The 44387-nt window shown below is 70.6% G+C and carries 35 protein-coding genes and 1 pseudogene (1 of these 36 cut by a window edge); 11 read left to right on the top strand and 25 right to left on the bottom strand.

The window, feature by feature from the left end; translation table 11 throughout:
* The 13 genes and pseudogenes from G3I56_RS21525 to solA form a co-directional block, all read right to left on the bottom strand.
* A pseudogene (locus G3I56_RS21525) lies at positions 1-253 on the bottom strand (lyase family protein); the annotation flags it as partial.
* 165 nt (positions 254-418) lie between these two features.
* Positions 419-1702 carry an FAD-binding oxidoreductase gene (locus tag G3I56_RS21520; RefSeq protein WP_164411297.1) on the bottom strand — a complete coding sequence of 428 codons (1284 nt, stop codon included), beginning with the start codon at positions 1700-1702 and terminating at the stop codon, positions 419-421.
* 49 nt (positions 1703-1751) lie between these two features.
* Positions 1752-2417: a haloacid dehalogenase type II gene (locus G3I56_RS21515; RefSeq protein WP_164411295.1), complete on the bottom strand. Its 666-nt coding sequence runs from the start codon at positions 2415-2417 to the stop codon at positions 1752-1754.
* A gap of 53 nt (positions 2418-2470) precedes the next feature.
* Positions 2471-3409 carry an aldo/keto reductase gene (locus tag G3I56_RS21510; protein WP_164411293.1) on the bottom strand — a complete coding sequence of 313 codons (939 nt, stop codon included), beginning with the start codon at positions 3407-3409 and terminating at the stop codon, positions 2471-2473.
* Positions 3406-4866: an aldehyde dehydrogenase family protein gene (locus tag G3I56_RS21505; RefSeq protein WP_164411291.1), complete on the bottom strand. Its 1461-nt coding sequence runs from the start codon at positions 4864-4866 to the stop codon at positions 3406-3408. The genes G3I56_RS21510 and G3I56_RS21505 overlap by 4 nt, the downstream gene beginning before the upstream one ends.
* Positions 4863-5816, bottom strand: a complete 954-nt coding sequence (locus G3I56_RS21500) for a M14 family metallopeptidase (protein ID WP_164411289.1) — start codon at positions 5814-5816, stop codon at positions 4863-4865. Before G3I56_RS21500 ends, G3I56_RS21505 begins: the two co-directional genes overlap by 4 nt.
* 23 nt (positions 5817-5839) lie before the next feature.
* Positions 5840-7231, bottom strand: coding sequence for an aminotransferase class III-fold pyridoxal phosphate-dependent enzyme (locus tag G3I56_RS21495; RefSeq protein ID WP_164411287.1), 1392 nt, complete (start codon positions 7229-7231; stop codon positions 5840-5842).
* The gene (locus G3I56_RS21490; RefSeq protein ID WP_164411285.1) at positions 7228-8094 is read right to left on the bottom strand and encodes an ABC transporter permease; all 867 of its coding nucleotides are present in this window, start codon (positions 8092-8094) and stop codon (positions 7228-7230) included. The genes G3I56_RS21495 and G3I56_RS21490 overlap by 4 nt, the downstream gene beginning before the upstream one ends.
* Complete coding sequence (locus tag G3I56_RS21485; protein WP_164411283.1) at positions 8091-9023, bottom strand: ABC transporter permease; 933 nt, start codon at positions 9021-9023, stop codon at positions 8091-8093. The genes G3I56_RS21490 and G3I56_RS21485 overlap by 4 nt, the downstream gene beginning before the upstream one ends.
* A gap of 1 nt (position 9024) precedes the next feature.
* Positions 9025-10170 carry an ABC transporter ATP-binding protein gene (locus tag G3I56_RS21480; protein ID WP_164411281.1) on the bottom strand — a complete coding sequence of 382 codons (1146 nt, stop codon included), beginning with the start codon at positions 10168-10170 and terminating at the stop codon, positions 9025-9027.
* Positions 10163-11269 carry an ABC transporter substrate-binding protein gene (locus G3I56_RS21475; RefSeq protein ID WP_164411279.1) on the bottom strand — a complete coding sequence of 369 codons (1107 nt, stop codon included), beginning with the start codon at positions 11267-11269 and terminating at the stop codon, positions 10163-10165. The genes G3I56_RS21480 and G3I56_RS21475 overlap by 8 nt, the downstream gene beginning before the upstream one ends.
* A gap of 77 nt (positions 11270-11346) precedes the next feature.
* Positions 11347-12408: a succinylglutamate desuccinylase/aspartoacylase family protein gene (locus G3I56_RS21470; protein WP_239135012.1), complete on the bottom strand. Its 1062-nt coding sequence runs from the start codon at positions 12406-12408 to the stop codon at positions 11347-11349.
* 2 nt (positions 12409-12410) lie between these two features.
* The gene (gene solA / locus G3I56_RS21465) at positions 12411-13550 is read right to left on the bottom strand and encodes an N-methyl-L-tryptophan oxidase (RefSeq protein ID WP_164411275.1); all 1140 of its coding nucleotides are present in this window, start codon (positions 13548-13550) and stop codon (positions 12411-12413) included.
* Between the two features lie 282 nt (positions 13551-13832).
* On the opposite strand from solA, the gene G3I56_RS21460 reads away from it, so the two are divergent.
* A complete protein-coding gene (locus G3I56_RS21460) occupies positions 13833-14579 on the top strand; it encodes an IclR family transcriptional regulator (RefSeq protein WP_164411340.1) in 747 nt (248 codons plus the stop codon).
* A 229-nt stretch (positions 14580-14808) separates the two neighbouring features.
* Complete coding sequence (locus G3I56_RS21455; RefSeq protein WP_164411338.1) at positions 14809-15552, top strand: IclR family transcriptional regulator; 744 nt, start codon at positions 14809-14811, stop codon at positions 15550-15552.
* Between the two features lie 242 nt (positions 15553-15794).
* Here the strand turns inward: G3I56_RS21455 and G3I56_RS21450 are convergent, their stop codons facing one another.
* From G3I56_RS21450 to G3I56_RS21440, 3 genes are read right to left on the bottom strand one after another with little or no spacing between them, the layout of a single operon-like run.
* The gene (locus G3I56_RS21450) at positions 15795-17234 is read right to left on the bottom strand and encodes an NAD-dependent succinate-semialdehyde dehydrogenase (RefSeq protein ID WP_164411273.1); all 1440 of its coding nucleotides are present in this window, start codon (positions 17232-17234) and stop codon (positions 15795-15797) included.
* Positions 17231-20116, bottom strand: a complete 2886-nt coding sequence (locus tag G3I56_RS21445) for an FAD-binding and (Fe-S)-binding domain-containing protein (protein WP_164411271.1) — start codon at positions 20114-20116, stop codon at positions 17231-17233. The genes G3I56_RS21450 and G3I56_RS21445 overlap by 4 nt, the downstream gene beginning before the upstream one ends.
* A complete protein-coding gene (locus tag G3I56_RS21440; RefSeq protein ID WP_164411269.1) occupies positions 20113-21381 on the bottom strand; it encodes an aminotransferase class III-fold pyridoxal phosphate-dependent enzyme in 1269 nt (422 codons plus the stop codon). The genes G3I56_RS21445 and G3I56_RS21440 overlap by 4 nt, the downstream gene beginning before the upstream one ends.
* Positions 21382-21629: 248 nt before the next feature.
* Between G3I56_RS21440 and G3I56_RS21435 the strand changes: the two genes are divergently transcribed.
* Together G3I56_RS21435 and G3I56_RS21430 are read left to right on the top strand one after the other, a co-directional pair.
* Positions 21630-23255 carry a PucR family transcriptional regulator ligand-binding domain-containing protein gene (locus G3I56_RS21435; RefSeq protein WP_343240017.1) on the top strand — a complete coding sequence of 542 codons (1626 nt, stop codon included), beginning with the start codon at positions 21630-21632 and terminating at the stop codon, positions 23253-23255.
* A gap of 864 nt (positions 23256-24119) precedes the next feature.
* Positions 24120-25481 carry an aminopeptidase P family protein gene (locus G3I56_RS21430; RefSeq protein WP_203690372.1) on the top strand — a complete coding sequence of 454 codons (1362 nt, stop codon included), beginning with the start codon at positions 24120-24122 and terminating at the stop codon, positions 25479-25481.
* Between the two features lie 42 nt (positions 25482-25523).
* Here the strand turns inward: G3I56_RS21430 and G3I56_RS21425 are convergent, their stop codons facing one another.
* Positions 25524-25988, bottom strand: a complete 465-nt coding sequence (locus G3I56_RS21425; protein WP_164411265.1) for a DUF6299 family protein — start codon at positions 25986-25988, stop codon at positions 25524-25526.
* Between the two features lie 298 nt (positions 25989-26286).
* Between G3I56_RS21425 and G3I56_RS21420 the strand changes: the two genes are divergently transcribed.
* Entirely contained in the window at positions 26287-26475 is a 189-nt protein-coding gene (locus tag G3I56_RS21420) for a DUF5999 family protein (protein WP_164411263.1), read from the top strand.
* 36 nt (positions 26476-26511) lie between these two features.
* On the opposite strand, the gene G3I56_RS21415 is transcribed toward G3I56_RS21420, so the two are convergent.
* Positions 26512-26910, bottom strand: coding sequence for a RidA family protein (locus G3I56_RS21415; RefSeq protein ID WP_164411261.1), 399 nt, complete (start codon positions 26908-26910; stop codon positions 26512-26514).
* Positions 26907-28073, bottom strand: coding sequence for an acyl-CoA dehydrogenase family protein (locus G3I56_RS21410; protein ID WP_164411259.1), 1167 nt, complete (start codon positions 28071-28073; stop codon positions 26907-26909). The genes G3I56_RS21415 and G3I56_RS21410 overlap by 4 nt, the downstream gene beginning before the upstream one ends.
* 219 nt (positions 28074-28292) lie before the next feature.
* Here G3I56_RS21410 and G3I56_RS21405 point away from each other — a divergent pair, with 219 nt between their 5' ends.
* Positions 28293-29882 carry an AMP-binding protein gene (locus G3I56_RS21405; protein WP_164411334.1) on the top strand — a complete coding sequence of 530 codons (1590 nt, stop codon included), beginning with the start codon at positions 28293-28295 and terminating at the stop codon, positions 29880-29882.
* Positions 29883-29984: 102 nt separating this feature from the next.
* Positions 29985-30800, top strand: coding sequence for a PaaX family transcriptional regulator C-terminal domain-containing protein (locus G3I56_RS21400; RefSeq protein ID WP_164411257.1), 816 nt, complete (start codon positions 29985-29987; stop codon positions 30798-30800).
* Positions 30801-30877: 77 nt separating this feature from the next.
* On the opposite strand, the gene G3I56_RS21395 is transcribed toward G3I56_RS21400, so the two are convergent.
* Together G3I56_RS21395 and G3I56_RS21390 are read right to left on the bottom strand one after the other, a co-directional pair.
* Positions 30878-33328, bottom strand: a complete 2451-nt coding sequence (locus G3I56_RS21395) for a bifunctional salicylyl-CoA 5-hydroxylase/oxidoreductase (protein ID WP_164411332.1) — start codon at positions 33326-33328, stop codon at positions 30878-30880.
* Complete coding sequence (locus tag G3I56_RS21390; protein WP_164411255.1) at positions 33328-34158, bottom strand: enoyl-CoA hydratase family protein; 831 nt, start codon at positions 34156-34158, stop codon at positions 33328-33330. The genes G3I56_RS21395 and G3I56_RS21390 overlap by 1 nt, the downstream gene beginning before the upstream one ends.
* Before the next feature lie 309 nt (positions 34159-34467).
* On the opposite strand from G3I56_RS21390, the gene G3I56_RS21385 reads away from it, so the two are divergent.
* Entirely contained in the window at positions 34468-34920 is a 453-nt protein-coding gene (locus G3I56_RS21385) for an ATP-binding protein (protein ID WP_164411253.1), read from the top strand.
* Between the two features lie 166 nt (positions 34921-35086).
* Here G3I56_RS21385 and argF read toward each other — a convergent pair whose 3' ends face one another.
* On the bottom strand, positions 35087-36097 hold the full coding sequence (gene argF / locus G3I56_RS21380) for an ornithine carbamoyltransferase (protein ID WP_164411251.1): 1011 nt from the start codon (positions 36095-36097) through the stop codon (positions 35087-35089).
* A gap of 167 nt (positions 36098-36264) precedes the next feature.
* Entirely contained in the window at positions 36265-37491 is a 1227-nt protein-coding gene (locus G3I56_RS21375) for an arginine deiminase (protein WP_164411249.1), read from the bottom strand.
* Between the two features lie 200 nt (positions 37492-37691).
* On the opposite strand from G3I56_RS21375, the gene G3I56_RS21370 reads away from it, so the two are divergent.
* On the top strand, positions 37692-38693 hold the full coding sequence (locus tag G3I56_RS21370) for an SPFH domain-containing protein (RefSeq protein WP_164411329.1): 1002 nt from the start codon (positions 37692-37694) through the stop codon (positions 38691-38693).
* The gene (locus G3I56_RS21365) at positions 38690-39589 is read left to right on the top strand and encodes an NAD(+)/NADH kinase (RefSeq protein WP_164411247.1); all 900 of its coding nucleotides are present in this window, start codon (positions 38690-38692) and stop codon (positions 39587-39589) included. The genes G3I56_RS21370 and G3I56_RS21365 overlap by 4 nt, the downstream gene beginning before the upstream one ends.
* 256 nt (positions 39590-39845) lie before the next feature.
* Here G3I56_RS21365 and G3I56_RS21360 read toward each other — a convergent pair whose 3' ends face one another.
* Together G3I56_RS21360 and G3I56_RS21355 are read right to left on the bottom strand one after the other, a co-directional pair.
* Entirely contained in the window at positions 39846-42413 is a 2568-nt protein-coding gene (locus G3I56_RS21360; RefSeq protein ID WP_164411245.1) for a polynucleotide kinase-phosphatase, read from the bottom strand.
* Complete coding sequence (locus G3I56_RS21355) at positions 42410-43909, bottom strand: 3' terminal RNA ribose 2'-O-methyltransferase Hen1 (RefSeq protein WP_164411243.1); 1500 nt, start codon at positions 43907-43909, stop codon at positions 42410-42412. The genes G3I56_RS21360 and G3I56_RS21355 overlap by 4 nt, the downstream gene beginning before the upstream one ends.
* Before the next feature lie 215 nt (positions 43910-44124).
* Between G3I56_RS21355 and G3I56_RS21350 the strand changes: the two genes are divergently transcribed.
* Positions 44125-44387, top strand: partial view of a M1 family metallopeptidase gene (locus tag G3I56_RS21350; RefSeq protein WP_164411241.1) — the start only. It continues 1138 nt past the right edge of the window; only the first 263 of its 1401 coding nucleotides appear in the window; it begins with the start codon at positions 44125-44127; the stop codon falls past the right edge of the window.

Here is a 44387-nt window from a genome sequence, read left to right as displayed (position 1 = left end):
CGATCGCGGCGGCCTTCTTCGGCTCCAGCAGCCCGAGTTCCTCGTTGGCGAGGGCGGCGGCCTCCTTGACGGCGGCGAGGGCGTCGATGAGGTGCGGGTAGGCGGAGATGGTCATGCCGGTGATGGGGAAGTTCTCCGTGGCGCGCAGGGTGTGGACACCCCAGTACGCCTCGGCAGGGACGTCCCGGTCGCCGAGGAGGTCGTGTTCGCTGCGGTGGACTGCGGCGGCGCTGCGCTGGGCTGCTGCGGTCATGGTGGGGCGGGCCTTTCCCGATGCGGTTGGGCGTGGACGTGACTGGGGTGCGGCAACAGGCCGTGAGACCGCAAAGCCGCAGGGACGTCCCAGTTCCGCTGCCTGGGAAGTCCCTGTGGCTTCGACGCCGTCGGCATCGGCATCGGCATCGGCATCGGCATCGGCTCAGAACAGCCGGTCCTTCGCCTTGTAGTAGGCACCGCCGAACGGCAGGAACCAGGGAGTGCCGTTGTAGAAGGGGACGGGCACCTTCGGGAATCCGAAGCCACGCAGAGGGTTCGCCTCCGGCTTGCCGTCCATCATCTCGGCGACGGCGCGGCCCATGTAGGTGGCCATCTGGACGCCGTGGCCGCAGTAACCCATGGAGTAGTACAGGCCGTTGACGTCACCCGCGTGCGGGACGCGGTCCCAGGAGAAGCCGACCATGCCGCCCCAGACGTAGTCGATCCGCGTCCCGGCCAGCTGCGGGAAGATCTCCGTCATCTCCCGCTTGAGGATGTCGCCGCTCTTGACGTCGGAGGCCGGATTGGAGGGGGCGAAGCGGGCCCGGCCCCCGAAGGCGAGGCGGTTGTCGGGGGTGAGGCGGACGTAGTGGCCGACGTTCTTGTGGGCGACCAGCAGGCGGCCGTTGGGGATGAGTTCCTTGGCACGCGCCTCGCCCAGCGGCTCGGTGACGATGATGAAGCTGCCGACGTTGATCAGCCGCTTGCGGAACCATGGCATCGACTTGTCGGTGTAGGCGTCCGTCGCCGCCATGACCTGCTTGGCACGGATGGTGCCGTGCTGGGTCTCCACCACGAAGCCGCCGCCAGGCAGACGGGTGAGGCCGGTGGCGGCGTTGCGCTCATGGATCTCGGCGCCGGCCCGCTCGGCGGCGTCTGCCAGGCCGCCGACGAACTTGCCCACGTGCAGGCCCGCGCTGAGCGGATCGAGCAGGGCGCCGTGGTAGTAGTCCGTGCCGAGTTCGGCACGGAGTTCGCTCTTGCTCAGGACGATCGTCTCGTGGCCGAAGTTGTCGGCCAGGTCGCGCTGCTTGGCCCGCAGACCGTCGAAGTGCCCGGGCTTGCAGACCGCGCCGAGGCGTCCGGAGCGGTTGAAGTCACAGTCGATGTTCTCGGTACGAGTGAGCTCCTCGACGACGTCGACCGCCTCGCGGAAGGCGTCGTACAGCTCCCGGGCCCGCTCCTGCCCGTAGCGCTTGCGCGCGTCGGCGGGGCTGATGGTGATGCCCTGGGTGCACATGCTGCCGTTGCGGCCGGAGGCGCCCGAGCCCACCTTGTCCTTCTCGACCAGGACGACCCGAGCGCCTTTGCGGGCGGCGTGGTAGGCGGTGGACAGGCCGGTGAGACCGCCGCCGATCACCACCACGTCCGCCTCGTCGGGCAGGGCCTTTCCGGAGCGGTCGGGGAAGGCGGGGGCTGTGTCCAGCCAGTAGGGGATCTGCTTCATGGCGTGCGTCCTCTGTGTCTTTCAGTCCTGTTGCGCCGGTACGCCGTGGTCAGCAGCCGAGGAGCTTCGGCAGGCCCGACAGGTCGGGCAGCTCGTCGTACGGCTGGTAGTCGGCGCTGCCGGGGCGGCCGTAGCGGTTGATCCACACCCGGCGCTTCAGGCCGAGGTCGCGGGTCGGGATGTGGTCGTACTCCCAGCCCTGGGCGGTGTGGATGACCTGCGACGGCTCGACGCCCATGGTCTTGAAGGCGTGCTCGAAGGTCTGGCGGTCCGGCTTGTAGGCGCCGGCCTGCTGGGCGGTGATGACGTAGTCGAACTCGACGCCGATGTTCTCCACGTTGCGCGCGATCAGGTTGTCGTCGCTGTTGGAGATGATGGCGATCTCGTACCTGGTCTTCAGCTGGCGCAGCGCGTCCGGGACCTCCGGGAAAGGGCCGAAGGTGGGGACGGCCTCGACCAGCGCGTCACCGTCGGAGTCGCGGTACTCCAGGCCGTGCAGACGCATGGCGTTGCGCAGGCTGGAGTGCAGGATCTCGTGGTACGGGCGGTAGGCCTCCAGCACGGCCTGGAACCGCATGACGCGGAAGTCGTCGAGGAACTCGTCGACTTCCAGGTTGTCCAGGTCCAGCCGGTCCTCCAGGACCTTCAGGGTCGTGGGGCCCAGCTCGAAGTTGATCAGGGTGGCGTAGGCGTCGAAGGTGACGATCTCTCGCATGGTGTTCGCCTCAGTCTCGCGGGTTTCCGGATTTCCAGGGGTGGGGTGGGGCGTCAGACGACGCGTTCGCCGGGGGTGACGATCGCGTCGAGTGCGGCCAGGTCGGCCGGGTCGGGGATCCAGTCGGCCGCCGCCGCGTTGGCGGTGACCTGGTCGGGGGTCATGGCTCCGGAGATGACGGAGCCGACGGCGGGGAGCGCGGCCAGTGCGCCCACGGCGACCTGGAGGAGGGTGAGTCCTCGTTCGGCGCCGTACGTGGTGAGCGCCTCGGCCTTGTCGAGGGCCACGTCGGTGAGCCAGCCCTGCCGCCAGGACAGTCGGCTGCCGGGCGGGGGCTGCTCACCGCGCCGGTACTTTCCGCTGAGCAGGCCGTTGGCCAGCGGGTAGTACGGCAGCAGGCCGACGCCGTGGCTGATGCAGGCGGGGACGAGGTCCTTCTCCACAGCGCGGTCGAGCAGGTGGTAGCGGGCCTGGACCGACACGAAGTCGTCCGTGAGATCGCCGGCCGGCAGGTTGGAGCAGCCGAGGTACCGGATCTTGCCCTCGTCCACCAGTTCCCGCAGGGCGGTGACGGTCTCCTCCAGCGGAGTCACGCCGTCCGGCTCGTGGTACTGGTACAGGTCGATCCGGTCGGTGCCGAGTCGGCGCAGTGACGCCTCCACCGCGTACCGGAGGTAGGCACGTGCCCCGCGCGGACCGTACAGGTCCGCGTCCCTGCCCATCTCCATGCCGAACTTGGTGGCCAGCACGACCTCGTCACGTCTGCCCTTGAGGGCCGTGCCCAGCAGCCGTTCACCATCGCCGCGCGAGCCGCCCCGTTCTCCGGACCCGCCGTACATGTCGGCGGTGTCGAACAGGGTGATGCCTGCGTCGATGGCGGCGTGGACGACGGCCTTCGTGCCGTCCTCGTCGAGGCGGGCGCCGAAGTTGTTGCCGCCCACCCCGACCACCGAGACGGTGGGACCGCGCTCTCCGAGCGGGCGGTATCTCATGACCGGTTCCCGAACCCGATGCAGACGTTCTTGGTCTGCAGGTAGCTCGACAGGCCTTCGAGGCCTTTCTCCCGGCCCCAGCCGCTGTGCTTGTAGCCGCCGAAGGGGAGTTCCACGCCGGTGCCGACGCCGGTGGCGTTGACGTAGACCTGGCCGGCCCGGATGCCCTCGGCGAGCCGCATCGCCTTGTCGATGTCGCGGGTCCAGACGTAGGACGCGAGGCCGTACGGGCTGTCGTTGGCGATGTCCAGGGCATCGTCGGCGTCGTCGAACTCGATGACGGTGACGACAGGGCCGAAGATCTCCTCGCGGGCGCACCGGGCGTCGTTGGTCAGGCCGGTGAGCACGGTCGGCTCGACGTAGTAGCCGTCGGCCAGCGCCGGGTCGGACGGCGCACGGCCACCGGCCCGGGCCACGGCGCCCTCCTCGCGGGCCAGGTCCAGATAGCCCAGGACCCGGTCGCGCTGCCGGGCGGCGACCAGCGGACCGATGTCCGGGTCGGCGAGACCCGGGCCGACGCGCAGTGCGGCGGCGTGGGCGGCGAGCTTGTCGAGGAACTCCTCGGCGCCGCGCTGGAGCAGCAGCCGGGTGCCGGCCGAGCAGGTCTGGCCGGCGTTGCCGAACGCGGAGGCCGCGACGGCGCCGAGGGCCAGGTCGAAGTCGGCGTCGGCGAAGACGACGACCGGGGACTTGCCGCCCAGCTCCATGACGGAAGGGACCACGTTGGCGGCGGCGGCCTGGGCGACCTTGATACCGGTGGGCACCGAGCCGGTGAAGGTGACCTGGTCGATGTCCGGGTGGCCGGCGAGCGCCGCCCCGGTCTCGCCGTCACCGGGGACGACGTTCAGGACGCCCGGCGGAAGGCCGCACTCCAGGGCGATCCTGCCGATCTCCAACGGGGTGAGCGGCGCCTCCGGCGACGGCTTGAGCACCACGGTGCAGCCTGCCGCCAGCGCGGGGGCGGAACCCCGCGCGGTGTTCTGCAGGGGGTAGTTGAAGGGGATGATCTGGCCGGAGACGCCGATCGGCTCACGGACGGTGTAGTCGATGAGGCCGGGCCCGAGGGGGACCGTGGTGCCGCCGAGCTTGTCGGCGACGCCCGCGTAGAACTCGAAGTACCGGGCGGCGGCCTCGACATCGGCCTTCGCCTGGCGCAGTGGCTTGCCGACGTCCTGGCTCTCCAGGCGGGCCAGCCGTTCGCCCTGATAGCGGATGGCCTCCGCGATCCGGTAGAGGATGCGGCCCCGGTCGGCCGCGCGCATCCCGGCCCACTCGGGCGAGGTGAAGGCTGCGCGTGCGGCGGCCACCGCCTGGTTCACGTCCGCCTCGCCGGCCAGTGCCACCTGGGCGATGGCCGTCCCGTCGGAGGGGTCGAGGACGGTGAAGGAGCGGCCGTCGGCGGCGGGAACCTGCTTGCCGTCGATCAGCAACTCACTCAGCTGTAGTTCGTTGCTCATGGCCGGATCTCTCCCAGCACTTCGCCGAAGATGACGACCTCGTCGCCGGGGCGGACGGTGCGGATCCGGCGGACCCAGAGCACGATGCCGTCCTGCGGGGCGGTGACCTCTTCCAGTGTGTTGCCGTAGTGGTCGGTGATGGTGGCGATCAGGTCGCCTTCCTTGCAGTTCTCGCCCGGCTCGGCGCGGGCGACGAAGAAGCCGCCGGCGGCTGAGCGGGCGAAGGTGCCGGAGACGGTGGTGTAGGTGTCCCGCAGCTTCGCCTCGCCGTCGGTCATGCCGAGGCTGCGCAGGACGTTGCGGATCGAGTTCATGTGCGTCTCGACATTGGCTTCGTGGTAGGTGCCGCCGCCGACCTCGATGGTGATGGCGGGCTTGCCCGCCGCGAGAGCGGGATGGCGGACCGTGCCGCCCCACTTGCCGCCCTTCCAGACCAGTTCATGGCCGGCCGCCAGCGCGAGGTCGGTGGCCAGGTCCTCGTAGCCGCCCTGGAGGATGACCAGCGGGGCGATCTCGCCGTAGGCGCCGCCGGTGTGCAGGTCGACGACGGCGTCGACGGCCGGCACTACCTGCTCGACGAAGGTGGCGGCCAGCCGCTGGGAGTACGAGCCCTCCGCATCGCCGGGGAAGATGCGGTTGAGGTTGAGGTGGTCGATGCCGCTGGCGCGGGTGGCCGCCTCGAAGGCTGGGGTGTTCATGCAGGGGATGCCGACGACGGTGCCGCGCAGGGTGGCCGGGTCGATCTCGGCGAGGACGCGGCGGACGGCTTCCTGGCCGTCGTACTCGTCGCCGTGGACGCCCGCGTCGACACACAGGACCGGGCCGTCCTGGACGCCGTTGACGACGATCAGTGGAATGCCGAGCTCCACGCCGTAGGTGCTGGTGCCGACCGGGATGAGGCCCTGGGCGCGCTCGCCGGGGGCGACGGTCAGCGGACCGATGGAGTACATGTGGTTCCTTCCCAAAACGTGGATCAGATGTGGGCGGACGCCTCGGCGAGGGTGCCGGCGACGATCTCGGCGATACGGTCGAGCAGAGCGCGGTCGCTGATCAGCGGTGGCGCGATCTGGACCAGCGGCGCGGAACGGTTGTAGACCCGGGCCAGCAGGCCGGCTTCACGCAGGCGGCGCGGGATCAGGTCGACGATCAGATCGGCTCGGGCGCGGTCGCTGAAGCCGCCGCCGTCGAGGTCGCCGACGAGTTCGCAGGCGTAGAAGAACCCGGTGCCGCGGACGTCGCCGACGATGCTCAGGTCCGTGAGGGCCGCCATGCGGTGCGCCAGGTCGCCCTGGAGACCGCGGACATTGTCCAGGATCCGGTCCCGCTCCATGATCTCCAGGTTGCGCAGGGCGATGGCCGCGCTCAGCGGGTGCCCGGCGAAGGTATAGCCGTGGTTGAGGACCGCGCCGGGCTGGTTGATGACCTCGGTGACCCTGGTGCTCACCAGCGTGGCGCCCATCGGGGCGTATCCGGCGGTGATGCCCTTGGCGACGGTGACCATGTCCGGGCGGGCGCCGTAGAGGTCACCCCCGAACCACTCGCCGACCCGGCCGAAGGCGGTGATCACCTCGTCGGCGACGAGCAGGAAGCCGTACCGGTCGGCCAGGGCCCGCAATCCCTGCCAGTAGCCCTGGGGCGGGGTGATGCAACCGCCCCGGTTCTGTACCGGCTCGGCGATCAGCATGGCTACCGTTTCCGGGCCCTCGGCCAGGATCTCGGCCTCCAGCTCGGCCAGCAGGTGCGCGGTGAAGGCGGTGTCGTCCGCGAAACCCGGTGCCAGACCGAAGCGGCTGGTGTTCGAGACGAACCGGGTGTCGATCGCCGACGGGCCGTACGGATCCGTCAGGCCGGGGTCGTCGGTGAGGGACAGGGCCCCGATGGTCAGGCCGTGGTAGGCGCCGCGCCGGGCGATGGCCTTGGTGCGGCCGGGTTGGCCGTTCAGGGCGTGGTAGCGGCGGGCGATCTTCCAGGCCGTCTCCACAGCTTCGGCGCCGCCGCCGGAGAAGAAGGTGTGCTCGATGTCGACGGGGGCGATCCGGGACAGTCGCTCGGCGAGTTCGATCGCCGTCGGGTGCGCGGAGCCGGTCCACAGCGGGCTGTAGCACAGTTCGCGCAGTTGCCTGTCCGCCGCCTCGGCGAACTCGGGGCCGTACGAGTAGCCGAGCTGGCAGCAGTACAGGCCGGACAGGCCGTCGATGTAGCGTCTGCCGTCGGCGTCCTCGACGTAAGGGCCCTCCCCGCGCCGGACTACGAAGAGGTCCTCGCCCTCCGGACCCAGCGAGCCATTGGGTGTCATGTGGAGCAGCAGGTGCCGGGCCGCGGTGGCGGACAGTTCACCGGCCGGAGTGCGGGTGCTGGTGGTCATGACGCCTCGCTCCCCGCGGACAGGCCCATCGCCGGCTCCGTCGGCAGCAGACCCTCCTGCTTGCCGGAGCCGCCGAGCCGGCGGACCACGGCGACAAGGACCAGCGCCACGACGGCGATCGCGATGAGCAGCGCGCTGACGGCCGTCACCGACGGGTCGACATCGAACTGAAGGACGTTGAACATCTGGACAGGCAGGGTCGTGGTGTCCACCGAGGACAGGAACATGGAGATGAAGAACTCGTCGAAGCTGGTGATGAAGGAGAAGATCGCGGCGGCGATCATCCCGGGCATGGCCAGCGGGAGCGTGATGCGCCGGGCGACGGTGAGACGGCCGGCGCCCATGCTGGCCGCCGCGTCCTCCAGCCGTTCGTCGATGCCCTGCAGCGTGGCCATGAGGATCATCACGGCGATCGGCGAGGCCAGCACGGTGTGGCCGAGCGCGAGGGCGATCGGACTGCCGAGCATCGCGGCGGGTTCGAAGAGAAGGAACAGGCCGAGGGCGATGACGACCTGGGGGATCACCAGGGGCGCCAGGACCAGGCCGTAGACGGCCGAGCGCAGCGGCAGCTTGCTGCGCACCAGGGCGGTCGCCGCGGTCATGCCCAGGACGAGCGAGAACACGGTGGTCAGCGAGGCGACCAGGGCGCTCAGGGAGAGCGCGGCCGGCCACTTGCTGCCGTCGGCGAAGAGCTGCTCGTACCAGCTGAGCGTCCAGGAGTCCGGAGGAAAGGACCCGAATGCGTCGCTGCCGAAAGAGGTCACGACGATGAGGACGATGGGCAGGGCGAGGAAGAGCAGCACCAGCGTGGACAGGACCGCCAGGACGATCCGCCCCGTCAGCGTGGAGCGCAACGCGATCATGACGTACCCCTGTTCTTCGCTGCCTCGCCGACTACCTTGATCAGCCGCAGTAGGAGCAGACCCGCGAAGGTGAGGAACAGAAGGATGATGCCGAGGGCGGCGGCGCCGTTCCACTGGCTCTGCTTCATGACCTGCTCGCTGATGAGGGAGGCCACCATGGTCTGCTTCGGGCCGCCCATGAGGGCGGGAGTGAGGTAGTAGCCGAGGCAGAGAATGAAGGACAGGATGCCCGCGTTGACCAGGCCGGGAGCGACCATCGGCAGGTAGACCCGGCGGAAGATCGTCAGCCTGCCCGCGCCCATGCTGGCGGCGGCGGCCGGCAGTCGGCGGTCGATACCCTTCATGACCGCGTACAGCAGCAGCACGGTGTAGGGCAGCATCACCGAGGTGGTGCCGATGACCACGCCGAGTTCGTTGTAGAGCATCTGGAACGGAGCACCCGGGACGTCCAGGTCCGTCAGGGCGTTGTTGATGACGCCGTGTTCACCGAGCAGGATGATCCAGCCGTAGGTGCGCACCAGGGCGCTGATGAAGTGCGGCACGATGACGATGATCATCACCAGGCCTGCCCACAGCGGCTTGAGCCGGGATACGGCGGCGGCCAGCATGAAGCCGATGACCAGGCTGAGCAGCGAGGTCTCGGCGGAGATTCTCAGCGTGGTGAGGAGGACCTTCAGGTTGGATCCCTGGAGGGCGTTCGCGTACCAGTGCAGCGTCCAGCCGCCGTCCGCGCCCTTGAGGCTGAGGAGCAGGGTACTGAAGATCGGGTAGACGAACAGCACCAGCAGATAGACGACCACGGGGGCGGCGTTGAGCAGCCCGAAGCGGGTGCGGCGCTCGGACAGCACGCGCCGCAGCCGTCCCTGGGAGGCGGCGGGGGTCCCGGGGCCCGGGGCGGGAGGTGCGGGGGCGAGAACGGTTCCGGCCATGTCACCCGCCTCCTTCCACCGCGAACACGCTGAAGTCGTCGGGATCAGCGGTCAGGCTGACCTGTTCGCCGATGACCGGAGCCTGTCCGGCCGGGAGTTCCAGCCGTACGAGGCCGGTCCCGGCGGTGCCCGCCGGGCGGACGGTGACACGGACGAGGGTTCCCACGTAGGTGACCGTTTCGACGGTGCCGGTACAGAACCCGTCGCCGGGCGTACACAACCTGAGCCGGCCGGGCTGGACCGCGGCCCGTACCTGGGTTCCCTCCGCTCCCGGCTGCGGCCGGGCCTTGAGCAGACCGCCCGTGTCCAGCCGTACGAGGGTCTGCTCGGACGTCTGCTGCTGGACGGTGCCGGGCAGGAAGTTGGCCGCGCCGAGGAAGTCGGCGACGAACGGGGTGCGGGGGCGCTCGAAGAGCTCGCGCGGGGTGTCGAACTGGTCGATCCGCCCGTCCCGCATCACCGCGATCCGGTCGGACAGGACCAGCGCCTCCTCCTGGTCGTGCGTCACGTAGATGACGGTCAGGCCGAGTTCCTGCTGGATGCGCTTGATCTCGGTCTGGAGCTGGTCGCGCAGCTTCTTGTCGAGCGCGCCGAGCGGCTCGTCCATGAGGATGACCGGCGGCCGGTAGATCAGCGCCCGGCACAGCGCGACACGCTGCTGCTGGCCACCGGACAGCTCACGGGGGCGGCGGCGGGCCAGGGCGGAGAGTCCGGCGATCTCCAGGGTCTCGCCGACCCGGCGGCGCAGCTCCGCCTTGGGCACGCCGCGCAGTTGGAGCGGGAAGGCGACGTTCTCCCAGACCGTCATGTGCGGGAAGAGCAGGTACTGCTGGAAGACGAAGCCGAGGCCGCGTTTCTGCGGTGCGAGACGGGTCACGTCACGGCCGCCGACGACGATGCTGCCGGCGTCGGGCTCGCAGAACCCGGCGATCATCATCAGGGTGGTGGTCTTGCCGGAACCGGAGGACCCCAGGAAGGTGACGAACTCGCCGCCCGCGATCTCCATCGAGACCGTGTCGACAGCGGTCACTCCGCTGTACGTCTTGCGCAGGTCCGTGACGGAGAGGGGTTTTCCGGTACCGGCCCCCGGCGGCGGGGAGACCGCCAGGTACGTCGGGTGCTGGGACTTCAGGTTCAGCTCAGGCATTGACCCACTCCTGCCAGCGCTTGGACACGGCGGCCTCGTTCTTGATCCACCACTCGACGTCCAGGTCGAACCCGGACTTCAGGTGCTCGGGCGAGCTGGCCAGGTTCTCGGTGGTGGCCGGGGAGAGCCTCTTGTAGGCGGCGGGCACCACCGGGGCCATCGGGTAGACCTCGGCGTAGGCGGCCTGGATGTCGGGACGCAGCGCGAAGTCGACGAGCTGGTAGGCACCGTCGAGGTTCGCGGCCCCCTTGGGGATACAGAAACCGTTGCTCTGCCGGCGGGCGCCGTTCCACTGGTACGCCAGCGGCGAGCCGCCCTTGATCAGGGCGTCGAGACGGCCGTGCCAGACGCTGGTGGCGACCACCTCCTCGCGGCCCAGCAGCACGCCGGGCAGGGCACCGGTGTCCCAGTACTTGCGGACGGACCCCTTGATGTTGTCGAGAGACCTGAAGGCACGCTCCACATCGAGGGGGTACAGCTTGTCCGGGGACACGCCGTCGGCGAGGAGGGCGAACTCGAGCTCGGGCAGGTCGGCGTCGCGGGCCTGGAGGGCGCGGCTGCCGGGGAACGCCTTGGTGTCCCAGAAGTCCGCCCAGTTCTCCGGCTTCTTCCCGTCGAAGGCGTCGGTGCGGTACGCCATGACGCTGGCCCAGTAGTTCTTGCCGACGCCGTTCGACATCAGCAGGGACTCGGCGATACCCGCGTTCTTGGTGCTCTTCAGCCGGTCGTAGTCGAGCTTCTCGGTCGCGTCCTCGTCCTTGAAGCGCACGATGTCGGCCATGGAGGTGTCGATCACGTCGAACTGCGGGCGGCCCTGCTTGATCTGGGCGAGCAGCTGCGCGTACGCGATGTTCACCACCTTGATCTGGATGCCGGTCTCCTTGGTGAAGGCGTCGTAGACCGCCTTCTGGTTGGCGTCGCCGTACGTGCCACCGCTGTTGCGCACGACGAGCGTCTTGGAGCTCTTGCCGCTGCCGGCGGTCGTGCTGCGGCTGGTGCCGGTGCCACAGGCACTCAGCGCGGACGCGGCGGCGAGACCCGCCGTGACTCCTCCGACTCCTCGCAGGAACAGCCGGCGATCTATCCGGGCATCTCTCATCGTGTGCCTCCTGGGGTGGTGCTGCTGGGAAGGGGGGCAAGGGGGGTGTGGGGCGTGCGGGCAGGGGGTCGGGGAACCTACGGGCGGGGGGCCGCCTCGTCGGACCCGTGGCCCGCGCCGGGGGTGCGGAGGGTGTCGGGGCTCGGGGCCGTGTCGGGGTCCCACGGCACGGCGAGGGCGGCGAGTTCGGCGCCGGGTGCGACGGTGAGGCCGTGCATGCCGTAGAAGATCCGTCCGCCGACGGGGGCATGGACGGTGTGCTCCGTGCCGTCGGCCGGGTCGACGATGCGGCCGAGGAGGTCGCCCTCGGCCACTTCGCCGATGACGTCGGCGTCGAAGGAGAACTCCGGGTACCACAGGCCGGTGGCCTCGGCGGTGACACCGGCGGACCAGACCCACTCGCGGACCGGGGCCGGGGCGGAGCCGTCCTGGTCCAGGACACCCAGGTGGCGCAGTGACGTGAGCAGGCCGTCGACGCGGCGGAGGGCTGTGGGTTCGTCCCGCTGCCCGAGCGAGCCCACCTCGACCAGGACCGCCGAGATGCCCCGGCGGGCAGCGGCCGCGTGACTGTTTCCGCCGTCGGCCTTCAGCCCGAGGATGACGTCCTCGATACCGAAGGAGCCCGCCAGTTCGGCCGTGGCCTTGTCGAGGTCCGGGTCACCGGTGAGGCGGTAACCGACGAAGTCGCTCAGGACCTGGTCGATGCCGCCGCAGTGCAGGTCGACGTAGACGTCGGCGCCGTCGACCAGGTGGGTGAAGAGCCAGGCGGCCAGCCGCTCGGTGGGGCCGCCGGCCGGGTCACCGGGGAGGACGCGGTTGAGGTTCACGCCGTCGACCGGGGAGATGTTGAGCCGGCCCTGGTACACGGCGGGCGGGTTGGCGACGGGGCAGATGACGACCTGCCCGTGCACCTTGCCGGGGTCCAGCAGGTCCGCCAGCCGTACGGCGGCGTCGATGGGCGTGAACTCACCGCCGTGCACGCCCGCGGTGATGACGACCCGGGGGCCGGGGCGGGAACCGTTGACCAGGGTCAGCGGGATGTCGACGGTGAGGGTGCCGAGGTCGGCCCGGACGGTGCCGCGGGCCTTGGTGCCGGGCTGGGCATCGAGGGAGCCGACGGAGAGGGGGACGTCGTTCATGGTCATGCCTCCGTACGGCCGATGGTGGAGAGGAAGTCGATGGGCTGGGGCGAGGTGCCGTCCAGCGCCAGATCTGCGGCGATGTCGCCGAAGGCGGGCGAGAGCTTGAAGCCGTGGCCGGAGAAGCCGGCGAGCAGGATCACGTTCTCGGCGCCGGGCAGCGGTCCGACGAGAGGGCGGCTGCTCTCGGTGTAGCCCTCCATGTAGACGGAGAGCCGGGTCGGGTCCGGATACAGGTCCGGCATGTGACGCCCGATCAACTCGGAGAAGATCTCCAGCTCTTCCGGCCGCACCGTCCGGTCCAGCTGGTTCGGGTCGCCCGCGGGCTGGTGCAGGGCGCGGGACAGACCGAGCTTGACGGAGATGCCGTCCGGGGAGGGCAGGCCGTAACAGTGGGTGGGCGCGGTACGGATGAACGCGGGGCGCTCCTCGCCGAACCAGGCCTCGGGAGTTGTGGGTACGTACCAGGCGCTCACGAGGCGGCGGACATCCACCTCCCACGGCAGGTCGGGCAGCAGGTCGTTGACCCAGGGGCCGGGGGTGACGACGGCGGTGTCGAAGAGCTCACTGCCGGAGTCGGTGCGGATCTCGACGCCGCCCGCGACGGGGACGATCTCGCGGACCGTGCTGTAGCGGTGGATCACCGCGCCCAACTGCTCGGCGCGGCGAGCGGCGGTCTGGATGGTCAGCTCCGGGCGGATGAAACCGGCGCGCCGGTCGAGCACGGCCGCGTCGCCGTCCTCGATGCGGTACTGGGAGAAACGTTTCGCCAGAAGCTCGACATCGAGCACCTCGTGATCGAGGCCGTGCTCCGCGATGGACTGCAGGACGGTGGCCATCTGCTGGTGCCCGGTCGGCCCCATCAGCAGGCAGCCGGTCAGCCGGCGCAGTTCACGGCCGGTCTCCTCCTGGAGCTGCTCCCACAGGGCGTCGGCGTGCTTGAGCAGCGGAACGTAGCGGGAGTCCTCGAAGTGCGCACTGCGGAAGATCCGGGTCTCACCGCCGGCGGCGCTGCGATCATGGCCGGGGGCGAACCTGTCGTAGCCGACGACCTCGGCGCCGCGAGCCGCCAGCCGCCAGGCGGCCTGGCTGCCCATTGTTCCGACGCCGACGACGGCGACGCGCTTCCTGGCAGCTGACACTGGACTTTCCTTTCGTATCGCCGGGGCGCATGCTTGGCGCCCGACGCGAGGCCGGCCGATTCGAGGCGGTTTGGACGGGGGCCGGCCCGCTCTTCGGGCTCTCGGCTCGCAGCCGCCGTGTCTCGCGGTACCGGTCTGCTCCTGGTGGATCTTTTCGTTGATCCGTGCCACATTGTGGAACGCTGTGCTAGAATCTGGCACGAGAATGACAGCGGCTCGATGGGGAGTCAAGAGGGTGTCCAGCAGAAATTCCGAGGATTAACAGGGGGAAACCGGATGGAAATGAAGAGCGTGACCAGGTCCTTGCGCATCCTGGAAGCGGTCGCCCAGCATCAGCCCGTCACCGTGGGGGAGTTGACGAAGCTCTTCGGCCTGCCGAAGTCGACGGTGCAGCGCACTCTGGTCACCCTGGCCGAGGCGGGCTGGCTGCGCGCGAACCGCAAGGACACCACCCGCTGGGAGATCGGCGCCCGGGTGCTGGCCGTGCGACCCGCCGCCCTGCAGGGCTCCAGCCTGTTCGCCGCCGCCCGTGAGCCCATGATCCGCCTCCGCGACACGATGAACGAGACCATCCACCTGTCGGTGCCCGACGCGCTGCAGTGCGTGGTCGTCGTCGACCGCGTCGACTGCGATCACCCCGTGCGGACCTTTCATGCCATCGGCGACACCTCCCCACTGCACGCCACCGCCGTAGGGCATGCAATCCTCGCCCGGCTTCCGAAGCGGGACGTGGAGGAACTCATCGCCCATGGCCTGGAGCGCTTCAGCGACACGACCCCGGCCGACCCCGACGAACTGCGCGCCGAACTGGACCGGATCCGCACCGACGGCTACGCGGTCAACCGGAACCAGTACCGGCCGGGCGTCTGCGCCCTCGCCGCACCCGTGCTCGACGAGAACGGGACACCGCTGGCCGCCGTGGCCATCTCCATGCCCGATTCCCGGTACGACACGGACCGGGTGCCCGAGTGGGGCGGCTTCGTCACCGACACGGCAGCGGAGATCAGTGGGCGCCTGCTGGGTTCCTGACGGAAGTCGGTGATCCTGGAGGGCCACGGACCGGCGAGGGCCGGCTCGCACGCTCCGACGCGTGCGGGCCGGCTCTCGCTGTTCACCAGGGCACCGGCCGCCCCGCGCCCACCGTCATGCCGTATTGTGGAACGCCGTGCTACAAAACGGCATGGAGTCCACGGCTCTGAAAAGGGAGTCAAGAGGTGAGCACGACGAAGCCACGCGACCGACGGGGGCCGGGATGGAAATGAAGAGCGTCATCAGGTCGCTGCGCATCCTCGAAGCGGTCGCCCAGCATCAGCCCGTGACCCTGGGGGAACTGACGAAACTCTTCGGCCTGCCGAAGTCGACGGTGCAGCGCACCCTGGTCACCCTGGCCGAGGCCGGCTGGCTACGCGCCAACCGCAAGGACACCACCCGCTGGGAGATCGGCGCCCGCGTCCTCGCCGTACGACCCGCCGCCCTCCAGGGCTCCAGCCTCTTCGCCGCCGCCCGCGAACCCATGATCCGCCTCCGCGACACCGTCAACGAAACCATCCACCTGTCGGTACCGGACGCGACCGAGTGCATGGTGGTCGTCGACCGCGTGGACTCCGACCACGCCGTGCGGACCTTCCACACCATCGGCGACACCTCACCCCTGCACGCCACCGCCACCGGGCACGCCGTTCTCGCGCATCTGCCGAAGGCCGACATCGACGAGATCGTCACCCGCGGGCTGGAGCGCTACAGCGACTCCACGCCCACGGAGCCCGCCGAACTACGTGCCGAACTTCGGCGAGTCCGCACGCACGGCTACGCCGTCAACCGCAACCAGTACCTGCCAGGCGTCTGCGCCATCGCCGCGCCCGTCCTGGACCACGACGGGAACCCGCTGGCCGCCTTGGCCGTCTCCCTCCCCGACTCCCGCTTCTCTCCTGACCGGCTGCCCGAGCTGGGCCGGCTGGTCGCCGACACCGCGGCGGAGATCACCGCCCGGCGGCTGGGCTGACGGCGAGGCCCAGACCTGCAGGACGCCTCGCCCGGGGCCGCTCGGCGCCGGACGAGGCGTCCGTCCTGCACGTGCGACGGCAACGCCCGTGCTCCGGGACGCCGTGAGTGAATACCGCCCCGGAGCATGGGTGTTGCCTATGAGAGCCCTGGGCCCCCGGGCCCGGTGGCGTGGAGAACCGGGCCCGGGGGCGGCCCCATCACGGTGCGTGATCCGGAGGAGTCGGGGCAGGACCGCCGCCGTCATCGCACGGGCACCGCGACGTACTGGTACTCCAGGAACTCGTCGATCCCGACCCGGCCGCCCTCGCGACCCAGCCCGGACTGCTTGACGCCGCCGAAGGGGGCGGCCGGGTTGGAGACGAGGCCGGTGTTGAGGCCCACCATGCCGACCTCCAGGCGTTCGCTGACCCGCAGGGCGCGGTCCAGGCCCTCGGTGAAGACGTAGCCGACGAGGCCCCAGGGGGTGTCGTTGGCCCGGCGGATCACCTCGTCCTCGTCGTCGAAGGTGAGGATCGCCGCGACCGGGCCGAAGATCTCCGTGTCCATCAGCCGGCTGTCGGAGGCGACGTCCACGAGCACGGTCGGCGGGTAGAAGCAGCCCGGGCCTTCGGGCGTACGGCCGCCGACGAGCACCCGGGCGCCGCGCTCCACGGCGTCGGCCACCAGTTCCTCGACCTTGGCCCGTCCGACCCTGTCGATCAGCGGGCCGACGTCGACGCCGTCCCGGGTGCCGGGGCCCACGACCAGCGCGCCCATGCGCTCGGCCAGGCGCCGCCCGAACTCCTCCGCCACAGAGCTGTGGACGAAGAAGCGGTTGGCGGCGGTGCAGGCCTCGCCCATGTTGCGCATCTTGGCGACCATCGCGCCGTCGACCGCCTTGTCCAGGTCGGCGTCCTCGAACACGATGAACGGCGCGTTCCCGCCCAGCTCCATCGAGGTCCGTACGACCGCGTCCGCGCTCTGGGCGAGAAGCAGCCGTCCGACGTTGGTGGAACCGGTGAAGGAGACCTTGCGAATCCGCCCGCCGCGCAGGAGCGGTTCGCACACCTCCCCCGCACGGGAGGTGGTGACGACGTTGAGCACGCCGTCCGGCAGCCCGGCCTCCTTGAGGATCGCGGCGAGAGCCAGGCTGGAGAGAGGGGTCTGCGGGGCCGGCTTGAGGATCATCGTGCAGCCGGCGGCGATGGCCGGGCCGATCTTGCGGGTGCCCATGGCGAGAGGGAAGTTCCACGGAGTGATCAGCAGACAGGGGCCGACCGGGCGGCGGGAGAGCAGCATGCGGTTGCGGCCGTCGGGCAGGACGCCGTGGCCGCCGTCGATACGCACGGCCTCCTCGGAGAACCAGCGGAAGAACTCGGCTGCGTACGCCGCCTCTCCCCTGGCCTCGGCCAGGGGCTTGCCCATCTCGGCCGTCATCAGGTGGGCCAGCTCGTCGGTGCGCTCGACGACGATCTCGTACGCCCGGCGCAGGATCTCGCTGCGGACCCGGGGGGCCGTACGGGCCCACTGCTCCTGTGCCTGGACGGCCGCCTCCTCTGCGCGCTGGGCGTCCTTGGCGCCGGCGTCGGCGACGTGGGCGAGGATCTCACCGGTCGCGGGGTCGTCGACGGGCATGGTGGCGCCGTCCGCGGCGTCCGCCCAGGCCCCGCCGATGAACAACTGCGTGGGTGTGTCGGTCATGGGGTTCCTCCTGGTTGATCGGCGGTGGGGTCGAGCAGTTCCGCGAGGTGCAGGGCGCGGATGCCCCGGTCACCGGCGAGGTGGTCGATCTGGGTGGCACAGCTGAAACCGTCGGCCACGACGACCGTCGGCGTGTCCTGGTCGATGTCGTCGAGGCGTGGTTTCAGAGCCAGGTCGGCGACGGCCATCGAGGTGTCGTAGTGCTGTGCCTCGAAGCCGAAGTTCCCGGCGAGTCCGCAGCAGCCCTCGGCCTCGTCGACCTTCCGTACGCCGAGGCGGCCGAGCAGGTCGCGGGGTTGGCTGCCCTTGAAGGTGGCGTACTCGTGGCAGTGGGTCTGCAGGACGACCTGGTCCGGCAGCTCCAGCGGGGTCCAGTCCGGCGCGGCCAGGTCGGTCAGGGCGCCGGTGAAGGTGTGGACGCGGGCCGCGACGCGCCGGGCGGCGTCGGTGCCGATCAGTTCGGGCACGTCACGCTTGAGGGCGGCGGCGCAACTGGGTTCCGCCACGATGATGGGCCGGTCGTCGCCGTTGTCGAGGCGGGCGACCGTACGGGCCATGATGCGGCGGGCGGTGGACAGTTGCCCGGTGCTGACCCAGGTCAGGCCGCAGCACAGGCCGTCCTCGGCAGTGCAGGGGATGCCGGCGTCGGCGAGCACGCGGCTCGCGGCGCCCGCCACCTCGGGGCGGAAGGCGCGGGTGAAGCTGTCGACGAAGAGCAGGGCCTTCGCCGGTTCGCGCGTCTTCGCCGCCCGCAGCACATTGCGCAGGGCGCGCCGGGAGGCGAAGGCCGGGATCCGACGCTTCGTGGTCACGCCGCCGAGCCGGGCGAGCAGTTCGCCTACCGGTCCGCGCAGCAGCGCGTTGACCGGGCGGGCGGCCCATCCGGCCAGCGCCGAGGTCAGCGGCAGCCAGCCCAGCGAGTAGTGGGAGCGGGGCCGGATCCTGCCCTTGTAGTGCTGGTGCAGGAACTCCGCCTTGTACGTGGCCATATCGACGCCGACCGGGCAGTCGGAGGAGCACGCCTTGCAGGAGAGGCACAGGTCGAGGGCGTCGCGCACCTCCGTCGAGCGCCAGCCGTACTGGACGAGGTCGCCCCGCACCATCTCCTGGAGCAGCCGGGCCCGGCCCCGGGTGGAGTCGGTCTCCTCCCCGGTGGCGCGGTAGCTGGGGCACATCACGCCGCCCGCGTCGCTGCGGCAGCGGCCTACGCCGACACAGCGGCCCACCGCGCCCGCGAAGCCGTCCTCGTCGTGCGGGAAGGAGAAGAGGCTCTCGACGGGCAGCACATCGGAGGGCGTGTGCAGCGCGAGGTCGGCGTCCAGCCTGGCCGGGGCCACGATGACACCGGGGTTGAGCAGCCCCTCGGGGTCGAAGATCTCCTTGAAGGCGGCGAACGCCTGAATCATCCGGTGGCTGTACATGACCTCCAGCAGCTCACCGCGCGCCCGCCCGTCCCCGTGTTCGCCCGACAGCGAGCCGCCGTGTGAGACCACGAGCGCGGCCGCCTCGCCGAGGAAACGGCGGGTCGCGGCCCGGCCGACGTCCGTGACGAGGTCGAAGTCGATGCGCACATGGACGCAGCCCGCGCCGAAGTGGCCGTACAGCACCCCGGTCAGGCCGTGGGAGGCCAGCAGCTTGCGGAAGTCCCGCAGGTAGGCGGCCAGATCCTCGGGCGCGACGGCCGCGTCCTCCCAGCCCGGCCACGACTCCCCGCCGTCCACCAGGCGGGCGGCGAGCCCGGCGCCGTCCTCGCGGACCCGCCACAGCGAACGACGTTCGGCAGGGCTCTCGACGACCCGGCCGCCGGTCATCCGGCCCTGGGTCTTGAGCACGCCGAGCAGTTCGGCGGCACGGGCGTCGACCGCCGCCTGGTCGTCACCGTCGAGTTCGACGTACAGCCAGGCCCGCCCCTTTGGCAGTCCGGTCACGGAGTCCGGGCCGCGGCGGGCGCGCATGGTGGCGACGATCGCCTCGTCCATGCCCTCCACGGCGGTGGGGTTCCAGCGCAGGATCTCCGGTACGTCCTCGGCGGCGTCCACGACGTCGTCGTAGCCGAGCGTCAGCAGCGTGGAAGCCTGTGCGATCGCCACCAGGCGGACCGTCGCAGCGGTGACGACCGCACAGGAGCCTTCCGTGCCCACCAGAGCGCGGGCCATGTCGAAGCCGTTTTCGGGCAACAGATGCTGCAGCTGGTAGCCGGAGACCTGGCGGGGGACGCGGCCCAGCTCGGTGCGGATCGGCGCCAGGTTGTCACCGATCAGGCGGCGTACGTCCGTTTCGAGGCCGGCGACGCTTTCCGCGTCGGCGGGGTCCACCGGGTGCAGCCCCGTGCGGTCGGCGACGGCCCGTAGTCCGTCGGCCGTCACGATCTCCAGCGCCTCGATGTGGCTGCTGGTCCTTCCGTGCCGCACCGACCGGTTGCCGCAGGCGTCGTTGCCGACCATCCCGCCGAGGGTGCAGCGGCTGTGCGAGGAGGGGTCGGGGCCGAAGGTGAGCCCGTGCGGGGCGGTCGCGCCGCGCAGCGCGTCGAGGATCACCCCGGCTTCGACCCGCGCGGTGCCCGCCACCGGGTCGATGTCCAGGATCCGGTTCATGTACCGGGAGAAGTCCAGGACCACTCCCGGTCCGACCGCGTTGCCGGCCATGCTGGTACCGCCGCCGCGCGCGGTGACGGGGACGCCTGCCTCCCGGCAGGCCCGCACCACCGCGACCACGTCGTCGGCGCTGCGGGGGAACACCACGGCCCTCGGCGGGACCCGGTAGTTGGAGGCGTCGTAGGCGTACGGACCGGTGGAGCCCGGGCCGGTCTCCACCCGCAGGCCGGGAGCGGTCTCGGCGAGCCGCGCGACCAGCGGCTCCAGGGCCGTGGTGGTGTCCGTCATCGCCGTGCCGCCCCCGATGTGCCGACCTCGACCGCGGTCGCCCACGCCTGGAGGCCCTCGTCGACCGCGGTCTCGTCGATGACGAGCGCCGGGATCATCCGCACGACCTGGTTCCAGGCGCCGCACAGCAGCAGGAGCAGGCCCTCGTCGATGGCGGCGCGCTGCACACGGGCGGCGGTCTCGGAGTCGGGGCCACCGTCCTCGGTGACGAACTCGGTGGCCAGCATCAGACCCAGGCCGCGTACGTCGCCGATGCCCGGCGTGCGGTCGGCCACAGCCTCCAGGCCGTGCCGCAGTCGCTTGCCCATCGCGTCGGCGTTCTCGACGAGATTCTCGTCGCGTACGACGTCGAGGGTGGCGACGGCCGCCGCGCAGGCCACCGCGTTGGCACCGTACGTGCCGCCCTGCGAGCCCGGCCATGCCTTGGCCATCAGTTCCTCGGCGGCGGCGATGCCGGACAGCGGGAAGCCGCTGGCCAGGCCCTTGGCGGTGACGAGGATGTCCGGGGTGACGCCGAAGTGGTCGTGTCCCCAGAAGCGGCCGGTGCGGCCCACGCCGGTCTGCACCTCGTCGAGGATGAGGAGGAAGCCATGGCGGTCCGCACGCTCCCGCAGGCCTTCCATGAACGCGCGGGTGGCAGGCACGTAGCCGCCCTCGCCGAGTACCGGCTCGACGATGATCGCAGCCGTGTCGGCGGGCGAGGAGATCGTCTGAAGGATGTAGTCGAGTTCCTTCAGGGCGAAGCGGGTGGCGGTCTCCTCGTCCCAGCCGTAGCGGTAGGCCGACGGAAAGGGGGTGACGACGACGCCGCTCATCAGCGGGGAGAAGCCGGACCGGAAGCGGGTGCCGGACGTCGTCATGGAGGCGGCTGCCACCGTACGGCCGTGGAAGCCGCCGTGGCAGACGATGACGTTGGGGCGGCCGGTGGCCTGGCGGGCCAGCCGCAGCGCGGACTCGACCGCCTCGCTGCCGGAGTTGGAGAAGAACAGGCTGTCCAGACCGGCCGGCAGTACCTCACCCAGCTTCTCGACGAGCTGCCGCAGCGGCTGGTGCATGACGGTCGTGTACTGGCCGTGCACGAGCGTGCCCACCTGCTCCCGCGCCGCCGCCACGACCTTCGGGTGGCAGTGCCCGGTGCTGGTGACGCCGATACCGGCGGTGAAGTCGAGGTAGCGGCGGCCGTCCTCGCCGTAGAGGTGGACGCCCTCGCCCCGGGCTGCCACCACGGGCGTGGCCTGGCGAAGGTGCGGCGACAGTGCGGTCATGTTCGTCTCCCGGCCTCGGTGTGCGATCTGCTGCGGTATCCCGAGCGTCTCCGCGGACCAGGTGTGTGCCAACGTGCGATCTGTCCGGTCGGGCCACGACATCCGGACGTTGTGTCAGCCTCATCGGCGGCATGCCGGGTGCCGATCGCTCACGGACCGCTCTTGCGCAGGTCAGCCACGCTTGTCACAGTGGCCGGACACTCCTGCGTACGGAGCCGTGCTCGAGCAGGGGATCCCATGGAGACACCGTGAACGACACCCACCCGGCCGGCAACGGGCCCCCCGGCGTACTCACCGTCGCCGACGTCCTGGCCCTTCCCGTCCTGGCCGACGGACAACCCCAGGTCGTCACCGGTGTGCCCCACCTGGACCGGCCGGTCGGGTGGGTCCACATCACCGAGCTGACCGACCCCGCGTCCTTCCTCAAGGGCGGCGAACTCGTCCTGACCACCGGCATGCCCCTACCCGACGACGCGGCGGGAGTACAGCGGTACGTCGACGAACTCGCCGACGTCGGTGCGGCGGCCCTGGTCATCGAACTCGTCCGGCGCTACCACCGCCCGCCGGACGCGCTCGTCAACGCCTGCCGCCTCCGTGGCCTCCCCCTCGTCACCCTCGCCAAAGACGTCAACTTCCTGGAGGTCACCCAGGTCGTGCACGCCCTCATCCTCGGTGGCCAGGCAGAGGCGATGCGCCGCACCCAGCGCATCCACGAGATGTTCACCGCACTGACCCTGCGCGGTGCCGGCCCGGAGGAGGTGGTGCGTGCGGCGGCGGAGATGTGCGGCCGCACGGTCGTCCTGGAGAACCTGGTGCACCAGGCACTGATCTGTGAACCGTCCGGCGGCACGGTGGAGGAAGCGCTCACCGGTTGGGAACAGCGCTCCAGAGCCACCGGGGCCAACGACCCCACGGCGGCATACGGCCCGGCGGGCTGGCTCACCGCACCCGTCGAGTACCAGGGCGAGCGCTGGGGCCGTGTGGTCATGCTCCCGGCCCGCACCGACGGCCCCGTCTTCGGGCCGGAGGACATCACTGTGCTGGAGAGGACCGCGATGGCACTGACCGTCGCCCGACTCATTCATTCCACCCCGTGGGAGCGCGCCGCACACCGAAACGCTTTGCGCGACCTGGTCGACCAGCGCCATCGCTCCGCCGGGGACGCCCGCGCCCGCTGCGCCGCACTGGGCCTGCCGACCGCCCGGACCCGGTTCGTCGCGATCCTGGTGGACCTCCGCGCCGGCGGAGGGGGAACCGAGCCCGAGGCCCGCCTCCTCCAGGAGCTCCGGACGGCGGGCATTCCGGGCCTCGTCGGTGAGTTGGCCCCCGACCGCATCGGCATCCTGCTGGCGCTGCGCCCCTCCCAGCTCTGGCGCCCCATCGTCGAACGACTGTGCAGAACCGCATTGAGCCTGGCCCCGCAAGCAGTGGTGAGCGTCGGCTCGGAGATCACGGAACTCTCCGACACCGCCCGCTCGTTCCGCGAGGCGGCCCGCGTCGCCGAGGCCACCCCGCCCGGCCAGCCCCTCCCCCCGGACCGGTCCTTCCACGAGCTGTGCGACATCGGCCTGCCCCGCCTGCTGTACGCCCTCCGCGAGGACACCCGGATCCAGGAGTACGCCGAACAACAACTCGGGCGACTCATCGATCACGACACCCAGCACGGCACCGACCTGCTGACGACCCTGCGCCACTACCTCGACGCGGCCGGCAACAAGACCACCGCCGCACGCCGGGGCGCCCTCTCCCGCGAAACCATGTACCAACGCCTGCGCAGCATCGAGCGTCTCCTCGACCGCGACCTGGAGTCCGGCGCACAGCGCACCGAACTCCACGCGGCTCTCACGGCACTCGACGTACTGCGAGCCCAGTGAAGCGGAGCTGAAGTCCAAGCTCACCGCAACATCGCCACCCATATGGACGCCCCACGAACATGGATTACGAGTCCCGTCCGAGTCCGAGGCGAGCATGGGCTGCTCCCGGAGGAGAACGGCGGCCGGCTTGTAGTGATGGAAACGTGTGACGATCTTCCGCTTCCTGAGCACCGCCTCGATCTGCCGGACTACCGAGGGTCCTTGGCGTTGAACTCCAAGATGGGTGAGCTGGTCGTTGTCCCGCAGACGCTGGACGGCCCCGACGTCCTTGGTGCTGGAGTCGACGAGGACGGCGACGTTCAGCTTGTTGGCGCCCAGGAGGGTCACAAAGGTGGCAGCTTTCCGGAGCCCCCAATGGGCGTCTTGACCCAGCGCGGGTCAAGCCCGGTGGAGCCGTTCGCCTCGGCGACGTCCGTGAGGACATCGAGGTGGACCAGGTCGCTCGGACCTTCGAGCAGCAGGGTGCGCTCACCGGGGAGCCGGCCGGAGGCCCCACACAAAGATCACCGCTGCGCCTCTCGATAAGCGCAGGTCAGCGCCACTCTCATTTCCAATGTCCCAAAATCGCAGTAGTACGATGTTCCTCGAACTGATAGTGCGCAGGTCAGAGGCCTTGTCAACTCTCATTTTCAGCGGCGGCCCTCACCGCCGACGACCGACGCCGGCGTCGCCGCCCGCCCGCCGCCGACCGACCTGACCTCAAGACTAAGAAGGTGCCGACAGGTGTCCAGGGAATCCACGGAGACCACTCAGACCACCCGGATCGCCGAGACCACCAAGGCCGAAGCGCCCGTCGAGACCGCCGAGACCAAGGACCGCAAGAACCGTCTCTACCCGTCCGTCTCCCCCCAGCTGGCCGAGCTGATGACGACGGGGTGGGCCGACACCGAGCTCCAGGACCTGCGCCCGATCGAGCAGGCGCCCTACGCCGCCGAGCGCCGCGCCGCCCTCTCCGCCCGGTTCCCCGGCGAGCGCCTGATCGTCCCGGCCGGCAACCTCAAGGTCCGCGCCAACGACACGCACTACCCGTTCCGCCCGTCCACCGAGTACGTCCACCTCACGGGCGACCAGACCGAGGACGCGCTCCTCGTCCTCGAACCCCGGGCGGACGGCGAAGGCCATGACGCCGTCGCCTACCTCCTCCCCCGCTCCGACCGGGAGAGCGGCGAGTTCTGGCAGGGCGCGGCCAAGGGCGAGCTGTGGGTCGGCCGCCGTCACTCCCTCGCAGAGGCCGAAGAGCTCCTCGGCCTGCCCTGCCGTGACGTCCGCGAAGCCGCCGACGAGCTGCGCGCGGCCCCCGCCGTCCCCACCCGGATCGTGCGCGGCTACGACGCCGGGCTGGAAGCCGCCGTGCCGACGGACGAGGACCGTGACACCGAGCTGAAGTCGGTCCTGTCCGACCTGCGCCTGGTGAAGGACGACTGGGAGATCGGCGAGATGCGCAAGGCGGTCGACTCGACCGTGCGCGGATTCGTGGATGTCGTGAAGGAGTTGGCGACCGCTGTCGCCACGTCGGAGCGCTGGATCGAGGGAACCTTCTTCCGCCGCGCCCGACTTGAGGGCAACGACATCGGCTACGGCTCGATCTGCGCCGCCGGTGAGCACGCCACGATCATGCACTGGCAGCGCAACGACGGCGAAGTCCGCCCGGGCGAACTGCTGTTGCTCGACGCGGGCGTGGAGACCAACTCCCTCTACACCGCCGACGTCACCCGCACCCTCCCCATCAGCGGCACCTTCACCCCGCTCCAGCGCAAGATCTACGACGCGGTGTACGAGGCGCAGGAAGCCGGCATCCGGACGGTCAAGCCCGGAGCCGCCTACCGGGACTTCCACGTCGCCGCCCAGCGGTACCTGGCCGAGAGGCTCGTCGAGTGGGGCCTCCTGGAGGGCGACCCGGAGGACGTGTACGAGCTGGCCCTCCAGCGCCGCTTCACCATGGCCGGCACCGGTCACATGCTCGGCCTGGACGTGCACGACTGTGCCAAGTCGCGTACCGAGCTGTACGTCGACGGCACCCTCGAACCCGGCATGGTCCTCACGGTCGAGCCGGGCCTGTACTTCCAGCCGGACGACCTGACCGTGCCGGCCGAGTACCGGGGCATCGGGGTCCGTATCGAGGACGACATCCTGGTGACGGCGGACGGTCACGAGAACCTGTCGGCCGGGCTGCCCCGTACGTCCGACGAGGTCGAGGCGTGGATGCGGGGGCTGACCGGCGAGTAGCACCGGCCGGCCCCCGTGGGCCCATCGGGCCGGGCGCGCGGATCAGACCTGCGTGAGGACGACCTCCTGGACCTGCTCCGAGTGGACGGTGGGCAGCGGGATGAAGCCCGAGCGGCGGAACTCCACCAGGCTGGTCTTCACCCGCACCGGGCCGGGCTCGTGGGCGCCCGGCTCGGTGGCCTTCGTGTTCGACCACTGGTGCCAGGAGCCGTCACAGCTGGCGGGGATGCTGTCCATGCCGTACCAGACGTTCTCGCCGCGCTCGATCGAGGCCGCGACGCGGACGGAGTCGCCGGTGTTGAGGCAGCGGTAGCTGCCGGAGAGCGTGAGCTCGCCGTCGGACGTGATGCTGCCGGATTCGACCGTCACCTGGTCGAAGCCCTCGTCCGCGGCCAGGGCCGCCGTCGCGGCCGGGGCCACGGTCAGCAGCACGGCGCCGGCGACGACGGCCGCGGCACGGGAGAGGTACGAGAAGGCCGGGAATGACGGCGCGAAGGACAGTGACATGGGGAAACCTCCTTGGGGGGAGTCCACAGGTACTGGTCCCACGCGCCCGCGCGCGTGATCATCACCCCTTCGTCGGCGAGTCGCACACTCCGACTGCCACGCTTTTCGGATCATTTCCGAATGTCAGGGTGGTGTCACAGCACGTCCGCGTGGTGTCACGCTTCCCCGACACGACTTGGCGTCGGGCCCCCGGCACGGGCATCGTCAGAAGTGGCAAGGAACCATCGAACCATCGAGTCACAGCATCACGCATCACCGCATCGCACCCGAGCACCAGCATCCGATCCGGAGGCACACCATGTGTTCACACCAGCCCCCGTGCCCCTCGGCCGACCGCCCCGACCGCGACGCCGCGCACATCGTCGCCTTCCACCCCGAGCAGGGCTGGAACCTCCTGTGCAACGGTGCGATCGTCTTCGACGACACCGGCGAGCTGCTGCCCGACGGCAGCGTGATCACCCCGCACCGTCTGACGGCCGCGGCCTGACCGACCCGGGAAACAGGGCCCCGGCTCACCGGCTCGCTACGGCAGCACCGCGAAGCCGTCGAGTTCGACCAGGGCCCGTTCGTCCCAGAGCCGGACGATCCCGACGATCGCCATCGCCGGGTAGTCGCGTCCCGCCAACCTCTTCCAGATATGGCCGAGTTGATGGGCCTGGGCGCGGTATTCGGCGACGTCCGTGGCGTACACGGTGACCCGGGCCAGGTCGGCGGGCGTACCGCCGGCCGCGTGCAGTGCGGCGAGCAGGTTCCCGAGGGCCCGTTCGAACTGCTCGGGCAGGGTGTCCCCCACGATCTTCCCGTCGGCGTCGAGCGCGGTCTGCCCCGCGAGGAACACCAGCCGGGAGCCGGTGGCGACGACGGCGTGCGAGAAGCCTGCGGGCGGCGAGAGGCCGACCGGATTGACGCGCTCGACACTCATCCGGCACCCGCCCCTTCGTCCAAACCCTTCACGCCTTTCACGCCCTTCACGCCCTTGTACAACTCCTTCGCGATGACCGTCCGTTGGACTTCGCTCGCCCCCTCGTAGATACGCGGTGCCCGCACCTCCCGGTAGAGGTGTTCGAGGAGATGGCCGCGCCGCAGTGCCCGCGCGCCGTGCAGTTGGACAGCCGCGTCGACGACGTACTGCGCGGTCTCGGTGGCCAGCAGTTTCGCCATCGCGGCGCGCCCCGGGACTCCTTGGGCGCCTTCGTCGTACGCCGCCGCTGCCGCGTAGACCATCAGCCGGGCCGCCTCCGTGCGCAGGGCCATCTCGGCGACCTGGTGGGCGACGGCCTGGAGGTCCTTCAACTTGCCGCCGAACGCGTCCCGTTGGGCAGTGTGGGCCAGGGTCGCGTCGAGGGCCGCCTGGGCCATGCCGACCGCGAAGGCGCCGACGCTCGGCCGGAACAGGTTCAACGTGCCCATGGCAACCCGGAATCCGTGGTCGGGTTCGCCGATGACGTCGTCGGCGGTCACCGGCACGGCGTCGAGGGCGAGGGCGCCGATGGGGTGCGGGGAGAGCATGTCGAGGGTGCTGCCCGTGAGGCCGGGCCGGTCGGCGGGAAGGAGGAATGCCGTGACTCCACGGGCCCCCGCCCCCGCTGTCGTACGGGCGAAGACGGTGTAGAAGTCGGCCTCGGGGGCGTTGGAGATCCAGCACTTCTCGCCGGTGAGGCGCCAGCCGGAGGGGCCGTCGGGGGCGGCCGTGAGTGACAGGGCCGCCGCGTCGGAGCCCGCGCCCGGCTCGCTCAGCGCGAACGCGGCCACCGCGCTGCCCTCGCTCACCCGGGGCAGCCAGCGCTCACGCTGGGCCGGGGTGCCGTGGGCGTGGACCGGGTGGGCGCCGAGGCCCTGGAGGGCGAGCGCGGTCTCCGCCTCGGTGCAGGCGTGGGCGAGGGACTCCCGCATCAGGCACAGGTCGAGCGCGCCGGAGGTGAACAGGCGGGAGAGCAAGCCCAGTTGGCCGAGTTCGGCGACGAGGGGACGGTTGACGCGACCCGGTTCACCCTTCTCGGCGAGCGGGCGCAGCCGGTCGGCGGCCAGCGCGCGCAGCTCGGCACACCAGGCGGCCTGGGCCGGTTCGAGCGAGAATGCGGGCATCGCCGGTCCTCCCTCCGAGGCCACCGGTCGCGACCCCTCCTCCGACGATATCGCGCACCGTTGACTGTCGTCACCAACACGATACGCTCGTTCTGCGAGCCCACCAGTACGCCCATCACGGCAAGGGGGCGACCCGCCTTGGACCCCAGGGACTCCACGCAGCCCCGGCAACCCGGCAACGGCAGTGTTCCCGAGGAGCGCGTCGACGCCGCCCGGCGGATCCCCTCGGCCCACGTCGACACCTTCGCGCGCGACCATCTGCCGCCCCCGGACCAGTGGCCCGACCTCCGCCTCGATCTGCCCGAGCTGCGCTACCCCGACCGGCTGAACTGCGCGGCCGAGCTGCTGAGCGGTCCCACGGCCGAACGCCCGGTGTTCCGCACCGCCGCCGGTGAGGTGTGGACGTACAGCGAGCTGCGCACCCGCGTCGACCGGGTCGCGCATGTCCTGAGCCGGGATCTCGGGGTCGTACCCGGCAACCGTGTCCTGCTGCGCGGCCCCACCTCACCCTGGCTCGCGGCCTGCTGGCTGGCCGTGCTGAAGGCGGGCGCGGTCGCGGTCACCGTGCTGGCCCAGCAGCGTCCGCACGAGCTGAGCACGATGTGCGAGATCGCCCAGGTACGGCACGCGCTGTGCGACGTCCGGGCCCTCGACGACCTCGCCAAGGCGGAGATACCGGGGCTGCGGATCACGACGTACGGCGGCGAAGGCCTCGACGACCTGCTGAACCGTCCGGTGCCCGGCACCCCGTATCCGGCCGTGGACACCGCGGCCGACGACGTGGCGCTGATCGCGTTCACGTCCGGCACCACCGGCCGCCCGAAAGGGTGCATGCACTTCCACCGGGATGTGCTCGCCGTCGCCGACACGTTCTCGCGGCACGTGCTGAAGCCGCGTGCGGACGACGTGTTCGCGGGCAGTCCGCCGCTCGGTTTCACCTTCGGGCTCGGCGGTCTGGTGGTGTTCCCGATGCGGGCCGGAGCCAGCGCGCTACTCCTCGAACAGGCGGGCCCCAAACAGCTGTTGCCGGCCATCGCCGAGCATCGCGTCTCGGTGCTGTTCACGGCGCCGACGGCGTACCGCGCGATGCTCGACGAGCTGGACGCGTACGACACCGGCTCGCTGCGCCGCTGTGTCTCGGCGGGCGAGAACCTGCCCGAAGCCACCTGGCGGGCCTGGTACGAGCGCACCGGCCTGCGGCTGATCAACGGCATCGGCGCGACCGAACTGCTGCACATCTTCATCTCGGCCGCCGACAAGGACATCAGGCCCGGTAGGACCGGGATTCCGGTGCCGGGGTGGCACGCGCGCGTGCAGGACGAGAACGGCGAGCCCGTACCGGACGGCACGCCGGGGCTGCTCGCGGTGCGCGGTCCGGTCGGGTGCCGGTATCTCGCCGATCCGCGCCAGGGCACGTATGTGCGGAACGGCTGGAACATCACCGGGGACACGTACGTCCAGGAGAGCGACGGCTACTTCCGGTACGTGGCCCGAGCCGACGACATGATCATCTCGGCCGGGTACAACATCGCGGGCCCGGAGGTCGAGGAGGCGCTGCTGCGTCATCCGGACGTCGTGGAGACGGCCGTGGTGGGGCGCGGCGACGAGGCACGCGGGCAGGTCGTGGTGGCGTACGCCGTGCTCAGGGAGGGCGTACGGCGGGACGCGGAGGCGTTGCGCGCGTTCGTCAGGGGGGAGCTGGCGCCGTACAAGTGTCCGCGCGAGATCGTCTTCCTGGACGCCCTGCCACGGACGGCGACGGGCAAGCTCCAGCGCTTCCGGCTGCGCACCGACGCGAGGCCGATCTGACGCCGACCTGACCCCACCCTGAAGTGATCTTGACCGAAAGTCATCCACCCGAGGTAGTTGACCAGCGGAAATGGCGAGCAGCAGTGATTCCGGCGGCCTAAAATGATCAACGTGTCCGAACAGCACGCCCCGCGGTCTCTCATCGTCACGCTCTACGGCGCGTACGGCCGTTTCATGCCCGGCCCGGTACCCGTCGCCGAGCTGATCCGGCTCCTCGCCGCGGTCGGCGTCGACGCACCCTCCGTACGGTCGTCCGTGTCCCGTCTGAAGCGGCGCGGCCTGCTTCTGCCGGCCCGTACGGCGCAGGGCGCGGCCGGATACGAGCTCTCACCGGAAGCCTGTCAGTTGCTCGACGACGGTGACCGGCGCGTCTACGCCGCCGCACCGCCCCCGCCCGACGAGGGCTGGGTCCTCGCCGTGTTCTCCGTCCCCGAGTCGGAGCGCCAGAAGCGCCATGTCCTCCGTTCCCGGCTGGCCGGACTCGGCTTCGGCTCGGCGGCCCCGGGCGTGTGGGTGGCCCCGGCGCGCCTCTACGAGGAGTCCCGCCACACTCTGGAGCGGCTGCGTCTCGACCCGTACGTCGACTTCTTCCGCGGTGAGCACCTGGGCTTCGCCGCGACGGTCGAGTCGGTCTCCCGCTGGTGGGACCTGGCCGCGATCGCCAAGGAGCACGAGGCGTTTCTCGACCAGCACGCGCGCGTGCTGCACGCCTGGGAGAAGCGCGCGGACACCCCGCCCGAGGAGGCGTACCGCGACTACCTGGTGGCCCTGGACTCCTGGCGCCACCTGCCGTACACCGACCCCGGCCTGCCCGCCCACCTGCTCCCGGCGGACTGGCCGGGCGTCCGCTCGGCGGCCGTCTTCCAGGGGCTGCACGCACGGCTGCGGGACGCGGGGGCGACATTCGCAGGCGTGTGACCAACGGAGTCCGTGTACGCCGTGTACGCGGTACTGGCGGAGCGGGGGCTCGTGTGAACGGTCTCGGGTTGTGAGGGTCAACTTCCCAGTGTGAGACGGGGCTTGGGGTCGTCCGTGCGTCCGGTGCGCGGGCGTCGGCTGCCCGCCCGGTACGGCGCCGGCCAGACGGCGCCCGGACCCTCGTACCCCTGCTCGGCCGCCGCGTGCAGGGTCCAGTTCGGGTCGTAGAGATGGGGGCGGGCCAGCGCGCACAGGTCCGTACGGCCCGCCAGGATCAGGGAGTTGACGTCGTCCCAGGACGAGATCGCGCCGACCGCGATCACCGGGGTGCCCGTCTCGTGGCGGATGCGGTCCGCGAACGGGGTCTGGTACGAACGGCCGTACTCCGGACGCTCGTCGGCCACCACCTGGCCGGTCGACACGTCGATCGCGTCGGCTCCGTGGGCGACGAAGGCGCGCGCGATCGCGACGCCGTCCTCGGCCGTGGTACCCCCGTCGGCCCAGTCCGTGGCCGAGATCCGGACGGCCATGGGGCGGTCCTCCGGCCACACCTCCCGTACGGCGTCGAAGACTTCGAGGGGGAAGCGGAGCCGGGCGGCGAGCGGGCCGCCGTACGCGTCGGTGCGGTGGTTGGTGAGCGGGGAGAGAAAGCCGGAGAGCAAGTAGCCGTGGGCGCAGTGGAGTTCGAGGAGGTCGAAGTCCGCGCGGGCCGCTCGTCGGGCGGCTGCTGTGAACTGCTCGCGGATGGTGCCGAGTTGTGTGAGCGTCAGTTCCTGCGGAGTCTGACTGCCGGGCCCGTACGGGATCGGCGACGCGGCGACGAGCGGCCAGTTGCCCTCCTCCAGCGGCTCGGCGCCGTAGACGGCCTCCCACATCAGCTTCGTCGAGCCCTTGCGGCCGGAGTGGCCGAGCTGGATGCCGAGTGCGGTGCCGGGGGCCTGGGAGTGCACGAAGGCGGCTATGCGCTGCCACACCTCCGCCTGTCGGTCGGTGTAGAGGCCGGCGCAGCCCGGGGTGATGCGTCCCCCGGCGCTGACACACACCATCTCGGACATCACCAGGCCTGCGCCGCCCAGTGCCCTGGCACCCAGGTGGACGAGGTGGAAGTCGCCGGGTACACCGTCCGTGGCCGAGTACATGTCCATGGGGGACACGACGACCCGGTTGCGGAGGGTCAGCCCGCGCAGCCGGAAGGGCGTGAACATCGGCGGGGTGGCGGGCGGGCAGCCGAACTCCCGCTCGACTGCGGCGGTGAAGTGCGGGTCGCGCAACCGCAGGTTGTCGTGGGTGACGCGGCGGCTGCGGGTGAGGAGGTTGAACGCGAACTGGCGGGGCGGCTGGTCGAGGTAGAGGGGCAGGTTCTCGAACCACTCCAGGCTGGCGCGGGCCGCCCGCTGGGTGGAGGCGACAACGGGCCGCCGCTCCTCCTCGTACGCCGCCAGCGCCTCGGCCAGGGTCGGCCGCTCCTCCAGACATGCGGCGAGCGCGAGGGCGTCCTCGACGGCGAGCTTGGTGCCGGAGCCGATGGAGAAGTGGGCGGTGTGGGCGGCGTCCCCGAGGAGCACGACGTTGCCGTACGACCAGTGGTCGTTGACGACCGTACGGAAGGTGGTCCACGCGGACCTGTTCGCGCGCAGCGGCCGTCCGCCGAGGGCGTCCGCGAAGATCTTGGCGCAGCGGTCGACGGATGCGGGGACATCCGCTGTCGTTTCGTCGAACCCTGCCGCCCGCCACACCTCCTCCCGCATCTCGACGATCACGGTCGAGGCGTCGGCGGCGTACGGGTATCCGTGGAGCTGCATCACACCGTGCCCGGTCTCCACGATCTCGAAGCGGAAGGCGTCGAAGGCGAAGTCGGCGGCGAGCCAGAGGTAGCGGCAGCGGTGGTTGGTCAGCCGGGGGCGGAACTCCTGGGCGTAGGCCTCGCGGGTGGTGCTGTACACGCCGTCGGCGGCGATGACCAGGTCGTACGTCTCCGCCAGCCACTCCGGGTAGGGCGCCTCCGTACGGAAGCGCAGCTCGACGCCGAGCGAGCGGCAGCGGGCGTGCAGGATCTCCAGGAGCCGGCGTCTGCCGAGGGCGGCAAAGCCGTGTCCTCCGGAGGTGTGGCGGGTGCCCCGGTGAACGATGTCGATGTCGTCCCAGCGGGTGAAGTGCTGTCGGAGGGCCTCGTAGACCACGGGGTCGGCGTGTTCGATGCCGCCGAGGGTCTCGTCGGAGAGGACGACTCCGAAGCCGAAGGTGTCGTCGGGGGCGTTGCGTTCCCACACGGTGATGTCGCGGGTGGGGTCGAGGCGTTTGAGGAGAGCGGCGGCGTAGAGGCCGCCGGGGCCGCCGCCGATTATCGCGATGCGTCGGGGGTGGCTGGTCCTGTCGGGCGGCTGCTGGTTGTGCGTGGCTGGTCGCTCCCCCACTCTCGGCCTCGCTCGACCGGGGGGACCCCCATCGCGGCGGAGCCGCAAATCGATACCGCCCCGCGCCCTTGGGTCCGTTGCCCCTGACGTCGGTGTGACAGGTGAGGTCGACATCATCGGCCTTGCCACTTCGGGGGGCGTTTTTCGGTGAACGCGGCGTGGAATTCCTTGTAGTCCTCGCCGGTCATGAGGAGGGCCTGGGTGGTGGCGTCCAGTTCGACGGCTGCCGCCAGCGGCATGTCCAGTTCGGCGGTGAGGAGGGCCTTCGTCTGCGCGTACGCCAGTGCCGGGCCCTCCGCCAGGCGGTGGGCCAGCCTCTGGGCCGCCTCGTCGGCGCGGCCCTCGTCGGCGAGTTCGCTGATCAGGCCGATGCGCTCGGCCTCGGGCGCCCGGACCGGTTCGCCGAGCATCAGGAGGCGGGTCGCGTGGCCGAGTCCGACGACCCGGGGCAGCAGGTAGGCGGCGCCCATGTCGCCGCCGGAGAGGCCGACCCGGGTGAAGAGGAACGCGAAGCGCGCGGACGGATCGGCCACACGGAAGTCCGCGGCCAGCGCGAGAACCGCGCCTGCGCCCGCCGCCACCCCGTGCACCGCCGCGATCACCGGGAACGGGCACTCCCTTACGGCCCGGACGACCTGCCCGGTCATCCGGTTGAAGTCGAGCAGCTGGGCGGTGTCCATGGACAGGGTGGCGCCGATGATCTCGTCGACGTCGCCGCCCGAGCAGAAACCGCGGCCCTCTCCGGCCAGCACCAACGCCCGTACCGACCGCTCCCTGGACAGCTCGGCGAGCAGGTCGCGCAGGTCGGCGTAGGCGCCGAAGGTGAGGGCGTTGAGCTTCTCGGGGCGGGCGAGGGTGACGGTGGCCACGCCGGTGGGCGCGAGGTCGACGCGGAGGTGGTGCCAGGTGGAGGTGCGGGGGGTCGAGCCGGTGAAGGGACTCATGCGCGGGCCTCCTCGTCGAACGGGGGACGACTGTCCAACGAAGTTATCACTCATATGTGACTGTCGTCATGAGTGCGCGATATGCCGACCGGTGACGGCCTGTTTCGGTGATCTGGTCACGTCACGAGAAGTCAATAACGCGGTAACAGTGGGAGTGGTCGTGGGAGACGGGCCGTTGGTCTGGGTAAGCCGAACGGTGAGCGGGGCCGAAAGTCCCGTGCGGCGCCGGACCAGTGCCTCTGCCCGACCAGTACCTCTGCCGGACCTCGCCGCACCATCCCTATTGTTGAAAGCAGGACAGCCTGCTCCATGAACGGAACCGCCGTGCAAGAACCCCCCGCCCCCGCCTCCTGGCGTATCGCCCTGCCGCACACCGCCGCCGCGGTGCCTGTCGCCCGCGCGCTGGTCCGCACGGCTCTGACCGAGCTGGAGCACGCGGCGGCGGACTGCGACACGGCGGAGCTGCTCACCGCCGAGCTGGTCGCGAACGCCGTGGAACACACGGCTGGGGACACGCCGATAGAGCTGGTGGTGGAGCTGCTGCCGACCAGTTGCCAGGTCGAGGTGCACGATCCCGACCCGGCGCCGCCAGGGAATCTGACGCGGCCGTTGTCGGAGGAGCCGGATCCCTGGCAGGAACATGGCCGGGGGCTGCTGCTGATCCGAACGCTCAGCTCGTCGTGCGGCCACCGGACCACCGACTCGGGCAAGGCGGTGTGGTTCCGGGTACCCGTGGTACCGGCCCAGTGGCGCCGCGCGTAACTCCTCAAACGCCGGCCGGCATTTCCAGCCCGTCCGGCGTTTGAGGACCAGCGCGTTCAGCGCGAAAGGGGGGTCTGGGGGCGCAGCCCCCAGTGGGGGTCCCCCCCCTGGGGGAGGGACGGGTACGGGCGGCGGGGGCGAGAAACCACCGCCCGGAACGCGACCCTCACCCCAGCGAAGCGACCAGCACCGCCTTGATCGTGTGCAGCCGGTTCTCCGCCTCGTCGAACACCACCGAGTGCGCGGACTCGAACACCTCGTCCGTGACCTCCAGGGACTCCAGCCCGTACGTCTCGTATATCTCGCGCCCGACCTTCGTACCGAGATCATGGAACGCCGGCAGACAGTGCAGGAACTTCACGTCCGCGTTCCCCGTCGCCCGCAGGACATCCATCGTGACGGCGTACGAGGCCAGCGCCGCGATCCGCTCGGCCCACACCGCCTTCGGCTCCCCCATCGACACCCACACATCGGTGGCGACGAAGTCGACGCCCCGCACACCCTCCGGCACATCCTCGGTCAGCGTCACCCGCGCCCCGCTCGCCTCCGCCAGCTTCCGCGCGCCGGCGACGACGTCCTCGGCGGGCCAGTAGGCCCGCGGCGCGACGATCCGTACGTCCATGCCCAGCAGCGCGCCGGTGACCAGATACGAGTTGCCCATGTTGAAGCGCGCGTCGCCGAGGTAGGCGAAGGCGATCTCCTTCAACGGCTTGCCGCCGCCGTGTTCGATCATCGTCAGCACGTCGGCCAGCATCTGGGTGGGGTGCCAGTCGTCGGTCAGACCGTTGAACACCGGTACGCCCGCGTACGCGGCCAGCTCCTCCACCGCCGCCTGGCTGTCACCACGGAACTCGATCCCGTCGTACATCCGCCCGAGCACCCGCGCGGTGTCCTTCACGGACTCCTTGTGGCCCATCTGCGAACCCGACGGATCGAGGTACGTCGTCGAGGCGCCCTGATCGGCCGCCGCGACCTCGAACGCGCAGCGCGTACGCGTCGAGGTCTTCTCGAAGATCAGGGCGATGTTCTTCCCCGCCAGGTACCGCGTCTCCGCCCCGGCCTTCTTCGCCGCCTTCAGCTCGGCGGCGAGGTCGAGCAGCCCACGGAACTCCTCCCCGGTGAAGTCCAGCTCCTTGAGGAAGTGGCGCCCGGCGAGGGCGGTCGGGACAGTCGCCATGGGGGCGCTCCAGGTGATCCGGCAGGGCGTACAGGACACAGACGAATGGAAGTCTATACGACTCATTACATTTCTATGCGGTCAGGTATTCGAGACCACCGAGCCGACCCCGACCCCGACCCCGACCCACCGAGAGGCGGGGCAGGGACAAGCCCCACCCCACACCGCTACGTCACCGCATCCCGTTGCACCGGGCAGCTCATACAGCGCGGACCGCCCCTCCCCCGCCCCAGCTCACTGCCCGGGATCTCTATCACCTCGATGCCCTGCTTGCGCAGATGCGTGTTGGTGGTCGCGTTGCGCTCGTACGCGACCACCACACCCGGCTCGACGGCGAGGACGTTGCAGCCGTCGTCCCACTGCTCACGCTCGGCCGCGTGCACGTCCTGGGTCGCGGTCAGCACGCGGATCTCGCTCAGCCCGAGCGCGGCGGCGATCGCCCGGTGCATGTGCTCCGGCGGATGGTCGGTGACCTTCAACTCCTTGTCCCCGACGCCCGGTTCGATGGTGTACGAGCGGAGCATGCCGAGGCCTGCGTACTGGGTGAAGGTGTCTCCGTCGACCATCGTCATCACGGTGTCGAGGTGCATGAACGCACGCCGCTTGGGCATGTCGAGCGCCACGATCGTCTCGGCCGAACCGGCGGCGAAAAGCTTGTGCGCGAGCATCTCGACCGCCTGGGGCGTGGTGCGCTCGCTCATACCGATGAGTACCGCGCCGTTGCCGATGACGAGGACATCCCCGCCCTCGATGGTGGAGGGGTAGTCCGCCTGACCCTCCGACCAGAGGGAAAAGGTTTCGTCACGGAAGAGCGGGTGATGCCGGTAGATCGCCTCGAAGTGGACGGTCTCCCGCTGGCGCGCCGGCCAGCGCATCGCGTTGATGGAGACGCCGTCGTAGATCCAGGCCGAGGTGTCCCGGGTGAAGAGATGGTTGGGGAGGGGGCCGAGAAGGAAGTCGTCCAGGTCCATGACATGGAAGCGGACAGAGGCCGGTTCCGCGTGCGCGGCCAGGAACTCGCGTTTGGTGATGCCTCCGATGAGCAGTTCGGCCAACTCGGGGGCGGGCAGGCCCTCGAAGGCGGCACGGAGATGGTCGGTGGCCAGCGGCCCGTACTCCTTCTCGTCGAAGACCCGGTCGAGTACGAGGGTGCGGGCCGCCGGGATCGCCAGGGCCTCGATGAGCAGGTCGCCGAAGAGGTGGACGACGACGCCCCGGTCGCGCAGCACGTCCGCGAAGCCGTCGTGCTCGGCGCGCGCACGGCGCACCCACAGGACGTCGTCGAAGAGGAGCGCGTCCTTGTTGCTGGGGGTGAGCCTTTTGAGCTCTAGATCCGGCCGGTGCAGGATGACGCGGCGCAGCCGCCCGGCCTCGGAGTCGACATGGAATCCCATGCCTCCATCCTGACCACTTCGCACCCTGTTCACCCGCTGGTCGGCGGTATACGTGCGATAACCCTCCCCGCCCCACCTCTCCATCTCGTCCCCTTGACGATAAGCGAGCGGAGCAGATATCGTCTACATGACGACAAGGGGTGCGGGAGTGCCTGTGCGCAGACACTCCCGCACCGGACGAGGGGATGGACGACAGGCACATGGCCGACATCACCCGGCGCCTCGGCTGGCGCCATCTGCGTGGCACACCCACGGCCCACATCCGCCACCACCGCTCCGGCCGACTGGCGCACGACGGTCCCGGGCTCAGTTTCTGGTTCCGTGCCCTGACCGCCACACTCTCCGAAGTCCCGGTCGACGACCGGGAGTTGGCAATGACCTTCCACGCCCGTACGTCCGACTTCCAGGACGTCGCGGTCCAGGCGACCGTCACCTACCGCGTCAGCGACCCCGCCCTGGCCGCCACCCGCCTCGACTTCTCCGTCGACCCGGACACAGGCGTCTGGCGGAGCGCGCCCCTGGAGCAGCTGGCGACACTGCTGACGGAGACGGCCCAGCAGCACGCCCTGGATGTCCTGGCCCGTACGGCACTGGCGTCCGCGCTGGTCGACGGGGTGGCGTCGGTGCGGGAACGGGTCGCGGCGGGACTGGCCGCCGAGCCACGCCTGCCGGCCACGGGCATCGAGGTCGTGGCCGTACGGGTGGTGGCCCTGCGGCCGGAGCCCGAGGTGGAGCGGGCGTTGCGGACTCCGGCCCGCGAACAGATCCAGCAGGAGGCCGACCGGGCGACGTACGAACGCCGTGCGGTGGCCGTCGAACGCGAGCGGACCATCGCCGAGAACGAACTGGCCAGCCAGATCGAACTCGCCCGGAGGGAAGAGCAGTTGGTCGACCAGCGGGGTACGAACGCCCGCCGGGAGGCCGAGGAGTACGCGGCGGCCGACGCGGTACGGGCCCAGGCCGAGGCAGCGCGGGTGGTACGGCTGGCCGAGGCCGAGGCCGCGAGCGTGCGCGGGGTGGGCGAGGCACGGGCCCAGGCCCAGACGGCGTGGCTGCACGCCCACGCCGACGCGGATGTGGCCATGCTGCACGCCCTGACGGGCACACGGCTCGCCGAGAACCTGCCCCGCATCGACAGCCTGACGGTGTCACCGGACGTACTGACCGGCCTGCTCGCCAGGCTGGGAGGAGCGCGGGAGTGAGCCTGGCTCCGCGGGCCGTCCTGGTCCACCGCACCACGGAGTACGAGGAGTTGGTGGCCCGGCACGGCACGCACGGCCAGGCCGCCTACTTCCTGCGCTCCCGGGGACGGGACATCGAGGAGGTCGCCGAACGCCACCGCCGAACCCGCCGGTCCATGGCGGAGGTGACGGCGGCGATTCCCCTGACATGGCGTCAGAGCCGGGTAGAGCGAGCCGACTTGGACCGTTTCCTCTTCGCTCCCGAGGACGTGGTCGTCGTGGTCGGGCAGGACGGGCTGGTGGCGAATGTCGCCAAGTACCTCACGGGGCAGCCGGTTCTGGGCGTCGACACCGATCCCGGGCGCAATCCCGGGGTGCTGGTGCGACACCGGCCGGGAGACATGGCGGGACTGCTGCCCGCGGTGCTCGCACGGGACACCGGCGTCGACGAACTCACCATGGTCGAGGCCGTCGCGGACGACACACAGCGGCTGGTCGCCCTCAACGAGATCTACCTCGGGGCACCCGGCCACCAGACGGTCCGGTACAGCCTGGGCCTCGACGACGACAGGGGTGCCGTCGAGGCCCAGGCCTCGTCCGGGGTACTGGTGGGAACAGGGACCGGGGCGAGTGGATGGTTGCGGTCGGTGTGGCAGGAACGGGGCGCCACCCTGACCCTGCCCCGCCCCACCGACGACCGCCTGCTGTGGTTCGTCCGGGAGGCGTGGCCCTCGCCGGTCACGGGAACGTCGTTGGTGGAGGGCGAGTTGGCGGCAGGGTCAGGGCTTCGGCTCACGGTGGAGTCGGAGCGGTTGGTGGCGTTCGGGGACGGGATGGAGGGGGATGCGGTGCAACTGACGTGGGGGCAGACGGTGCGGGTGGGGGTGTGCGGGGAGCGACTGCGCCTGGTGGGCTGACACCCCCGGCCCGCATCTCCAGCCCGTCCGGCGCCTGAGGACGAGGCCCGTCCAGCCCAAGCTTCGCTTCCCGCCAACCCGCCCCCACCACATCTGCGGTCCAGGCGGCACCCCTCCAGCGCCGGCCGGCATCTCCCCAGCCCGTCCGGCGTTTGAGGACGAGGCCGTTCAGGCCGAAGGGGGGTCTGGGGGCGCAGCCCCCAGGTACTGGATGGGACGGGTAGGGGTGGCGGGAGCGAAAACCCCCCGCCACCCCCTAAAGCCGCGGATCCACCGGCTCCGACTCCAGCGCCAGCACCCCGAACACCGCCTCATGCACCCGCCACAACGGCTCCCCCTCCGCCAGCCGGTCCAGCGCCTCCAGCCCCAGCACGTACTCCCTGATCGCCAGCGACCGCTTGTGATTCAGGAACCGCCCCCGCAGCCGGGCAAGGTTCTCCGGCCGGGTGTACTCCGGACCGTAGATGATCCGCAGGTACTCACGCCCCCGGCACTTGATGCCGGGCTGCACCAGCCGTCCCTTCCCGTCACGCACCACCCCGCCGAGCGGTTTGACGACCATGCCCTCACCGCCCCGCCCGGTCATCTCCAGCCACCAGTCCACGCCCGCCCGCACCGACTCCGCGTCGGCCGTGTCCACGTACAGCCGACGGGTCGTCTGCAGCAGACCCGTACCGTCGTGCTCCACCAGCCGGTCCAGCAGGGCCAGTTGTTCATCGTGGGGCAGACCGGCCAGGCTGCGCCCCTCCGTCGCCAGGACCTGGAAGGGCGCCAGGCGGACCCCGTCCAGACCCTGCGTCGGCCAGCAGTAGCGCCGGTAGGCCGCCGTGAACGCCGAGGCGTCCGAAGCCCGTTCACGCTGACGTGCGAGCAGGTCCCGCACGTCGATGCCCCGCGCCGCCGCACCCTCCAGCGCGGCCAGCGCCCCCGGGAACACCGCCCCGGAAGCGGCGCCGACCGCCGCGTACTGCGACCGCAGCAGCCCGGACGCCTTCAGCGACCACGGCATCAACTCGGCGTCCAGCAGCAGCCAGTCGGTGCCCAGCTCCTCCCACAGACCGGCCCCGTCCGCCGCCGCCCGTACCCGGCCGAGGATCTCCTCGGTCACCGTCGGGTCGTCGACGAACGGACGCCCGGTACGCGTGTACAGCGCCCCCGTAGGACCGTCACCGTTCACACCGAACCGCTTCCGAGCCACCTCCACGTCACGGCACACCAGCACCACCGCCCGCGAACCCATGTGCTTCTCCTCGCACACGACCCGCTCGACACCGTCGGCCCGGTACTGCTCGAACGCCTCCGCCGGGTGCTCCAGATAGCCCTCGACATGAGAGGTCGCCGTCGGAGCCATCGTCGGCGGCAGGTACGGCAGCAGCCGCGGGTCCACCGCGAAACGGCTCATGACCTCCAGGGCCGCCGCCGCGTTCTCCTCGCGGACAGTGATCCGGCCCGCGTGGCGCGTCTCCACCACCCGGCGGCCGTGGACGTCCGCCAGGTCCAGCGGACGGCCGTCGTGCCCGCCCGGCGCCTCCGACCGCAGCGGCCTCACCGGCTCGTACCAGACCTGCTCCGCCGGTACGTCGACCAGTTCCCGCTCCGGCCAGCGCAGCGCGGTCAGCTTGCCGCCGAAGACGGCACCGGTGTCGAGACAGATGGTGTTGTTCAGCCAACTGGCCTCCGGAACCGGAGTGTGACCGTAGACCACCGCCGCCCGGCCCCGGTAGTCCTCCGCCCACGGGTAGCGCACCGGCAGGCCGAACTCGTCGGTCTCCCCGGTCGTTTCGCCGTACAGCGCGTGCGAGCGCACCCGGCCCGACGTACGGCCGTGGTACTTCTCGGGCAGACCGGCGTGGCAGACCACCAGGCGCCCGCCGTCAAGGACGTAGTGACTGACGAGGCCGTCGATGAACTCCCTTACCTGAGAGCGGAATTCATCGCTCTCGTCATCCATCTGCTCGATGGTCTCGGCGAGTCCGTGGGTGTGCTGGACCTTGCGGCCCTTGAGGTGACGGCCGTACTTGTTCTCGTGGTTGCCGGGTACGCACAGCGCGTTGCCCGATCCGACCATGGACATCACGCGGCGCAGCACGCCCGGGCTGTCCGGGCCCCGGTCTACGAGGTCGCCCACGAAGACGGCGGTACGGCCGCCCGGGTGCACTCCGTTCTCGTAACCCAACTTGCCCAGCAGGGAGTCCAGTTCGGAGGCGCAGCCGTGGATGTCGCCGATGATGTCGAAGGGGCCGGTGAGGTGGGTCAGGTCGTTGAAGCGCTTCTCGGTGCGGACCTCGGCGCTCTCGATCTCCTCCACACCGCGCAGGACGTGCACCTTGCGGAATCCCTCGCGCTCCAAGTGGCGCAGGGAGCGGCGGAGTTCACGGATGTGACGGTGGATGACCCGACGGGGCATGTCGGCCCGGTCGGTGCGGGAGGCATTGCGTTCGGCGCAGACGTCGTCGGGCACGTCGAGGACGATGGCGATGGGCAGCACGTCGTACTGCCGCGCCAGCTCGATCAGCTGCTTGCGGCTGCTCTCCTGGACGTTGGTCGCGTCGACGACCGTACGGCGGCCCGCCGCGAGTCGCTTGCCGGCGATGTAGTGCAGGACGTCGAAGGCGTCCCCGCTGGCGCTCTGGTCGTTCTCGTCGTCGGCGACCAGGCCTCGGCAGAAGTCCGACGAGATGATCTCGGTCGGTTTGAAGTGCCGCCGCGCGAAAGTGGACTTGCCCGAACCGGACGCCCCGATCAGCACAACGAGGGAGAGGTCGGTGACGGGCAGCACGCGCCCCTTGTTCTCGACACCTGTGACGTTCTCGACGCTGCTCATGCGGCCTTCGCCTCCTTCTCTTCCCTCATGCCGTTCCTGGTCTCGGTCTCGGTCTTCATCGTGAACACGGCCATCTGGGTCGGCGGGCCCACCTCCGGATCGTCCGGCCCGACGGGCACGAACTCCGCCTCGTAGCCGTGCCGTTCGGCCACCGCGTCCGCCCAGGTACGGAACTCCTCCCGGGTCCACTCGAAGCGGTGGTCGCTGTGTCGGCTGTGGCCGGCCGGGAGGGATTCCCAGCGGACGTTGTACTCGACGTTCGGCGTCGTCACGAGGACCGTGCGGGGACGGGCCGCGCCGAACACCGCGTACTCCAGGGCCGGCAGACGCGGCAGGTCGAGGTGTTCGACGACCTCGCACAGCACGGCCGCGTCGTACCCCTTGAGCCGCTTGTCGGTGTAGGCGAGCGAGCCTTGGAGCAGCTTGACGCGCGCCGCCTGCCGCTCCCCCATCCGGTCCAGCTTCAACCGCCGCGAGGCGATGGTGAGCGCGCGCATCGACACGTCCACACCGACGATCTCGGTGAACACCGGGTCCTTGAGCAGCGCCTGCACCAACTGGCCCTGCCCGCAACCGAGATCGAGCACCCGGGCGGTCCCGGACGCCTTCAGCGCCGCGATGATCGCGTCCCGGCGCTGCACGCCGAGCGAAGTCGGCTTCTCCTCCGGCTCCGCCTCCGTCTCGTCCTCGACCGCGTTGTCGATCTCCTCGACCTCGCTGTCGTCGGCCTCGGCCAGCCGGAGCAGTTCCAGTCGCTCCATCGCCTGCCGGGTCAGCGACCAACGGCGCGACAGATAGCGGCTGGTGATCAGTTTCTGTTCCGGGTGCGCGGGCAGCCAGCCCTCGCCCGCCCGCAGCAGTTTGTCGACCTCGTCGGGCGCCACCCAGTAGTGCTTGGCGTCGTCGAGGACCGGCAGCAGGACGTACAGGTGGCGCAGCGCCTCGGCGAGGGTCAGCGTCTCCGACTCGAGGACGAGAGCCACGTACCGCGAGTCGCCCCACTCCGGGAACTCCGGGTCCAGCGCGACCGGTTCGGCCGTCACCGTCCAGCCGAGCGGTTCGAACAGGTTCCGTACGAGATCGGCGCCGCCCCGGGCCGGCAGCGCGGGCACCTCGACCCTCAACGGACGTGCCTGGTCCGGGAGTTCGGGCTTCGCCCGGCACTGACCCTGCATCGCGCTTCTGAACACCGCGCTCAGCGCGACCGCGAGCAGCGAAGAGGCCGCGTACGGACGGTCGTTGACGTACTGCGCGAGTGCCGCGTCGGGTGCGCCGCCCCGTCCCTTGCCCTTGCCGCGCCGGACCAGTGCGACCGCGTCGACCTCCAGCAGCAGCGCGGCCGAACAGCGCTCGTCGGACGCCTCGGGGTAGAGGACGTGCGCGGTGCCGTAGGAGGTGGAGAACGTCTGCGCGTTGTCGGGATGCTTGTGCAGCAGGTAGCCGAGGTCGGTCGCGGGGCGTTCGGGGGTGCCGGTGGTGCTGATCGTCAGGAACACGGTGGCCAGGCCTCAGAGAAGGGTTTGAACTGGGGGTACTTGCTGTGCGTCAACGTACAGCGAACGCCCCCGGGGCACTCGGGCATTTTCCCTCGGCACCCTTTCGTCCGTCTTCCTGGATCCGCCGCGCGTCTCCGCTGCCCAAGCGGAGCCGACCCCCTCTCTTCTCGCAGGCAGAGGCCAGGATCCAGAGCGATGTGGCATGATCCGCTGCCATGTCGTCGCTGTCCGCGTGGTCGTCAAGAACCGCTCACCGTCTGCTGGTTGTGCTGCTCGCGTGCCTCGTGACAGCGGGCTCCACCGTGGCCCGGGCCGAGACGGCGCCCGGCGCCAGGACAGGGACCTCCGCCGATGCCGCGACCCCCGACCGCCTCCGCTACGAGGTGACCCTGCGCGCCGACACCGACGGCTCCCACTGGACCGGCCGGCAGCGGATGTCGTTCCGCAACGCCTCCGACCGGCCCCTGCGCGAGGTGTA

The organism is Streptomyces sp. SID12488, assembly GCF_010548275.1.
In the GTDB taxonomy this organism is placed as follows: domain Bacteria; phylum Actinomycetota; class Actinomycetes; order Streptomycetales; family Streptomycetaceae; genus Streptomyces.
This window is presented reverse-complemented; position numbering and strand designations above follow the sequence as displayed.

What these genes read in the sequence shown, in the direction of transcription:
- G3I56_RS21520 (WP_164411297.1), bottom strand. Translation starts at nt 1,702, where the DNA reads ATGAAGCAGATCCCCTACTGGCTGGACACAGCCCCCGCCTTCCCCGAC.
- G3I56_RS21515 (WP_164411295.1), bottom strand. Translation starts at nt 2,417, where the DNA reads ATGCGAGAGATCGTCACCTTCGACGCCTACGCCACCCTGATCAACTTC.
- G3I56_RS21510 (WP_164411293.1), bottom strand. Translation starts at nt 3,409, where the DNA reads ATGAGATACCGCCCGCTCGGAGAGCGCGGTCCCACCGTCTCGGTGGTC.
- G3I56_RS21505 (WP_164411291.1), bottom strand. Translation starts at nt 4,866, where the DNA reads ATGAGCAACGAACTACAGCTGAGTGAGTTGCTGATCGACGGCAAGCAG.
- G3I56_RS21500 (WP_164411289.1), bottom strand. Translation starts at nt 5,816, where the DNA reads ATGTACTCCATCGGTCCGCTGACCGTCGCCCCCGGCGAGCGCGCCCAG.
- G3I56_RS21495 (WP_164411287.1), bottom strand. Translation starts at nt 7,231, where the DNA reads ATGACCACCAGCACCCGCACTCCGGCCGGTGAACTGTCCGCCACCGCG.
- G3I56_RS21490 (WP_164411285.1), bottom strand. Translation starts at nt 8,094, where the DNA reads ATGATCGCGTTGCGCTCCACGCTGACGGGGCGGATCGTCCTGGCGGTC.
- G3I56_RS21485 (WP_164411283.1), bottom strand. Translation starts at nt 9,023, where the DNA reads ATGGCCGGAACCGTTCTCGCCCCCGCACCTCCCGCCCCGGGCCCCGGG.
- G3I56_RS21480 (WP_164411281.1), bottom strand. Translation starts at nt 10,170, where the DNA reads ATGCCTGAGCTGAACCTGAAGTCCCAGCACCCGACGTACCTGGCGGTC.
- G3I56_RS21475 (WP_164411279.1), bottom strand. Translation starts at nt 11,269, where the DNA reads ATGAGAGATGCCCGGATAGATCGCCGGCTGTTCCTGCGAGGAGTCGGA.
- G3I56_RS21470 (WP_239135012.1), bottom strand. Translation starts at nt 12,408, where the DNA reads ATGAACGACGTCCCCCTCTCCGTCGGCTCCCTCGATGCCCAGCCCGGC.
- G3I56_RS21460 (WP_164411340.1), top strand. Translation starts at nt 13,833, where the DNA reads ATGAAGAGCGTGACCAGGTCCTTGCGCATCCTGGAAGCGGTCGCCCAG.
- G3I56_RS21455 (WP_164411338.1), top strand. Translation starts at nt 14,809, where the DNA reads ATGAAGAGCGTCATCAGGTCGCTGCGCATCCTCGAAGCGGTCGCCCAG.
- G3I56_RS21450 (WP_164411273.1), bottom strand. Translation starts at nt 17,234, where the DNA reads ATGACCGACACACCCACGCAGTTGTTCATCGGCGGGGCCTGGGCGGAC.
- G3I56_RS21445 (WP_164411271.1), bottom strand. Translation starts at nt 20,116, where the DNA reads ATGACGGACACCACCACGGCCCTGGAGCCGCTGGTCGCGCGGCTCGCC.
- G3I56_RS21440 (WP_164411269.1), bottom strand. Translation starts at nt 21,381, where the DNA reads ATGACCGCACTGTCGCCGCACCTTCGCCAGGCCACGCCCGTGGTGGCA.
- G3I56_RS21430 (WP_203690372.1), top strand. Translation starts at nt 24,120, where the DNA reads ATGACGACGGGGTGGGCCGACACCGAGCTCCAGGACCTGCGCCCGATC.
- G3I56_RS21425 (WP_164411265.1), bottom strand. Translation starts at nt 25,988, where the DNA reads ATGTCACTGTCCTTCGCGCCGTCATTCCCGGCCTTCTCGTACCTCTCC.
- G3I56_RS21420 (WP_164411263.1), top strand. Translation starts at nt 26,287, where the DNA reads ATGTGTTCACACCAGCCCCCGTGCCCCTCGGCCGACCGCCCCGACCGC.
- G3I56_RS21415 (WP_164411261.1), bottom strand. Translation starts at nt 26,910, where the DNA reads ATGAGTGTCGAGCGCGTCAATCCGGTCGGCCTCTCGCCGCCCGCAGGC.
- G3I56_RS21410 (WP_164411259.1), bottom strand. Translation starts at nt 28,073, where the DNA reads ATGCCCGCATTCTCGCTCGAACCGGCCCAGGCCGCCTGGTGTGCCGAG.
- G3I56_RS21400 (WP_164411257.1), top strand. Translation starts at nt 29,985, where the DNA reads ATGATCAACGTGTCCGAACAGCACGCCCCGCGGTCTCTCATCGTCACG.
- G3I56_RS21395 (WP_164411332.1), bottom strand. Translation starts at nt 33,328, where the DNA reads ATGTCGACCTCACCTGTCACACCGACGTCAGGGGCAACGGACCCAAGG.
- G3I56_RS21390 (WP_164411255.1), bottom strand. Translation starts at nt 34,158, where the DNA reads ATGAGTCCCTTCACCGGCTCGACCCCCCGCACCTCCACCTGGCACCAC.
- G3I56_RS21385 (WP_164411253.1), top strand. Translation starts at nt 34,468, where the DNA reads ATGAACGGAACCGCCGTGCAAGAACCCCCCGCCCCCGCCTCCTGGCGT.
- argF (WP_164411251.1), bottom strand. Translation starts at nt 36,097, where the DNA reads ATGGCGACTGTCCCGACCGCCCTCGCCGGGCGCCACTTCCTCAAGGAG.
- G3I56_RS21375 (WP_164411249.1), bottom strand. Translation starts at nt 37,491, where the DNA reads ATGGGATTCCATGTCGACTCCGAGGCCGGGCGGCTGCGCCGCGTCATC.
- G3I56_RS21370 (WP_164411329.1), top strand. Translation starts at nt 37,692, where the DNA reads ATGGCCGACATCACCCGGCGCCTCGGCTGGCGCCATCTGCGTGGCACA.
- G3I56_RS21360 (WP_164411245.1), bottom strand. Translation starts at nt 42,413, where the DNA reads ATGAGCAGCGTCGAGAACGTCACAGGTGTCGAGAACAAGGGGCGCGTG.